Annotated in this window: 52 protein-coding genes and 1 other RNA gene (1 of these 53 only partly in view); 32 read left to right on the forward strand and 21 right to left on the reverse strand. The window is 69.0% G+C overall.

Translation table 11 applies throughout. The features are described 5' to 3' along the window. Positions 1-64: 64 nt before the first annotated feature. The 3 genes from AB0I81_RS45670 to AB0I81_RS45680 form a co-directional block, all read right to left on the reverse strand. Positions 65-364 (reverse strand): DUF4193 domain-containing protein, encoded by a 300-nt coding sequence (locus AB0I81_RS45670; RefSeq protein ID WP_049570503.1) that lies wholly within the window; start codon positions 362-364, stop codon positions 65-67. A 322-nt stretch (positions 365-686) separates the two neighbouring features. Beyond that, on the reverse strand, positions 687-1832 hold the full coding sequence (locus tag AB0I81_RS45675; protein WP_360671636.1) for a HAMP domain-containing sensor histidine kinase: 1146 nt from the start codon (positions 1830-1832) through the stop codon (positions 687-689). Between the two features lie 158 nt (positions 1833-1990). Continuing rightward, positions 1991-2644 carry a response regulator transcription factor gene (locus tag AB0I81_RS45680; RefSeq protein WP_360671639.1) on the reverse strand — a complete coding sequence of 218 codons (654 nt, stop codon included), beginning with the start codon at positions 2642-2644 and terminating at the stop codon, positions 1991-1993. A gap of 220 nt (positions 2645-2864) precedes the next feature. Between AB0I81_RS45680 and AB0I81_RS45685 the strand changes: the two genes are divergently transcribed. Continuing rightward, positions 2865-3044, forward strand: coding sequence for a hypothetical protein (locus AB0I81_RS45685; RefSeq protein WP_360671642.1), 180 nt, complete (start codon positions 2865-2867; stop codon positions 3042-3044). Between the two features lie 54 nt (positions 3045-3098). Here AB0I81_RS45685 and AB0I81_RS45690 read toward each other — a convergent pair whose 3' ends face one another. Both AB0I81_RS45690 and AB0I81_RS45695 read right to left on the reverse strand, forming a co-directional pair. After that, the gene (locus AB0I81_RS45690; RefSeq protein WP_360671645.1) at positions 3099-3887 is read right to left on the reverse strand and encodes an inositol monophosphatase family protein; all 789 of its coding nucleotides are present in this window, start codon (positions 3885-3887) and stop codon (positions 3099-3101) included. Beyond that, entirely contained in the window at positions 3887-5863 is a 1977-nt protein-coding gene (locus AB0I81_RS45695; RefSeq protein WP_360671648.1) for an alpha/beta fold hydrolase, read from the reverse strand. Before AB0I81_RS45695 ends, AB0I81_RS45690 begins: the two co-directional genes overlap by 1 nt. Before the next feature lie 56 nt (positions 5864-5919). On the opposite strand from AB0I81_RS45695, the gene AB0I81_RS45700 reads away from it, so the two are divergent. Then, positions 5920-6870: a ferrochelatase gene (locus AB0I81_RS45700; protein ID WP_360671651.1), complete on the forward strand. Its 951-nt coding sequence runs from the start codon at positions 5920-5922 to the stop codon at positions 6868-6870. Between the two features lie 4 nt (positions 6871-6874). On the opposite strand, the gene AB0I81_RS45705 is transcribed toward AB0I81_RS45700, so the two are convergent. Next, complete coding sequence (locus AB0I81_RS45705; protein ID WP_360671654.1) at positions 6875-8071, reverse strand: lytic transglycosylase domain-containing protein; 1197 nt, start codon at positions 8069-8071, stop codon at positions 6875-6877. Between the two features lie 92 nt (positions 8072-8163). Between AB0I81_RS45705 and AB0I81_RS45710 the strand changes: the two genes are divergently transcribed. From AB0I81_RS45710 to AB0I81_RS45720, 3 genes are read left to right on the forward strand one after another with little or no spacing between them, the layout of a single operon-like run. Next, positions 8164-9366, forward strand: a complete 1203-nt coding sequence (locus AB0I81_RS45710) for an MFS transporter (protein WP_360671657.1) — start codon at positions 8164-8166, stop codon at positions 9364-9366. A 54-nt stretch (positions 9367-9420) separates the two neighbouring features. Beyond that, positions 9421-10140, forward strand: a complete 720-nt coding sequence (locus AB0I81_RS45715) for a polysaccharide deacetylase family protein (protein WP_360671660.1) — start codon at positions 9421-9423, stop codon at positions 10138-10140. Between the two features lie 49 nt (positions 10141-10189). Then, positions 10190-11488, forward strand: coding sequence for a D-arabinono-1,4-lactone oxidase (locus AB0I81_RS45720; protein WP_360671663.1), 1299 nt, complete (start codon positions 10190-10192; stop codon positions 11486-11488). Between the two features lie 201 nt (positions 11489-11689). Here AB0I81_RS45720 and AB0I81_RS45725 read toward each other — a convergent pair whose 3' ends face one another. Next, the gene (locus AB0I81_RS45725; protein WP_360671666.1) at positions 11690-12622 is read right to left on the reverse strand and encodes a hypothetical protein; all 933 of its coding nucleotides are present in this window, start codon (positions 12620-12622) and stop codon (positions 11690-11692) included. A gap of 113 nt (positions 12623-12735) precedes the next feature. Here AB0I81_RS45725 and AB0I81_RS45730 point away from each other — a divergent pair, with 113 nt between their 5' ends. After that, positions 12736-13812 (forward strand): S8 family serine peptidase, encoded by a 1077-nt coding sequence (locus AB0I81_RS45730; protein WP_360671668.1) that lies wholly within the window; start codon positions 12736-12738, stop codon positions 13810-13812. Positions 13813-13972: 160 nt separating this feature from the next. Continuing rightward, positions 13973-16927 (forward strand): septation protein SepH, encoded by a 2955-nt coding sequence (gene sepH / locus AB0I81_RS45735; protein WP_360671671.1) that lies wholly within the window; start codon positions 13973-13975, stop codon positions 16925-16927. Positions 16928-17173: 246 nt separating this feature from the next. On the opposite strand, the gene AB0I81_RS45740 is transcribed toward sepH, so the two are convergent. Both AB0I81_RS45740 and AB0I81_RS45745 read right to left on the reverse strand, forming a co-directional pair. After that, complete coding sequence (locus tag AB0I81_RS45740) at positions 17174-18637, reverse strand: PH domain-containing protein (protein WP_360671674.1); 1464 nt, start codon at positions 18635-18637, stop codon at positions 17174-17176. Positions 18638-18903: 266 nt separating this feature from the next. After that, the gene (locus tag AB0I81_RS45745; protein WP_360671677.1) at positions 18904-19425 is read right to left on the reverse strand and encodes a PH domain-containing protein; all 522 of its coding nucleotides are present in this window, start codon (positions 19423-19425) and stop codon (positions 18904-18906) included. Between the two features lie 74 nt (positions 19426-19499). Here AB0I81_RS45745 and AB0I81_RS45750 point away from each other — a divergent pair, with 74 nt between their 5' ends. The 8 genes from AB0I81_RS45750 to AB0I81_RS45785 all read left to right on the forward strand — a co-directional run bounded on the left by AB0I81_RS45750 (position 19500) and on the right by AB0I81_RS45785 (position 30393). After that, complete coding sequence (locus AB0I81_RS45750; RefSeq protein WP_360671680.1) at positions 19500-19622, forward strand: hypothetical protein; 123 nt, start codon at positions 19500-19502, stop codon at positions 19620-19622. A gap of 416 nt (positions 19623-20038) precedes the next feature. Then, a complete protein-coding gene (locus AB0I81_RS45755; RefSeq protein WP_360671682.1) occupies positions 20039-20557 on the forward strand; it encodes a YbhB/YbcL family Raf kinase inhibitor-like protein in 519 nt (172 codons plus the stop codon). Between the two features lie 184 nt (positions 20558-20741). Further along, on the forward strand, positions 20742-22358 hold the full coding sequence (locus AB0I81_RS45760; protein ID WP_360671684.1) for a hypothetical protein: 1617 nt from the start codon (positions 20742-20744) through the stop codon (positions 22356-22358). A gap of 78 nt (positions 22359-22436) precedes the next feature. After that, the gene (locus AB0I81_RS45765) at positions 22437-24683 is read left to right on the forward strand and encodes a bifunctional SulP family inorganic anion transporter/carbonic anhydrase (protein ID WP_360671686.1); all 2247 of its coding nucleotides are present in this window, start codon (positions 22437-22439) and stop codon (positions 24681-24683) included. 4 nt (positions 24684-24687) lie between these two features. Next, a complete protein-coding gene (locus tag AB0I81_RS45770) occupies positions 24688-25704 on the forward strand; it encodes an NAD-dependent epimerase/dehydratase family protein (RefSeq protein WP_360671689.1) in 1017 nt (338 codons plus the stop codon). A gap of 400 nt (positions 25705-26104) precedes the next feature. Next, positions 26105-27007, forward strand: coding sequence for a serine hydrolase (locus tag AB0I81_RS45775; protein ID WP_360671692.1), 903 nt, complete (start codon positions 26105-26107; stop codon positions 27005-27007). Positions 27008-27107: 100 nt separating this feature from the next. Beyond that, positions 27108-29186: a catalase gene (locus tag AB0I81_RS45780; protein ID WP_360671695.1), complete on the forward strand. Its 2079-nt coding sequence runs from the start codon at positions 27108-27110 to the stop codon at positions 29184-29186. A 379-nt stretch (positions 29187-29565) separates the two neighbouring features. Then, positions 29566-30393: an alpha/beta hydrolase gene (locus tag AB0I81_RS45785; RefSeq protein ID WP_360671698.1), complete on the forward strand. Its 828-nt coding sequence runs from the start codon at positions 29566-29568 to the stop codon at positions 30391-30393. An 80-nt stretch (positions 30394-30473) separates the two neighbouring features. On the opposite strand, the gene AB0I81_RS45790 is transcribed toward AB0I81_RS45785, so the two are convergent. Beyond that, on the reverse strand, positions 30474-30917 hold the full coding sequence (locus AB0I81_RS45790) for a hypothetical protein (RefSeq protein WP_360671701.1): 444 nt from the start codon (positions 30915-30917) through the stop codon (positions 30474-30476). 960 nt (positions 30918-31877) lie between these two features. On the opposite strand from AB0I81_RS45790, the gene AB0I81_RS45795 reads away from it, so the two are divergent. From AB0I81_RS45795 to AB0I81_RS45820, 6 genes are all read left to right on the forward strand, one after another. Further along, positions 31878-32087, forward strand: coding sequence for a hypothetical protein (locus AB0I81_RS45795; protein WP_360671704.1), 210 nt, complete (start codon positions 31878-31880; stop codon positions 32085-32087). After that, on the forward strand, positions 32071-32601 hold the full coding sequence (locus tag AB0I81_RS45800) for a DUF6879 family protein (RefSeq protein WP_360671707.1): 531 nt from the start codon (positions 32071-32073) through the stop codon (positions 32599-32601). Before AB0I81_RS45795 ends, AB0I81_RS45800 begins: the two co-directional genes overlap by 17 nt. Beyond that, positions 32585-33424: a helix-turn-helix transcriptional regulator gene (locus AB0I81_RS45805; RefSeq protein ID WP_360671710.1), complete on the forward strand. Its 840-nt coding sequence runs from the start codon at positions 32585-32587 to the stop codon at positions 33422-33424. The genes AB0I81_RS45800 and AB0I81_RS45805 overlap by 17 nt, the downstream gene beginning before the upstream one ends. Before the next feature lie 78 nt (positions 33425-33502). Next, positions 33503-33901, forward strand: a complete 399-nt coding sequence (locus tag AB0I81_RS45810) for a hypothetical protein (protein WP_360671712.1) — start codon at positions 33503-33505, stop codon at positions 33899-33901. Further along, complete coding sequence (locus AB0I81_RS45815; protein ID WP_360671715.1) at positions 33898-34095, forward strand: hypothetical protein; 198 nt, start codon at positions 33898-33900, stop codon at positions 34093-34095. Before AB0I81_RS45810 ends, AB0I81_RS45815 begins: the two co-directional genes overlap by 4 nt. Next, on the forward strand, positions 34092-34385 hold the full coding sequence (locus AB0I81_RS45820) for a hypothetical protein (protein WP_360671718.1): 294 nt from the start codon (positions 34092-34094) through the stop codon (positions 34383-34385). The genes AB0I81_RS45815 and AB0I81_RS45820 overlap by 4 nt, the downstream gene beginning before the upstream one ends. Positions 34386-34660: 275 nt before the next feature. On the opposite strand, the gene AB0I81_RS45825 is transcribed toward AB0I81_RS45820, so the two are convergent. The 7 genes from AB0I81_RS45825 to AB0I81_RS45855 form a co-directional block, all read right to left on the reverse strand. After that, positions 34661-34816 carry an HNH endonuclease signature motif containing protein gene (locus tag AB0I81_RS45825; protein WP_360671721.1) on the reverse strand — a complete coding sequence of 52 codons (156 nt, stop codon included), beginning with the start codon at positions 34814-34816 and terminating at the stop codon, positions 34661-34663. A 401-nt stretch (positions 34817-35217) separates the two neighbouring features. Then, positions 35218-35439, reverse strand: coding sequence for a hypothetical protein (locus tag AB0I81_RS45830; protein WP_360671724.1), 222 nt, complete (start codon positions 35437-35439; stop codon positions 35218-35220). Continuing rightward, the gene (locus tag AB0I81_RS45835; protein WP_360671726.1) at positions 35436-35627 is read right to left on the reverse strand and encodes a hypothetical protein; all 192 of its coding nucleotides are present in this window, start codon (positions 35625-35627) and stop codon (positions 35436-35438) included. The genes AB0I81_RS45830 and AB0I81_RS45835 overlap by 4 nt, the downstream gene beginning before the upstream one ends. Before the next feature lie 61 nt (positions 35628-35688). Continuing rightward, an RNA gene (gene rnpB, locus AB0I81_RS45840) (RNase P RNA component class A) lies at positions 35689-36080 on the reverse strand. Between the two features lie 52 nt (positions 36081-36132). Next, positions 36133-37482, reverse strand: coding sequence for a bifunctional RNase H/acid phosphatase (locus tag AB0I81_RS45845; protein ID WP_360671728.1), 1350 nt, complete (start codon positions 37480-37482; stop codon positions 36133-36135). Next, the gene (locus tag AB0I81_RS45850) at positions 37479-38219 is read right to left on the reverse strand and encodes a C4-type zinc ribbon domain-containing protein (RefSeq protein WP_360671731.1); all 741 of its coding nucleotides are present in this window, start codon (positions 38217-38219) and stop codon (positions 37479-37481) included. Before AB0I81_RS45850 ends, AB0I81_RS45845 begins: the two co-directional genes overlap by 4 nt. Before the next feature lie 2 nt (positions 38220-38221). Then, positions 38222-39007, reverse strand: coding sequence for a Nif3-like dinuclear metal center hexameric protein (locus AB0I81_RS45855; protein ID WP_360671734.1), 786 nt, complete (start codon positions 39005-39007; stop codon positions 38222-38224). A gap of 132 nt (positions 39008-39139) precedes the next feature. Between AB0I81_RS45855 and AB0I81_RS45860 the strand changes: the two genes are divergently transcribed. The 3 genes from AB0I81_RS45860 to AB0I81_RS45870 all read left to right on the forward strand — a co-directional run bounded on the left by AB0I81_RS45860 (position 39140) and on the right by AB0I81_RS45870 (position 43475). Beyond that, the gene (locus AB0I81_RS45860; protein ID WP_360671737.1) at positions 39140-40621 is read left to right on the forward strand and encodes an NAD(P)/FAD-dependent oxidoreductase; all 1482 of its coding nucleotides are present in this window, start codon (positions 39140-39142) and stop codon (positions 40619-40621) included. Between the two features lie 352 nt (positions 40622-40973). Then, a complete protein-coding gene (locus AB0I81_RS45865; RefSeq protein WP_360671739.1) occupies positions 40974-42002 on the forward strand; it encodes a membrane dipeptidase in 1029 nt (342 codons plus the stop codon). Positions 42003-42365: 363 nt separating this feature from the next. Then, positions 42366-43475: a M20 family metallopeptidase gene (locus AB0I81_RS45870; RefSeq protein ID WP_360671742.1), complete on the forward strand. Its 1110-nt coding sequence runs from the start codon at positions 42366-42368 to the stop codon at positions 43473-43475. Between the two features lie 621 nt (positions 43476-44096). Here AB0I81_RS45870 and AB0I81_RS45875 read toward each other — a convergent pair. Continuing rightward, positions 44097-44492 carry an SSI family serine proteinase inhibitor gene (locus AB0I81_RS45875; RefSeq protein ID WP_360671744.1) on the reverse strand — a complete coding sequence of 132 codons (396 nt, stop codon included), beginning with the start codon at positions 44490-44492 and terminating at the stop codon, positions 44097-44099. Positions 44493-45168: 676 nt separating this feature from the next. On the opposite strand from AB0I81_RS45875, the gene AB0I81_RS45880 reads away from it, so the two are divergent. From AB0I81_RS45880 to AB0I81_RS45895, 4 genes are all read left to right on the forward strand, one after another. Continuing rightward, positions 45169-46602: an Nramp family divalent metal transporter gene (locus tag AB0I81_RS45880; protein WP_360671747.1), complete on the forward strand. Its 1434-nt coding sequence runs from the start codon at positions 45169-45171 to the stop codon at positions 46600-46602. Positions 46603-46774: 172 nt separating this feature from the next. Then, entirely contained in the window at positions 46775-48994 is a 2220-nt protein-coding gene (locus AB0I81_RS45885) for a zinc-binding dehydrogenase (protein WP_360671750.1), read from the forward strand. Positions 48995-49011: 17 nt separating this feature from the next. Further along, positions 49012-49968, forward strand: a complete 957-nt coding sequence (locus AB0I81_RS45890) for a WYL domain-containing protein (protein WP_360671753.1) — start codon at positions 49012-49014, stop codon at positions 49966-49968. Between the two features lie 34 nt (positions 49969-50002). Next, positions 50003-51118 (forward strand): C45 family peptidase, encoded by a 1116-nt coding sequence (locus AB0I81_RS45895; protein ID WP_360671756.1) that lies wholly within the window; start codon positions 50003-50005, stop codon positions 51116-51118. On the opposite strand, the gene AB0I81_RS45900 is transcribed toward AB0I81_RS45895, so the two are convergent. From AB0I81_RS45900 to AB0I81_RS45910, 3 genes are read right to left on the reverse strand one after another with little or no spacing between them, the layout of a single operon-like run. Continuing rightward, positions 51085-52590, reverse strand: coding sequence for an AMP-binding protein (locus tag AB0I81_RS45900; RefSeq protein ID WP_360671759.1), 1506 nt, complete (start codon positions 52588-52590; stop codon positions 51085-51087). The genes AB0I81_RS45895 and AB0I81_RS45900 overlap by 34 nt on opposite strands. Then, complete coding sequence (locus tag AB0I81_RS45905; protein ID WP_360671762.1) at positions 52590-53612, reverse strand: acyl-CoA dehydrogenase family protein; 1023 nt, start codon at positions 53610-53612, stop codon at positions 52590-52592. The genes AB0I81_RS45900 and AB0I81_RS45905 overlap by 1 nt, the downstream gene beginning before the upstream one ends. After that, positions 53609-54775: an acyl-CoA dehydrogenase family protein gene (locus AB0I81_RS45910; RefSeq protein WP_360671765.1), complete on the reverse strand. Its 1167-nt coding sequence runs from the start codon at positions 54773-54775 to the stop codon at positions 53609-53611. Before AB0I81_RS45910 ends, AB0I81_RS45905 begins: the two co-directional genes overlap by 4 nt. Positions 54776-55063: 288 nt before the next feature. Here AB0I81_RS45910 and AB0I81_RS45915 point away from each other — a divergent pair, with 288 nt between their 5' ends. From AB0I81_RS45915 to AB0I81_RS45930, 4 genes are all read left to right on the forward strand, one after another. Continuing rightward, positions 55064-55663 (forward strand): TetR/AcrR family transcriptional regulator, encoded by a 600-nt coding sequence (locus AB0I81_RS45915; protein ID WP_360671767.1) that lies wholly within the window; start codon positions 55064-55066, stop codon positions 55661-55663. Positions 55664-55729: 66 nt separating this feature from the next. After that, complete coding sequence (locus AB0I81_RS45920; RefSeq protein WP_360671770.1) at positions 55730-56722, forward strand: diiron oxygenase; 993 nt, start codon at positions 55730-55732, stop codon at positions 56720-56722. Between the two features lie 70 nt (positions 56723-56792). After that, on the forward strand, positions 56793-57326 hold the full coding sequence (locus tag AB0I81_RS45925; protein WP_360671773.1) for a copper resistance CopC family protein: 534 nt from the start codon (positions 56793-56795) through the stop codon (positions 57324-57326). Continuing rightward, a protein-coding gene (locus tag AB0I81_RS45930) for a CopD family protein (RefSeq protein WP_360671775.1) crosses the window boundary here: on the forward strand, positions 57323-57671 show its beginning. The gene runs 683 nt beyond the window's last position; the window shows 349 of its 1032 coding nt (coding positions 1-349); the start codon lies at positions 57323-57325; its stop codon lies off the right edge, out of view. The genes AB0I81_RS45925 and AB0I81_RS45930 overlap by 4 nt, the downstream gene beginning before the upstream one ends.

Here is a 57671-nt window from a genome sequence, read left to right on the forward strand (position 1 = left end):
CTTGGTCGCGACCGCTCAGGGTTCGTCACTCGCCCTCGACCCCTGAGCTCCTTCGCTCCAGAAGTCAGGCGGCGCACTCCCGGCAGACCTGCTGACCGTTCTTCTCGGAGGCCAGCTGGCTGCGGTGGTGCACCAGGAAGCAGCGCGCGCAGGTGAACTCGTCGGCCTGACGAGGAATCACCCGCAGGGACAGCTCTTCGTTCGACAGGTCCGCACCGGGCAGTTCGAGCGACTCGGCCAGATCGGTCTCATCGATGTCGATGCTGCCAGACGACTTGTCGGTGCGCCGCGCCTGGAGTTCCTGGAGACTGTCCTCCCCCAGGTCGTCATCTGTCTTGCGCGGGCTGTCGTAGTCGGTAGCCATTGTGCTTACTCCATCCCCCTCATCTATATGTCTTCGCGCTCATCGCGCGTCTTCTAACGTCCGGGAGGCTCATCTTGTGCCCGTTCCGTCGGGGAGATTTCCCATCGGTACCCCGGGGAAACGGACAACGAACCTCCCAACACGTCAGGGCCTGCTGCCGATGGCAATGGTTAGCCAAATATGGCGAAACCCACAGCCTTGGCGTCATGCACCACCGTGTTCGACGGCACATCCAACCACATGTACGGCGTGAATGAGACGCCCCCCGTGCGTCAACACGCGCAGCAACACGCGGACGAACGCGCCGAACCGCCACTCTCGGTCAGCGCCTGGGAAGCTGAATGGTCACGACAAGCCCTCCACCATCACGTGGCACGGCGGTCACGTTCCCGCCGTGCGCCTGCACCACCGCACGGACGATGGACAGTCCCAGGCCCGATCCCTTGGCCGATTCCACGCGATCCGCATGGAGCCTCCTGAAGGGCTCGAACAGACTGTTCACCTCGTACGCCGGGACGTGCTGCCCCGTGTTGGCCACCTGAACAACCAAGCCACCGTCCGCCATTCCCGTACGGATCCAGACTTTTCCGTTTTCGGGAATGTTGTACTTCACGGCGTTCTCAAGCAGGTTGCTGACCGAGCGCTCCAAGAGCACCGGATCGCCTATGGTAGGCGCGCTGACCAGTTCGGTGGAGACGGTTACCCCGTGTTCGTCGGCGAACGGCGTGACCTGTTCCACGGCCGTCTGAGCGACCTCCATCACATCCACGGGTTTGCGCACGGCGAGCTCGCGTTCGCTCCTGGCGAGCAGCAACAATCCCTCGATGAGCTTCTCGTTGCGCGCGTTGACCTCAAGGAGGGTACGGCCGAGCGCTTTGAGGTCCTCCGACGCCTGAGGATCGGACAGAGCGATCTCCAGGACCGTCCTGTTGATGGTGAGGGGGGTGCGTAGTTCGTGGGAGGCGTTGGCGACGAACCTGCGCTGGGTGTCGAAGGCTACGTTGAGGCGGGTGAGCATGGCGTCGAAGGTGTCGGCCAGCTCTTTAAGCTCGTCATTGGGGCCTTCCAGGGCGATGCGCTGGTGGGCGAGCGTGCTCTCCGAGAGCTTGCGCGCCGTCACGGTCATCTGGGCCACGGGCTTGAGCGCTCTGTCGGCCACGAAGTAGCCGATGATCAGTGAAAGGATCCCCACTCCGACCAGTGCCATCAGAGAGCTGGTGAGCAGGGCATCCCTGGCGTCCTGCACCGCCGCCTTCTGGAAAGTGCCCATGATCTCCTGGAACTGGGCATCGTAGGCGGGCGGAAAGTTGGTCTCAATGCGCGGCCAGGCCTGGTTGATGGCGTTGCCAACGATGGCGTAGACCGAGAACAGCAACACGGCCGCCGCCGCGAACACCAGCGCGCCGTAGGTGAGCGTCAGGCGCCACCTGATGCTGACTTTGGCCGGTAGGTCCTTCACACGATCCATAGTGGATCGCGGAACCGGTCTGTGCCCCGGCGGGGGCGGGCCGTCCCATACCGGCCGCCCCGCAGGCGGGGACGCTTCCTGCACGCGCGTCGCCTTCCTGGCCGAATGCGGGCTGATCATCGGATGCGTCGGGCCCGCTTCGCGTTCTGGCCTTTCGGTCACAATTTGTACCCAACCCCGGGCACAGTCTCGATCACCTGAGGCTCGCCCAGCTTCTTACGCAGCGTCATCATGGTCACGCGGACCACGTTCGTGAAGGGATCGATGTTCTCGTCCCAGGCCTTGTCCAGCAGGTCCTCCTGGCTGACCACGGCCCCTTCCGCCCGCATCAGCTCCTCAAGGACCGCGAACTCCTTCTTGGTCAGCACGATCTCCTTGCCGTCGCGCTCCACCAGCCGCTTGCCCGGGTCGAGCCGGATCCCGGCCCGGTCCAGCACGGGCGGCAGGGCGGGGGCGGAGCGGCGGCCGAGCGCGCGGACCCGGGCGACCAGTTCGATGAACACGAACGGCTTGGCCAGGTAGTCGTCGGCCCCCAGGCCCAGCCCCTCCACCTTGTCGTCCACGTCGCCCGAGGCGGTCAGCATGAGGATCCGCGAGGCCGTGCGCTGCTCCACCAGGCGGCGGCACACCTCGTCCCCGTGCACGACCGGCAGGTCGCGGTCCAGCACGATCACGTCGTAGTCGATGTAGGAGGTCCGTTCGAGTGCGCCCCCGCCGTCGTAGGCGACGTCGACCGCCATGGCCTCGCGGCGCAGCCCGGTCGCGATCGCGTCGGCGAGCACCCTCTCATCCTCTACAACCAGCACTCGCACGCCGGTACACCTCTCTCCGATTCTGGGCACTCATTCTGCCCACAGGCTCGATAAGCGCACGGTAAGGCATGTTCAGGCGTTGGTGACCGAACGGTGAGGGTGACCGGCGAGAAATTCATGTTTCGGAGGGCGACAGGCCGGGGTATGCCTGCGGGACACCCCTTGCCCGGACTTCGTCCGGCAATGGGGAAACTTCGCCCCTTGCACGGATCGAACCCCCATGAGAGTAGGTGAGATGGGCGAGTTCACGACCACGATCGAGCACCGCCTGGACCAGGCTTACAAGGGCCTTCGGGAGGCTCGTAGCGTTGGCGACGACTACCTCGCCGACACGCTCACCGCCGAGATCGAGGACCTGCGCCGCCTGGCCGACGATCACGGCATCCCGTTGCCCCGCTAGTCATGCGAAACGGCCGGAGCCCCGGGCTCCGGCCGTTTCGTCCCTCAACTCATCTCAGGTGTCGCGCTCCGGGTTCAGCGCCGCCAGCAGGTCGTGCAGCTCCTCGAACAGCCCCTCGGCCGCGCAGAGCGCGAACTCGGGGCTGACGGGCCTGCCGTTCAGCCCGGCGAGCCTGGCCCCCGACTCGGTGGCCACCAGCCCGGCCGCGGCGAAGTCCCACTGGTTGACGCCGCGCTCGTAGTACGCGTCCACCCGCCCCGCCGCCAGCGAGCACAGGTCCACGGCGCACGAGCCGCCGCGCCTGATGTCACGCACGCGCGGCAGCACCTCGGCCACCACCTGACCCTGGATCGCCCGCCGGGTCTTGGAGTAGCCGAAGCCCGTCGAGACCAGCGCCTGCGCCAGCGGCACGCCGGTGTTGCAGCGCAGCCGCTCGGCCCCCAGCCAGGCGCCCTCGCCGAGCGCCGCCGTGAAGACCTCGCCGCGCTGCGGCACGTTGATGACGCCGGCCACGACCTGGCCGTTCACCTCGACGGCGATCGACACCGCCCAGTCGGGCAGGCCGTACAGAAAGTTGACGGTGCCGTCGATCGGATCGACGATCCAGCGCACGTCGGAGTCGCCGGGCTCCTCGCCGCCCTCCTCGCCGAGGATGCGGTCGCCGGGCCTGGCGGCCAGGATGCGCTCGCGGATGAGCTCCTCCGAGGCCGTGTCGAGCGCGGTGACCACGTCGGTGGGGCTGGACTTGGTCTCGATCTCCGTGGACATCGTGGGCCGCTTGGCCAGCAACATGTCGCCGGCCTCGCGGGCGATGTCCTCGGCCAGTCTCAGGAAGTCCGTCATCAGGCGACCGAGTCCGGGCGCTTCCACTCCTGGCCGAGCACGTGCTGCCCGAGGAAGGCCAGGACGGTCTCGTACCAGGCGACGGCGTTGCCGGGCTTGAGGATCCAGTGGTTCTCGTCGGGGAAGTACAGGAACTTGGAGTCGACCTCGGTGCGCCGCAGGTCCCACCAGAGCCTCAGCCCCTCGCCGATCGGGACGCGGTAGTCCTTGTCGCCGTGGATGACGAGCATCGGAGTGGTGATCTTGTCCAGGGAGTTGTGCGGGGACAGCAGCGAGTAGCGTTCACCGCCGGGCTCGCCGAACTCGCGCTGCCAGTACATGGCGGCGTCGGTGGTGCCGCCGAACTGCTCCAGGTGCCACAGCGACGCGTGGGTGACGATGGCCCGGTAGCGGTCGGTGTGGCCGGCGAGCCAGTTGGCCATGTAGCCGCCGAACGAGCCGCCCATCGCGGCGACGCGCTCGTTGTCGATGTCGTCCCTGGTCAGCACCTCGTCCACGATCGCGTCGAGGTCGGCCTGGGTGCGCGGGCCCCAGTTGCCCCAGCCGCGGTCGATCATCTCCTGGCCGTAGCCGGTGGACAGGCAGGGGTCGGGCAGGAGCACGGCGTACCCGTGCTGGGCCATGATCCACGCCTGCCAGCGCCACTGCCAGTCGTTCCAGGAGGCGACCGGGCCGCCGTGGATGAACAGCACGAACGGCGCGGGGTCGGCGGCGGAGGCGCCCTCGGGCAGGGCGAGCCAGCCGCGGATGGTGGCGCCGTCGTCGGCGGTGGCGGTGACCTCGGTGAGCGTGCCGGGCACCTCGGGGCGCGGCGCGGGCGAGGGCAGGTCGGCGGTCTCGCCCGTGACCGCGTCGATCCTGGCCGGGGCGGGCGCGAGATCGACGGCGCTGCGCAGGGCGTAGACCCAGCGGCCGTCCGGCGAGGGGCTGAGCCCGGCGTAGGCGCCGTGGTCCTGGGTGAGCCGCACCATCTCGCCGTCCAGGGGGACGCGGAAGATCGGGCGGCGGCCCTGGTGGTCGGCCACGAGGAAGACGGCCGAGGAGTCCGGCGCCCACTCGACGCCGCCGGGGAACAGGTCGGGCGCGTACGAGCGGCCCTGCCCGGTGGCGAGGTCGGCGATCCACAACTCGCTGCGCGCCGAGACGTCCAGGCCGGTGAGCCGGTCACGGGCGCAGGCGACCTTGGAGCCGTCGGGGGAGATCGCGAGCGGCCCGGTGAAGTCGTGGGCCTCGTCGGACAGCAGCACGCGCCGCTCGCCGGTGGCCACGTCGATGGCCACCAGGTCGACCCGCCAGTCGCCCTTGGGCAGGTAGGTGCGCCAGGTGGTGACCACGGTGGCGCCGTCGGGGGTCAGCTCGAAGCCGCCCTCGCGCAGCGCGTCGCCCGCGTCGGGGGTCAGGTCGCGTACGTCCTCAAGACGGTCCTCCCCGAGCCTGGCCGCGAACAGCCTGGGCCGGCCGGGCCCGAGGTCGTGGTCCCAGTAACGCACGGGGTAGCCCTCGTGCAGGATGGCGCTGATCCCGGCGTCCTTGCGGGCCTTGCGCCGCTCCTCCTCGCTCCCCTCCTCGCCGTCGAGCACGTCGGAGGAGAACACGACGACGTCGCCTGCCGCGCGCACGGCGCCGATGCCGCCGGGCCTGGTGGCCACCTGACGGGCCTCGCCGCCCGCGCGGGGCAGCAGCCACAACGAGGCGACCTCGTCGCTGGAGTCCTTGACGGTGGGGTCGGGGCGGGCGGAGGTGAACAGCACGTCGCCCGCCGCGGTGAAGATCGCGGCGGATTCGCCCTTGGCGGAGCGGGTCAGCCGGTAAGGCTCTCCGTCCACGGGGATGGCCCAGAGCGCGGTGCCGAACGACTTGCCGTCCGGATTGAGTGACTGGACGGTGGAGATCAGTCTGGAGCCGTCGGGTGACAGCCGCAGCGAGAGGACTCTGGGGATTGCCACATAGTCACGAATGTCGTTGAATGCGCTCACCCGATCGAACCTACCTCGCGGGAGTGACCACCGACACTCCCCCATAGGGTTGTCACGTGGGAACTTACGACGCCTTGCTCGTCTTGTCGTTCGGTGGTCCTGAGGGGCCCGACGACGTGATGCCGTTCCTGGAGAACGTGGTGCGCGGCCGGGGTGTGCCGCGCGAGCGGCTGCTCGAAGTGGCCGAGCACTACCAGGGCTTCGGCGGGGTCAGCCCGATCAACCAGCAGAACCGCGACCTGGTCGAGGCGCTCGTGCCGGTGGCCGGGGTGCCGGTCTACTGGGGCAACCGCAACTGGCACCCGTTCGGCGAGGACACCGTGCGCCGGATGGCGGCAGACGGGGTGCGCAAGGCGGCGGTGTTCGCGACGTCGGCGTTCGCGGGCTACTCCAGCTGCCGGCAATACTACGAGGACATCGCGCGCATCTCGATCGACGGCGGCCCCGAGCTGGTCAAGATGCGCCACTACGGCGAGCATCCCGGCTTCGTGGCCGCGATGGCCGACCACACCGGGGCGGCGCTGGAGCGGCTCGGCCGCGACGACGCCAGGCTGGTGTTCACCGCCCACAGCATCCCGGTCTCCATGGCCGAGACCGCCGGTCCGGCCGGCGGCCTGTACGAGGAGCAGTTGCGCAGGAGCGCCGAGCTGGTCAATCAGGCACTGGGCCGCACCGGGCCGTGGGACCTGGTGTGGCAGTCGCGCAGCGGGCCGCCGCAGGTGCCGTGGCTGGAGCCGGACGTCTGCGACTTCCTGCGCAAGACCGACGCCCGGTCCGTGGTGCTGGTCCCGATCGGCTTCGTCTCCGACCACATGGAGATCGTCTACGACCTCGACACCGAGGCCAGGGCGGTGGCGGCGGAGATCGGCCTGCCGATGGAGCGGGCGGCGACCGCGGGCACGCATCCGAGCTTCGTGCGGATGGTGCGCGAGCTGATGGAGGAGCCCGAGCCGGCGCCCTGCCCGCTCACCTGCTGCCCGCCGCCGCGCAGGCGCCCCCAGGCGTAGGTCTTCAGGAGGCGTACGTGCGCGCGTACGCCTCCGCGATCGACAGAACCTTGTTCACGTAGCTCCACGAGTGGTTGTAGAACCAGACCGCCTTGCGCAGCCGTTCGCCACCCTGCCCGGCCTTGTTGGCGCACAGGTAGTTGGCCGCGCCCGGCACGGCGTCGTACGGGCTCCAGATGTCCTTCTTGCCGTCCCCGTCGCCGTCCACGCCGTAGTGTTTCCAGGTGGCGGGCATGAACTGCATGGGCCCGAGCGCCCCCGCGCTGGACGGCCCGTTGTTGCGGCCGTGGCTGCTCTCCACCTGCCCGATCGCGGCCAGCACCGTCCATGACAGCCCGGGGCAGCGGGTGGCGGCGGCCTTGTAGAGCTCCAGGTAGCTGCCCGGCCTGCCGACGTTGACCTGCTGCGGCTCCTGCTGCTGCTTGGGCTGCTCGGACGTGGCCTTGCGGGCGGCGGAGTCGAGCAGGACGACCTGGGTGTTCTCGCCGAGCAGCTTGCGTACGCCCGACGCGCTGATCTTGCCCTCCTTGCCGTGCAGCAGCACCGCGACGCCCTGCGCGAACCCCAGCGACCTGCCCAGGTCCGCGCTGATCAGCCCGTCCACACCCTGCAGCCCGAGCGAGGCCGAGGCCGCGACGCGGAGCCTGGGGCCGCCGTCCACCTGGTACATGGCGCCCAGGATCATCCCGAACTTGCGCATCGCGCCCGCGTCGGCCACCAGTTCGCCCCTGGCCAGCGCGCTCCACACGGCCGGCTGGTCGGCGACGGGCTGCGGGGTCCAGGAGCGGAAGGCGGCCGGGTCCACGGCCAGCAGGTTCAGGCCGGTGCCCGAGACCTTGACCGCGCCCGCGTCCACGACGGTGGCCTTCTGCACGTGGGCGAGCCCGGCCAGCTTGAGCTTGAGCTCCTTGGGCACGGTGCCGGCGGCGACCGCGAGCACGCGCGGCGGCGTCGCGGTGACGCCGGGGCCGCCCTCGCCGAAGTCCTTGACCGGCTCGGCCGTGGGCACGATCTGGTCCAGTCGGGGCGCGGCGGACTGCTGCGGGGCCTCCGGTTGCGGGGTACGGCTGCGTACCGGCTCCTGCGTGGACCTGACCAGGTCTTCGTCCAGCATCACGATGACGCCGCCGGTCGCCACGGTGACGACGAGCACGGCGATGACCATGAGCATGACCGCGCGAAGCGAGGGAAGACCGGACACTTGGGACACGTTAACTCACGCCAGCCGTAAATCACTTGCCATTGGGACATACGTACGCAATGGTTAGCTGGTTTGAGTAAGGGGGAAACTAGGTGGTCGGGCCTTACAAGGGGTTGTTCGAGAGGCCCGGCGCCAAGGCGTTCGTGCTGGCCGGATTCATCGGGCGGATGCCGATGTCCATGCTCGGCGTGGGCATCATCCTGCTGATCTCCACGCTGTCCGACAACTTCGCCACCGCCGGCGCCGTCGCGGCCGTCTCCAACCTGGCCTTCGCCGTGGCCGCGCCGATGTCGGGCCGGCTCGCCGACAGGTTCGGGCAGGGCCGCGTGATCGCGCCGATCGCCGTGCTCAACGCGCTCGCGCTGACGGCCCTCATGCTCCTGGCCGGCTCCGAACTGCCCGAATGGACGTTGTACGCCGCGGGCCTGGTCGTCGGCGCCACCTCGTTGTCGATCGGCTCGATGGTACGGGCCCGCTGGTCGGCCCTGTACGGCGGCTCCGGCAGGCTGCACGCCGCGTTCGCGTTCGAGTCGGTGGTCGACGAGGTCTGCTTCGTGACCGGGCCCGCCCTGGTCACGGTGCTCGCCACCGCCGTGAACCCGTACACCGGCCTGATCGTGGCGCTGGCCTGCATGTTGTCCGGCTCCCTCGTGCTGGCCTCCCAGCGCGCCACCCAGCCGCCCGTCCAGGCGGTCAGGACGACCTCCGGCTCGCCCATCCTGATTCCCGGCATCGCCCTGCTGGCCTGCGTCTCCCTGGCGCTGGGCGCGATCTTCGGCTCCGTGGACCTGATCACGGTGGCCTTCGCCGACGAGCACGGGATCAAGTGGGCCGCGGGCTTCCTGCTGGCCTCCTTCGCGGGCGGGTCGATGGTGTCGGGGCTCTGGTTCGGCTCGCGGATCTGGCGGATCTCGCTGCGCGCGCGGTTCGTGCGGGCGCTGGCCCTGTTCTCAGTGGGGCTGGTGCCGATCATGTTCATCGACGTCCCGTGGCTCATGGCGGCGGCGATGTTCCTGGCCGGCTTCGCCATCTCGCCGACGCTCATCACGTGCTTCTCGCTCACCGAGCGGATGGTGCCGCCGTCCCTGCTCACCGAGGGCATGGCGTGGATCTCGACCGCGATCGGGCTCGGGGTGGCGCTCGGGTCGTGGGCCGGCGGGCACCTCACCGAGACGTACGGGGCCTCCAGCGCGTACGGCTTCTCGGTGTGCGCGGCGTTCGCCGCGGTGATCGTGGGCATCGGAGGTTCGGGTTTGCTGAGACTTCCGGCGGCTCCTTCACCCTCGGAGACTTGATCCGCTACGGTCGGGAGATCCCTCGCAACACCCATCACATTGGAAGCTTTAGCTATGTCCCGACAAATCAGTTCACTTCTGGCAATCGCGGCTGTTTGCGTCACCCTCGCACCGGCGCCCGCCTTCGCCGCTCCGAAGAAGGAGGCCGTTGACTGCGCACAGGTCAAGTGCCTCGCGCTGACCTTTGACGACGGGCCGGGCAAGTACGCGGGAACGCTGCTCGACACGCTCAAGAAGCACAACGCGAAGGCGACGTTCTTCCTTGAGGGCCAATACGTGAAGAGCCGCCCCGCCTACGTCAAGCGCATGGCCGCCGAGGGCCACGAACTCGGCAACCACAGTTACAGCCACCCCGACTTCACCAAGAGCGGGCCGGCGACCATCAAGAGCGAGATCCAGAAAACCCAGGACGAGGTGAAGAAGGCGGCCGGCGTCGTGCCCAAGCTGCTGCGCCCGCCGTACGGGATGGCCGACATGAAGGTCGCCGACATCGCCGCCCAGTTCGACATGCCGATGATCCTCTGGACCGCCGGTTCCAAGGACTGGAGCTCCAAGAACGTCGAGGCCATCCAGAAGCAGACCCTGGCCGTGGCCCAGCAGAACGGCATCATCCTCATGCACGACTGGGTGAAGCAGACGGTGGACGGCATGCCCTCGCTCATCAAGACCCTGCAGAACAAGGGCTACCACCTGGTGACCGTCTCCGACATCATCAAGAGCGAGAACCTCGAGCCCGGCGACATCTTCCCCGTTCCCGAGGGCTGGGAGAACTGAGTATCGTTCACGATCAACCGTGAACGATGCACTAGAGGGGTGCCCGTAGGTGCGAACTCCCCCACCTGTGACCTTCAGGAACTGGGCGCGTAACCAGACGGGCACCCCGGCCGAGGTGCGTACCCCGGCCTGCGTCGAGGACGTCGTACGCGCCGTTCGCGACGCCGCCGCCGCAGGACGGCGGATCCGCATGATCGGCACGGGCCACTCCTTCACCGGAGTGGCCCTCACCGACGGCATCATGCTCCGCCCCGGCGCGCTGACCGGCGTCAGGTCCTGGGCGGACGACCGCGTCACCGTCATGGCCGGCACCCCGCTGCGGGCGCTCAACGAACTGCTCGCCGGACGCGGCCTGGCCCTGGCGAACATGGGCGACATCACCGAGCAGACGGTCGCCGGCGCCATCCAGACCGGCACCCACGGCACGGGACGTGACAGCGGCGGCCTCGCCGACCAGGTCGCCGAGCTGGAGATGGTGCTCGCGGACGGCTCCGTCGCCACCGCCGGGCCCGGCGAGGACCTGTTCGACGCCGCCCGGGTGGGGCTGGGCGCGCTCGGCGTGCTGACGGCCGTGACCTTCCGGGTGGAGCCCGCGTTCCTGCTGCACAACCGGCGGCGCACGCTCGGGCACGGCGAGGTGCTCGGCTCACTGGATGAGCTGACCGGCGCCAACGAGCACCTGGACTTCTTCTGGCTGCCGCACACCGAGACGTGCCTGCTCAAGACCAACAACAGGACCGCGGGGCCGGCCCGGCCGCCCGCGGCGGCGCGTCACTGGCTGGACACCGTGTTCCTGGAGAACACGCTGTTCGGGGCCGTCTGCGCGCTCGGGGGCCGGCTACCCGGCCTGATCCCGCGGATCAACGGGATCAGCGCGGTGGCGCTCGGGGAGTCGGAGTCGGTGGACGCCTCGTACAAGGTGTTCACCTCACGGCGGGACGTGCGCTTCCTGGAGATGGAGTACGCGGTGCCGCGCGACCGCCTGGCCCAGGCCCTGCGCGAGACCCGCGACCTGATCGAGCGGATGGACTGGAAGATCACCTTTCCCGTGGAGGTGCGGGTGACGCCGCCTTCGGACGCGTGGTTGTCCACGGCGTACGGGCGGCCCACCGGGTACGTCGCCTGCCACGTCTACCGTCCGACGCCCAACCCCGCCTACTTCGAGGGCGTCGAGGAGATCATGACCCGGCTGGACGGGCGTCCCCACTGGGGCAAGCTGCACACCCGGGACGCCGGTTACCTGGCCAAGGTCTATCCCCGCTTCGAGGACTTCCTGACTTTGCGCGACCGGCTCGACCCGGACCGCCTGTTCACCAACGACCACCTGGACAGGGTGCTCGGCCGGTAACCGCCGGCTCAGGAGAGGGTGCCGGGCCGATGGACGCCGGTTCGGGGTGTGCCGCCCGATTCCTCCCGGCCCTCAGTGGACACCGGCCCTCAGTGGACACCGGCCCTCAGTGGACACCGGCCCTCAGTGGACCCGGCCCTCAGTGGACACCGGCCCTCAGTGGACACCGGCGGAGGTGTGGGCTCGGTGGTGCTCACCGGCTCAGGGCGTGCCGCCCAGTTCCTCCCGGCCCTCCGTGGACATCGGCGGAGGCGTGGGCTCGGTGGTGGTCGGCGGTGGCTCCTCCGTATCGCCGGGCTGCTGGTCCTCCTGCGGGGGCGGCGAGTCCGTGGCCTCCTCCGACGGCTTCACCTCGTCCGTCGGCGTCGGCGTTGCTGTCGGAGTCGGCGTCGGGGTGGGTCGCGCGGCCGGGGTCCTGGTCGGCGTGGGCGTCACGCTCGGCTCCGGCGTCTGCGGCTCCTGTGTGGAGTTCTGCGGGATCGGGTCCGCCGGCGGCCCGTTCTCCTGCTCCTCCCGGCTGGGCGCGGGGCGTCCCTCCTCGCGCTGGGCCTTCGCGGGCGTCTTGCCGGTGACCTGCTCGTGCACGGTCTGCTGGGCGATCGCCTGGTAGACCAGGATGCTGCCCATGCTGACCCCGAACACGATGGCCGCCGCCGCGCCGAGCTTGATCCAGGAGGGCCCGCGGCCGCGTACGGGCGGCATGACGAGCGTGGACTCCCCGCCACCCGTCAGCTCTCCATCGGCCGTCAGCTCTCCATCGCCCGTCAGCTCTCCATCGGCCGCCGACCCCTGCTCCTCGCCGGGCTTCTCCCAAGCCGCCTCGCCGGGCTTCTCCCAGGCCCCTTCGCCGGGTGTCTGCCCGGCGTCCGCGTCGGGCGTCTCCCCGGCGCGGTTTTCCTCGCCCTCCCGCCGGGGCCTGCGCGGCGCGTGTTGCTTGACCCGCTCGCCTGTAAGCGCGAGATAGTGCGTGTACACGGCCGTGGCGACGGTGCTGGCGACGCTGACCACCGCCGCCCCGATCACCGTGCCGGCCACGCCGAGATAGGACGCGGCGACGGCGGCCGTCACCGCCGACAGCGCGCCGCCGAGGATCTGCGGCAAACTCAGCTCGAATTTCCGCTGCCCGCCGCTCATGCCCCGGATCAGTCCTCTCTGGCCATGCCTTCGGTAAAGAGCTGTCTCGTGAATAGACGCGACTGCGTGTCCTGTTGTTCCTGTGACCTGCGTGACAGGCACCCTTGTAGCTCGTGCCCCGACGACTCGGCCTGCCCTCCGTTTACCTCGCCGCGGCCGTGGCAACGGCCGCCACGACCGCCGTCCCTCTGGCCATGACGCCCGCCTCAGGATTCGCCCTGCACCCCGCGCCGACCGAATCCACCCGGCCCTACATCGTCACCGCCCGTGACCGGGTCGCCGCCCGTGAGCTCGTCGGTGAGGTGCGCTGGCGCGTACGCCGGTACTACACCGCGACCCTGCCCGGTTTCGCCACATTTCTCACCCCTGGCGAGCTGACCGAACTGCGTTCCGACCCACGGGTACGCGCGATCGAGCCGGACCGCGTGATCCGCCCCGTGACCACCGGCAAACCGCCCCGGCCGGCCGCCACACGGGACAAGGGCGCGGGCGCGGGCACCACCGTGTACGTCGTGGACAGTGGCATCGAGCCCGGCAGGGCCGAGTTCGGCGACCGGGCCTGGCGCGCCTTCGACGCCACCGGCGGCACCGGGCGCGACTGCGGCGGCCACGGCACGCGGGTCGCCGCCCAGGCCCACGCCGTCGCGCCGAAGGCCGGCATCGCCTCCGTACGGGTGCTCGGCTGCGAGGGCTCCGGCGCGCTGTCGGACGTACTCGCGGGTCTGGACTGGATCCGCAGGCACGCGCGCGGCCCTTCCGTGGCGAACCTGTCGATCGACGGCACCGGCTCCCCTGCGCTCGCCAGGGCCGCCCGGTCGCTGGTGCGCTCCGGCGTGTTCGTGGTCAGCGCGAGTGGCAGCTTCGCGGGCGGCGGCTTCACGGCCGGCGGCCTCGCGGGCGGCGCGAACGGGGGCCTCGCGGGCGGCGGCCTCGTGAGCAAGGGCCGCGCGGGCGAGGGCTTCGCGGACGGCGCGGACGGCGGCGGAAGCTGTCATGCGGCGCCGGACGGCCGGACCTTCTCGGCGCACCCCCCGCACCTCGCCGGAGCCGCCGCCCGCCACCTGGAGCTCCACCCGAACGCCGGCCCTGCGGCCCTGGCCGCCACGCTCGGCTGCGGGAACACCCGGCACGCGATTCGCCAGAACCCGTCGAGGCCATCTAACCTCCAGATACGCAACGGCGGGCTCTAGAGGGATGGACCCCACAAATGTGACCGGCGTCACATCGCCCCGGGGCTATCCCAGGAAGGCGATGTTCGGACATGCCGGGTACGGTGCTGGCAGGCAACCGGAACACGCGAGAGACTCAAGGGTCCGGGGGAAGAATGGCGACGCTGACGAAGGGACTCGCATGCAGGAGCTCCGACTCGTCGCGGTGAGTGAGGACGGCACCTACCTCGTGCTGGCAACGGCCGGACGGGGTACGCGCTTCACGCTTCCCGTGGACGACCGGCTCCGTGCTGCCGTCCGCGGCAACTTCTCCCGTCTCGGCCAGTACGAGATCGAAGTGGAGAGTCCGTTGCGCCCCAAGGAGATCCAGGCCCGCATCCGTGCCGGAGAGACGGCGGAGGAGATCGCCGCGACCGCCGGGATCCCGGTCGAGCGTGTCCGCTGGTTCGAGGGGCCGGTGCTGCAGGAGCGGGAGTATGTCGCTCAGCAGGCGCAACGCGTGGCCGTACGCATGCCGGGCGAGTCCGCACCGGGGCCCACCCTCGGCGAACTCGTCGCCGAGCGGCTGACCAGGCGCGGCGTGCCCACCGACGAGATCGACTGGGATTCCGCCAAGCGCGACGACGGCCTGTGGCGGGTCAAGCTCGGCTACGTCTGGAACGGTCACACCCGCCACGCCGAATGGCTCTTCGACCCGCGCAAGCGGCACGTGACTCCGCACGACGACGAGGCGATGCGCCTGTCGGCCGCCGACTTCGATCCCGAGCCCGCCGTGGTGGAGGACACCACGGTGACGCCGTTCGCGCCGCGGGTGGCCAAGCTGCAGCCGGTGCCGCCGCTGTCCTCCGATCCGCTGCCGTTCCCTTCAGTGGTACGGGGCGAGCCCGAGGAGCCGGCCGTCGGCTACAACCCGCCGCCCAGGTCCTCGGAGACCGCCTACACGCGACCGGCCGACACCCCTTCGCGCGAGGCCCCCTTCGACCGCGACCCCGGCCCACGCCAGGACACAACCGGCTACCGCCAGGATGCGACCGGTTACCGCCAGGACCCGGCCGCATACCGCCAGGAGCCAGGGCCTCGCCAGGACGGCTTCCGCCAGGACTCCGGCCCTCGCCAGGACTCCGGTCCTCGCCCGGACGGCTTCCGCCAGGAGCCGAGCACCCGTCAGGACAGCTTCCGCCAGGACTCCGGCTCTCGCCAGGATCCCGGTCACCGTCAGGATCCCGGCCCGCGCCAGGACTCCAGCCACCGCCAGGACGGTTTCCGCCAGGACCCCGGCCACCGTCAGGACGCCGGTTCTCGTCCGGACTCCGGTCCTCGCCAGGATCCCGGTCACCGTCAGGAGCCGCCTTCCCGCGAGCCCTTCCGGCCCGAGCCGCCCGCCCGCGAAACCGGCTACGCCCGCCCCGGCGACACCTCGTCGCGCCGTGGCGGGTCTTCGCCGTGGCTGCCCGACTTCAGCTCGGGGCGTGACAGCGAGTCCATCTACGCTCCCGCCACGCCGCCCTCCTCCCGCCCGGACCCACGTCCGGCGCCCCAGCCCGCCGACCACCGGCCGGCCCAGGAACACCCCACCGACGCAGCCCAGCCCCAGCGCCCGGAGGCCGCCGCTCAGGCACAGCACGCTCAGCCCTCCGCTCCGGAGGCTCCCCCGGTTGCCGCGCGCACGGAGACGCCGATCGCTCCTGCTCAGGATGCTCCTCCGGCGCAAACCCAGCATTCTCCTCCGGCGCAGGCCCAGCATGCTTCTCCGGCGCAGACTCAGCCGGAAGCCCAACAGCCCATCGCGCAGACCGCGCCCCCTGCGCAGGCTCAGCCGACCGCTTCGCAGGGCGCTGAGCCGGTCGCATCCACGACCGCGCCGGTGAGTGAGCCGGTCGCATCGACGACCGCGCCGGTCGCCGAGCCGGTCACATCCGCAGCCGCGCCGGCCGCTGAGCCCGCCGCGCCCACGGAGCGGTCCGTCTCTGAGACGGTCACCACGCCGGGGACGGCTGTGGAGGCAGCAGCTCCGGACCCGGTCGCGAAGACGGAAACGACAGCGCCCGACTCGCCCGCGCAGGCGAACGTGTCCCCGGTCATAGACGCAGCCCAGGACGCTCCCGCCGCCGTTTCCCTGGTCGAGGAAGCGCCTGCCGACGCTCCGGTTGCCGCAGACGGCCGTACCGCGGGGCCTGAGACGATCACCTCGGTGAGTTCGGCCGACTCCCCTGCGGAAGCGGCTGAGAAGACCGCAGCCGTCACAGAGCCCCGGGTGGAAGTCGTCACCCAGGCCCAGCCGGAGCCCCAGACCCAGCTGGAGGCCCAAGCTCAGACAGAGGCCCAAGTTCAGACAGAGGCCCAAGTTCAGACAGAGGCCCTAGCCCAGCGGGAGGCTGAGGCCCAGCCCGAGGCCCAGGCCCGGCGGGAAGCTGAGGCCCCGCGGGAGGCGATGGATCCCCCGGCCGCGAAGGTCGTGGCGCCCGTTACCGAGCCCGCACCCACTGCTCCCGAGAAGCCGACCGTCTCGGAGGACCGGGCCGTCCCCGAGAAGCCGGCTGTCTCCGAGGATCTGGCCGTCCCTGAGAAGCCGGCCGTTTCCGAGGAACCGGTCGCTGCCGAGAAGTCGGCCGACGTCCAGGAGCCGGTCGCCTCTGAGGAGCCGGCCGCCATCCAGAAGGTCGCCACCCAGGAGGTAGCCGCTGCCGAGGAGCCGGTGGCTGTTGAGGCGCCCGCAGCCGTTGAGGAGCCGGTCGCCGTTAAGGAGCCGGTGACTGTTGAGCCGCCGGTCGCCGTTGAGGAACCGGTTGTCGAGGAGCCGGTTGCTGTTGAGGCGCCGGTTGTTGTCGAGGAGGAGGCGGCGCAGGCCGAGCCTGAGCCGGTCGCTGAGCCCGTTCAGGAGAGCAAGCCGCCCGCACCCAAGCCGAAGCCCGCGCCACCCCAGGAGAGCAAGCCTCCTGCGCCCAAGCCGAAGCCGGGCCCCGCGGTGCCGGCGGCGCGGGCGGGCAAGGGTGAGGACAAGGATGAGCCGGCCGTGCCGGTCCCGTCGCCCCCGCCCGCTCCGGCCGCGCGCCCGTCGCGGAAGGGTTCGAGGGGCCGCCGGGCGTCCGTACCGACGTGGGACGAGATCATGTTCGGCGCCCGCCGCCAGGACTGACCACCGTCACGCCCAGTACGGACGGCGTTATCAGGCGTGTTCCAAGCACGACCGCGCCATGAGCATCACCGCGCGATCAGCATCACCGCGCCATGAGCATTACCGCGCGATCAGCACGGCCGCACCATCAGTACGGCCGCACCATCAGTACGGCCGCACCATCGATACGACCGTGCCATCGATACGACCGTGCCATCGATACGACCGTGCCATCGATACGGCCCCGTCATCAGTAGTACAGCCGCGTCAGGATTCGCCGGGCTCCAGGAACGGCGCCAGCCACTCCGGTGTGACCTCGGCGGCGAAGTCCACCCCCTGAGCCTCGGAGACGTCGATCGCCGAGTAGCCTCCCTGGCCCGCCCCGACGCCGGCGATCAGCGTGAGCACCCCCGCCCGCCGCTGGAACCACGTCTGCCGCAGCCGCCACCCCACCACGGCCCGCCGTTCGACCACGGCCTGAGCACGCCGCAGCGACCCCGACCGCACCGCCAGGCGTGCCCCGTCGTAGCCGTGCCCGAGTGAGGCGTACCTGTCGAGCCCGAGCGGCACCCCGACGGCCGCCAGCAGCAGCGCCAGCACCAGCAGGACCCACCAGAACACCGAACCGGTGACCCAGAGGCCAAGGACGCTCGCGGCGGCCAGGACGAGCCAGGGGAAGATGGCGCGGAACAGGCGGCGCTGCCGTGCGACCGGCGGGTGGGGGCGCAGGGCGGCGCCGTAGGGTCCGATGGCGTCGCGGGTGACCTGGAAGGCGATCTCGCGCGGCACGCCGGGCAGGAGTTGCCCGCGCGTCTCGGAGTCGCCGAGCCCGGTCACGATGGCCCACACGCGGGCGACCTTGGCCCACCGCTCGGCCAGGCCGTCCACGATCTCGTAGCCGCGTACGCGCTGCGACTCCAGCGACACGCTGCGCCGGTTGATCAGCCCGCGCTCGGCCACGAGGTAGCCGTCGCGGCGTTTGAGCACGAAGTTCCAGTTGAAGATCGCGTACATCAGCCCGCCCGCGATCGGCATCGCCAGGACCAGCAGCGCGGCCACGCCCAGCAGCAGGTAGGGGTGCTCCCAGAGCCACTCCCCCGCGCTCAAGGCGTCGTCCTGGCTGAGCCCGAGATCGTCGCCCCACTGGAACGCCAGCCCCACCGCGCCGCCGGCGAAGGCGAAGGGGGTGAGCAGGTACGCGCCCGACAGCGGCCCGTACAGCAGCCACTTGCGCGGCACGCTCATGATCGGCCGCTCCCTGGGCCCGGCGGGCGTCGCGGCGTCGGGGACGTGCGGCTCCGGTTCGGCGGTGCGGCGCAGGAGCACCGACTTGAGCCGTTCGGCCTCCTCCAGGGAGATCCCGGCGAGCTTGGCCTCTTCCTCCCCGCCGCCGGCCCCCGTGTCGATCTTGAGCACGGTCAGGCCGAGCAGCCGGTGCATGGGCGGGGTGGACAGGTCGACGCCGCGGATGCGTTCGAGCGGGATGGTACGGACGGAGCGGCTGATCAGCGAGCGCCTGGTCTCCAGGCTGTCGCCGACGATCACGTAGGTGAAGGTGGCCCATCTGATGATCGCGAACACCACGGCGGCGAAGACCCCGACGGCCGCGTACGCGTACGACCTGGGCGAGAAGTCGCCCACGAACAGGACTCCGGCCAGGGGGAGCAGGAGGGAGGGCAGCATGCGTACCGGATCGATCAGCAGCACCTTGGGGCTGAGCCGCTGCGGCACCCGCGCGAAACCCGGCCCTCCCCCGGGGAAAGGCGGCCCCCCTCCGGCGGGGGGCACTGGCCCAGGCCCGGAGTGAGGCGGCGGTGGTGGCGCGGGCGGCGCCCAGCCCGTAGGGGACGGCGTGTGGTCGCCGGACTGGGAGGGCGCGGAGCCGTCGGACCCCGAAGGCGTAGAGGGCGCGGAGCCATCGGACGGCGGCCCGGAAGGCCCGGTGGGGGCGCTGGGCTGTTGTTCGGAGGGGGTGGGTTCGTCGGGGCGGGGGTCGGTCATGTCGCGTCGTCTCTGAGTTCTTCCGCCCGGCGGGCCAACTGCTCGGCCAGCCCGGCCGCCACCCGGTAGTCGAGTCCCTTGATCGTCGAGGACCCGGCGTGCGACGCCGTGCGGATCTCCAGAGTGGCCAGTCCCAGCAGCCGCTCGAACCACCCCTGCCCCTTGTCGACCGTCTGAATGCGGCTCACGGGCACGAACACCCACTCCCTGGTCAGGAACCCCGACCGGGCGAAGATCACGTCCCCTGACAGCTCCCAGCGATGCACGAAGTACCGTACGAACGGCTCGGCCACCAGGAACGGCACCGTCACCACCATGACCACGACGGGCAGCAACCACGAGTCCCTGGACAACCACCCCGGCACCCACCACCACTGGCTGCCGTCGAGCCACCACGACACCAGCAGCGAGCCGCCGAGGAAGAAGACAAGTGCGATCAGGGACTCCAGCAGCCACAACCGGATCGCCTTGGGCGAGACGCGGTTCGCCGGATCGCGCAGCGGGCCTGTTGACGTCACAAGGTTCAGCTTATGGCGCGAACCCGGCGGGAGATCTGCCAGCGGGCCGGTAAAGATCCGCCGATCGCCCCGGCGTGTCTGCCGTGCCCGTGCTCGGGCCCGGTGCCATGCTCGGTGGCGGCCGGCCGCAGGCTGTCGAGCTTGGCCACGTCGGCGGCGCCACGTTCGTGGCCAGCCAGGCCCGGCCCAGCGTGTGACCGCACCACAGCGCGAGCGCCCTCACGCGACGTGGCAGCCGCCGTCCGCATCCCGTTACCCTCTGCCACGATCTGGCGCACCTGGTTTTTGCGGCTCCGCCGCGACCGAAACCTATGTCCGTTTCGCCGGGATCTTCGCGCATGGGGGCCCCATCCGCTCGCGACCCCGCGTAGCAGCAGGCCGACGAGCCTTCCCGGGTACGGACGCAACCCGGTGTCCAGCCTGTGACAGGAGAGATTCGTGTGGCCAACCTCACTACGCGGATACCATCATTCCGGCGCTTTTCGGATCCTTTACCGACCACCGACCATCGAGAAACGGTCTGCGCACCGCCGAAGGCCGCGTAGCATCATCCGGCATGGGGCTGTGTAACGCGGCATCACGCATGCGACGCTCCGCTGTCAGCGTGACAGCGGTGGCTGTCGCGTTCACCTTGTCGGGTTGCGGCAGTCTCAGCTTCATCGGCAGGTCTCAGGCGCAGGACATCGCCGAGATGAACGTGACCAGCCCTGAGCTGCGCGAGGGCAAGCCCCTGCCGAACGAATACTCCTGCAAGGGCGGCCAGGGCAGCCCGCCGCTGCGCTGGTCCCGCCAGCCGTTGTCCGAGGCCAAGTCGATCGCCATCGTGGTCGACAGCCACACGTCGTCAGAATCGGCCGTGCACTGGGTGCTCTATGACATCCCGGCCACCACGACCGAGCTGGGCCCCAACGCCACCGCCGACCCCCCAGCGGGCTCCGGCCAGGCGACGGTGACCAGTGGAAAGGCGGGCTACGAGCCCCCCTGCCAGAATCAGGCCAGTTACCGGTTCACGGTCTACACGTTGAAGGGCAAGGTCGGCCTCAAGGGAACCTCCGCGCTCCCCGAGGTCTTGAAGAAGATCGCAGAGCAGACCATAGCCCGCGGTCGCCTCACGGCGGTGAACATCGAGTGAGCAGCCGAACACGACATGTAGTACCGGTGTACCAATTCTTCACGTAGGGTGTGACAACTCTCATACTGGTCCGACACAATCAGATCCAATTGTTAGGCACTGGTGATCAAAGGGGGCAGATCGCGTCAATGGCCGCGCGATCTCATCGGTGCCAGAGGGAGGCCATGGCTTTGAGGGTGGTGCAATGATCGCGGTCGTAGTGAGCTTGGTCGCTGTCGTGCTCCTCGTGCTCGTCGTCGTGGCACTGGGCATGCGTTCGATGAGCCGCAGGGAGAGCTCGCTTCCTCCGGAGCGGCTGAAAGAGATGGCTGAGAAAGAGGAGAAGACGCAGACTCGTTCCACGGACGAGTTCGCGTCCCACGAGCCTCGGATGCGGAATTTCAGCCCTGACTTCAGCCCCATCGACGAGGTGAAGCAGAAGCCGGTCCGCACCGGTCAGCGTGGCAAGCGTGGCGTTGACGAGTGGGGCGGCGGCCGGGCCACCGACGACGATGACGAGGCATTCTGGGCCAACATCCGCAGTGACGCGGAGGAGGGCAACTTCGGCGCCGGCGGCACCGTGGCGGCCAGGAAGGGCGCCTCCAGGCCCGTCGAGCGCGAACGTCCCGCCGAGCGCGAGCACACCGGCGAGGCCGCGCGCCAGGCGGAGCGCCAGTCCGGGCGCCGCTCGGAGCGCACCTCCGGCCGTCAGGGCGAGCGCACGTCCGAGCGTCCCGCCAAGCGGTCCGACCGCTCCGCCAAGCCGCAGCCCGCGGCCGCGGCCGCCGTGGACCCCGACGCGACCACCATCCAGGGCCCCCTGCCGCAGCGCCAGCCCGCCGCCGCGTCGGCCAACCTCGCCGACCTGGTCGAGCCGCAGAAGCGCGCTCCCAGTCAGTCCGAGCTGGCCGACCAGCGCACCATGACGTTCGCGGCGCCGACGCCCGGCGACGTGATGAGCATCCTCGGCCCCGGTGCCCAGCCGGTGCCCGCACCCACGCGCCCCGAGCCGTCGCCCGCCTCCCTGTCCTCCAACAACGGGGTCTCCAACAACAACAACGGGGTCTCCGGCAACGGATCACACACGCCGTCCCGTTCCTCCCGTAGGAAGGGCTCGCGCTCCCGTACCCCGGCCGCCCAGGACAGCGGCTCCTTCCCCGCCACCCCCGCCGCGAACGGCAGTGGGTCCTTCCCGGCGGTGAGCCCGACCTCCAGCGGCAACTTCCCCGCCGCCCCCACCGCCGCGCACCCCGCCCCGACGAGCGATCCGTTCCCCGCCTACGGCGGCGGCGCGTCCGACCCTCTCGGGACGTCCTGGAACAACCAGCCCGCCGCGACCACGTCGGGCTCCTGGCCCGCCTCACCCGACATCTTCGACGACCCGGCCCCCGCCGCCGCCCCCTACAGCGGGGCGACCTCGTGGCCGGCGTTCGAGCAGCCCGCGGCGCGCGGCTCCTACCCCTCCTCCTACGAGGTCAGCTCCGGCTGGGCCGTGGCCGACGACTCCGACCCGCTGGCGGGCCCCTCCCCCGCCTCGGGCACCCCGACGGTGCCCGGCCGGGCGGTCTCGAACTACGACGTGCTGTCGGCCCCCACACCGCCGCAGCAGGCCGCCTCGCCGTTCGCGGCGGGCGCGTACGAGACGGGCGACATCACGACCAGCCCCGCCGCCGCGGCGGCCTGGCCCGCGCCTCCGGCGCCCGGCAACGGCGCCCAGGGCGGCTGGCCCGCGCAGGCGGCGTACGGCGAGCAGCCGCAGCCCCAGAGCGGCAGCCACCGCCGCGCTCCGGAGCAGGACTTCCCGCACGACTACTACCGTTGATCTTCAGCTCCCATTAATACGTAAAACCCGCGTGACACCCCCCTAAAGCAGGGTCGACGGAGCAATAGGGTTTGCACCATGTTCCGCGACACGCAGAGTAGCTGGTTGAGCACCCTCCGGCATGATGTGCCAGCCTCGCTCGTGGTTTTCCTCGTCGCGGTGCCCCTCTCCCTGGGCATCGCGATGGCCTCAGGCGCTCCGCTGGCCGCCGGGCTGATCGCCGCCGTGGTGGGCGGCCTGGTGGCGGGCGCGCTGGGCGGCTCGGCCGTTCAGGTGAGCGGCCCGGCCGCCGGGCTGTCCCTGGTGGTGGTGGACCTCGTGCACACGTACGGATGGCGCGCCACCTGCATGATCACCCTGCTGGCCGGGGCCGTACAGCTCCTGCTCGGGGTGTTCAAGGCGGCCAGGGCGGCGCTGGCGGTGTCGCCGGCCGTGATCCACGGCATGCTGGCGGCCGTCGGCGTGATCATCGCACTCGCCCAGCTCCACATCGTGCTCGGCGGCAGCTCGCAGCGCTCGGCCATAGCCAACCTGGTGGAGCTGCCCGGGCAGATCGCCGGGCTGCACGGGCACAAGGTCGCCGTCGGCATACTCACGATCACCGTGCTGGTGTTGTGGACGCGGCTCCCCAAGCGGGTCAGGGTGGTTCCGGCGCCGCTGGTGGCGCTGGGCGTGGCGGCGGTCACGGCGTGGATGTTCGGCTGGGACGTCACGCGGGTGGACCTGTCGGGCGACTTCACCGCGTGGGCCTTCCCCGTGCTGCCGCAGGGCGACTGGCATCTGGTGGTGGCCTCGGTGCTGCTGGTGGCGCTGCTGGCCGGGTGCGAGTCGCTGCTGTGCGCGGTGTCGGTGGACCGCATGCACGGCGGCCGGCGGGTGGACCTGGACCAGGAGCTGACCGGTCAGGGCGTGGCGAACATGGTCAGCGGCGCGCTCGGCGGACTGCCGGTGGCCGGGGTGATCGTGCGCAGCACCACGAACGTGCAGGCCGGGGCGCGTACCCGCTGGTCGTCGATCCTGCACGGGGTGTGGGTGCTGGTGTTCGCGATGGGGTTCGGCTGGGCGATCACGCTGATCCCGCTGGAGGCGCTGGCGGCGCTGCTGGTGTTCATCGGCGTGCAGATGGTGAACCTGGGCCACATCAGGAAGGTGCACGGGCACGGCGAGGTGCCGGTGTACGTGGTGACGATGGCCGCGGTGATCCTGCTCGGGCTGGCCGAGGGGGTGCTGGCGGGGCTGGCCCTGGCCGCGCTGCTCGCGCTGCGCCGCCTGACCTGGGTGACGGTGCTCAAGCGGGAGGACCGCGAGGGGCGGCTGCACGTGACGATCTCGGGGTCGCTGACGTTCCTGGGGGTGCCGCGGCTGACGCACGAGCTGCGTACGATCCCGGCGGCCACGGCCGTGGACCTGGACCTGAACATCGACTTCATGGACAACGGCGCGTTCGAGGCCATCCACTCCTGGCGGCTGGACCACGAACGCATGGGCGGCACGGTCGTCATCGACGAGCTGCACGACGAGTGGTACGCGCTGGCGGCCAGCGGGGCGCGCATGTTCCCGGCGAAGTCGCCGCCGAAGGCGCCGGACCGCTGGTGGCTGCCGTGGGCGCAGCGGCGGCGCCAGGCCGTGCGGCTGGACCCGGAGACGGCGCAGGGCCCGCCCGGCCCGACGGAGTGCCTGCTCACGACGGGGGCGCGCGAGTATCACCGGCACACGGCGCCGCTCGTACGGCCCATCTTCACCGAGCTCGCCCGCAAGCAGCAGCCCTCGCACCTGTTCATCACCTGCGCCGACTCAAGGATCATGCCCAGCCTGATCACGGCGAGCGGCCCCGGCGACCTGTTCACGGTGCGCAACATCGGGAACCTGGTGCCGCGCAAGGGCGCCGAGCCGAACGACGACTCGGTGGTGGCGGCGATCGAGTACGCCACGCAGGTGCTGGGCGTGAACACCATCACGGTGTGCGGGCACTCGGGCTGCGGGGCGATGGCGGGCGTGCTGAGCGGCGGGGTGCAGGCGGGCAGCCTGCCGGGGCTGCGCAGGTGGCTGCGGCACGGGGACCACAGCCTGGCCACGTTCATCGAGACGGAGGGCGACCGGCTGCACGGCGGGGCGCTGGACGTGTTGTGCCGGGTCAACGTCCAGCAGCAGCTGGAGAACCTGCGGACCTACCGCAAGGTGGACGAGCAGGTGCGGGCGGGAAAACTGGAGCTGGTCGGGTTGTACTTCGACATCGGCTCGGCGCGGGTGCACATGGTGCCGCCGTTGCGTCCTACGCTCTGCGTGAAGACGTTCGATCGCACGGTCGTCGCGGGCGAAGAATGAAGGCATGAAAGTTCTGGTCATCGGTGGTACGGAGTTCCTGGGCCGCGCGGTCGTGCGGGCGGCGCTGGCCCGGGGGCATGAGGTCACGACGTTCAACAGGGGGCGCAGCGGGGCCGACGTGCCCGGGGTGGAGGCGGTGCGCGGCGACCGGGAGGTGGCCGCCGACCTGACGCGGCTGGCCGAGGGCCGGACGTGGGATCTGGTGGTCGACTCGTGCGGATATGTGCCGCGGGTCGTGGGCGAGTCGGCGCGGGCGTTGTCCGGCCGGGCCGCGACGTACGCGTTCGTGTCCAGCGTCTCGGCCGTGGACGGCTTCCCCGCCGCGCCGGCCACAGAAGAGTCGCCCGGCTCCCCTTGCGAGCCTGACGCGGGCCCCGACGACGGTGACTACGGGGTGCTGAAGGCGGGCTGCGAGCGGGCGGTCGAGCAGGGCTTCGACGGCAACGTGCTGATCGTGCGGCCCGGCCTGATCCTGGGCCCGCACGAAAATGTGGCCAGGCTGCCGTGGTGGCTGACCAGGATCTCGCGCGGCGGCAAGGTGCTCGCGCCCGGCGATCCCGGCCAGCCGATGCAGCTCGTTGACGTGCGCGACGTCGCGGCCTTCACCCTCGATCAGGGCGAGCGCGGCACATCCGACCGGTTCCTGGTGACGGCTCCCGCGGGCAACACGACCTACGGCGAGTGGCTGGAGCTGTGCAAGGAGGCGACGGGGTCGGACGCCGAGTTCGTCTGGGTGGAGGACTCGTTCCTGGTGGAGCAGGGGGCCGGCGCGTTCGTGGAGTTGCCGCTGTGGAGCCCTCCGTCGGACATCACGACCAACTTCTGGAGTGTGCCGACGGACAGGGTGCGGGCCGCGGGGCTGCGTACGCGGCCGGTGGCGGAGACCGTACGCGATACCTGGGCCTGGTTGCGGGAGATCCCGGAGGACAAGCGCCATTACGGGCAGGAGGGGCGGCGGCACGGGATGGCCGCCGAGAAGGAGGAGGCCATTCTCGCGGCCTGGGAGTCCCGTTCGGCGTGACCTCGGTTCGGCGTGACCTCGGTTCGGCGTGACCTCGGTTCGGCGTGACCTCGGTTCGGCGTGACCTCGGTTCGGCGTGACCTCGGTTCGGCGTAATCTCCGCGTTGTGCGTATTCCTCCGCAGAACGACCGGTTCGGGCGGGGTTAGGGTCGCGGTGCCAGCGAGGTTCTCCAGGTGCCCATGGCGCTCCTCGCGACGCCGGTCCTGACTCCCAGGGGCCGGAGGGGCGGAGGCGCCCGCGGCCGGGCTATGGCCCCCGTACGGGGGCTGCCGATGGTAGCCCGACAGCGGGATCGCCGTCTCCGCCCCTCGTCACCTGGCTAACGCCGGGGAAACAGCCGGGCCGAAATGCTGCTGCCCATGCATTTCATGGCAGCACCCGGCCCGTTCGCGTAGGCGGTGCCCGCGAAGCTCCGGGCGTGGGTCGCGCTGGTGGCCGCCGTCGCGCCGCTGGCCCTGCTCAGCTCCAGCGGCGTCCCCGCGCCCGTCCCCTTCTCGCCCGCCCCCGTGGCCGTCACTTCAACGCCCGGGGCGTCGAAGCCCGTACGGCCCGTACAGCCCTCGCAGTCGTACAAGAAGCCGCTCACCCGATCCCTCGACCGGTACCTGGACAAGCTGCCGGGCGATCTCTCCGTGTCCGTACGCGAGCCGTCCTCCGGTCTGTCCTACACCTACAACCGGGGGCTGCGGACGGCGGCGGCCAGCATCGTCAAGGTCAACATCGTGGTGGCGCTGCTCCTGCGCGCGCAGCGCCAGCGGCGCGCCCTGACGGGGTGGGAGCGGCGGGCGGCGGCTCAGGCGATCAAGGTCAGCGACAACGACGCCGCCTCCCGGTTGTGGGCGGCGATCGGCGGCGCGCCGGGGCTGGCCGCCGCCAACCGCAAGCTCGGCCTGCGCGCCACCCGCCCGGGACCGGGCGGGGCGTGGGGATCGACCACGACCAGCGCCGCCGACCAGGTGCGCCTGCTGAACGCGCTCGTCTCGGCCAAGAGCCCGCTGTCGGCCGGGCACCGGCGGTACGTGCTGGGGCTGATGCGGGACGTGGCGCCCGAACAGGCGTGGGGGGTGAGCGCGGCGGCCGGGGGCGGGCAGGCGGACGCGGCGGTCAAGAACGGGTGGCTGCCACGGGAGCGCGACGGGGGGCGGTGGACGGTCAACAGCATCGGGCGGGTACGGGTGCGGGGGCGTACGTACCTGATCGCGGTCGTCTCCCGGCGCAATCCGTCGATGGGGGCGGGGGTCAAGGCGGTCGAGCACGTCAGCGAACTCGTCACCGAGGCCGTCGCGCGAATCGCTCGATAAGGACGCCGCCGCCGGGGCACTGGGGTTGCGGGGGGAACGGGCGCGGGTATGAACGGCCGTGACCCCCGGTCCTGACGCATCTTCGACACCGGGGGGACCCGTGACGGACAACAGCCACAAGCAGCAGCAACTCGATCAGTACAGGGTCGATTCGGCCGACACGCGATACACCACCGATCAGGGTGTGCGGATCGACGACACCGACAATTCGCTGTCGATCGGGGAGCGCGGCCCGACGATCCTGGAGGATTTCCACCTCCGGGAGAAGGTGATGCGCTTCGACCACGAGCGCATCCCGGAGCGGGTCGTGCACGCGCGCGGTTCCGGCGCGCACGGCGTCTTCCAGGTCTACGAGTCGCTGGCCGAGTACACCTGCGCCGACTTCCTGTGCGACCCGTCCCTGGTCACGCCGGTGTTCGTGCGCTTCTCCACGGTGGCGGGCTCGCGCGGCTCGGCCGACACCGTACGCGATGTACGCGGCTTCGCCACCAAGTTCTTCACCCGCCAGGGCAACTACGACCTGGTCGGCAACAACTTCCCGGTCTTCTTCGTGCAGGACGCGATCAAGTTCGCCGACTTCGTGCACTCGGTCAAGCCCGAGCCGCACAACGAGATCCCGCAGGCGCAGTCGGCGCACGACACGTTGTGGGACTTCGTACAGCTGCAGCCGGAGACCCTGCACACGATCATGTGGCTGATGTCGGACCGGGCCATCCCGCGCAGCTACCGCATGATGCAGGGCTTCGGCGTGCACACCTTCCGCCTGGTCAACGCGGAGGGGCGGGGCACGTTCGTGAAGTTCCACTGGCGGCCGAAGCTCGGCACGCACTCCCTGGTGTGGGACGAGGTGCTGCGCATCCAGGGCAACGACCCCGACTTCAACCGCCGCGACCTGTGGGAGGCGATCGAGACCGGCAGCTACCCGGAGTGGGAGCTGGGGCTGCAGCTGGTGCCGGAGGAGGACGAGCACAAGTTCGACTTCGACCTGCTCGACCCCACGAAGATCATCCCGGAGGAGGAGGTGCCGCTGCGGCCGGTCGGCAAGATGACGCTCAACCGCAACCCGGACAACTTCTTCGCCGAGACCGAGCAGATCGCCTTCTGCACCGCCAACGTGGTGCCGGGCATCGACTTCACCAACGACCCGCTGCTGCAGGGCCGTAACTTCTCCTACCTCGACACGCAGCTGCTGCGCCTGGGCGGGCCGAACTTCCAGCAGATCCCGATCAACCGGCCGGTCGCGCCGGTGCACAACGACAACCGCGACGGCTTCCACCAGCACATGATCCACACCAGCCGTACGAGCTACTCCAAGAACTCCATCAGCGGCGGCTGCCCCGCGACCGGAGCGCTGGCCGGCGACATGAGCGGGGTGTTCCGGCACTACACGGAACGGGTCGACGGCGAGAAGATCCGCAAGCGCAGCCCCAGCTTCGACGACCACTACAGCCAGGCCACCCTGTTCTGGAACAGCATGTCGGCCTGGGAGAAGGACCACATTGTCAAGGCGTTCCTGTTCGAGCTGGGACACGTGGAGCGGCGCTACATCAAGGAGCAGGTCGTCGAACGGCTGACCAACGTCGACACCGGCCTGGCCGCGCACGTGGCCGCCGGGCTCGGCCTGCCCAGCCCCGCACCGAAGGGCGGCAACCACGGCAAGTCCTCCCCCGCGCTCAGCCAGACCGGCCAGCCCGCGAGTCTGGAGACCCGCAAGATCGCGATCCTGGTGAGCGACGGCACCGACGTGGACCGGCTCTATCCGGTGATGCAGGAGCTGGAGAGCGGGAAGGCGGTGTGCGATGTGATCGCGCCGCACGAGGGCATGGTCGGCACGCTGGCCGTGGACAAGCAGCTCAGCGCGGTCTCGTCGGTACTGTACGACGCGGTGTTGTGTTCTGGTGGCGAGGGGCTGACCGGGGACGGGCATGCGGTGCAGTTCGTACGCGAGGCGTTCAAGCACGGCAAGACCATCGGCGCACTGCCGGACGGCGAGCCACTGCTCCGGGCCGCCGCCTTGCCCGGCCACCAAGGCGTGATCGGCTCCGGGGCGGACGGCTCGGGGGCGGGCGGCTCCGGGGCGGGCGGCTCCGGGGGCAGCGGGGATTTCACCGCTCAGTTCGTCGCCGCCGTCCTCCAGCACCGCCACCACGACCGAGAGGTGGCCGCCTTCCCCGCCTGAGACGCACCCTTCCCCGCCTGAGACGCGCCACTGATCACGCAAGCCGAACGGACGGGCCGATCGAACGGACGGACTGGCCGAACGAACGGACTGGCCGAACGAACGGACTGGCCGAACGAACGGACTGGCCGAACGAACGGACTGGCCGAACGAACGGGAGGATTCGGGCCCGCAGACCGGATGGGAGGGATCCGGGCGAGCTGATAAAGAGCCGCAGACCCGGCATTGGCCTTAATCGGGCGTTGAACTGCGGTATTGCCTGCGGTGGGTGATGCGTCCGCCACCCGTGCTGTCCTGCCTGAACCGGCGCCGCGCGGGTGGCCTGGCCGTGCCCGCAGTTTCCATCGACAGACACCAGCTCGACACTAGGGGGTTCACGGTGCCTTACATCACCACCCGTGACGACACGCAGATCTACTTCTACGACTGGGGCAGCGGCCCGCCGGTGCTGTTCATCCACGGCTGGCCGCTGAACGCCGACGCCTGGCACGACCAGATGAAGGCGGTCGTCGACGGCGGCTTCCGGGCGATCGCGCACGACCGGCGTGGCCACGGCCGCTCCGGCCAGCCATGGGACGGCTACGACTTCGACACCTTCGCCGACGACCTGGCCGATCTCATCAACGCCCTGGACCTGCATGAGGTCACGCTGGTGGCGCACTCCATGGGCGGCGGTGAACTGGCCCGCTACATCGGCCGGCACGGCACGTCCCGCCTGACCAAGGCGGTACTGCTGTCGGCGGTGCCACCGCTCATGCTCAAGACCGACGCCAATCCCGAGGGCACCCCACAGGAGGTGTTCGACAAGATCAAGGCCGGCATCCTCGCCGAACGCTCGCAGTTCTGGAAGGACTCCGCCGACGGCTTCTTCGGCGCCAACCGGCCGGGCAACAAGGTGACCCAGGGCAACAAGGACGCCTTCTGGCTGATGGCCATGGCCGAGAACATCCAGGCGGGCGTGGCCTGCGTGGACGCCTTCTCCGCCACCGACTTCACCGAGGACCTGAAGAAGTTCGACATCCCCACCCTGGTAGTCCACGGCGACGACGACCAGGTCGTACCCATCGCAGCCGCCGGCGACAAATCATCCAAGCTCATCCCGGACTGCACCTACAAGGTGTACCAGGGCGGCTCGCACGGCATCGCACTGGTGCCGGGCGACAAGGAGAAGTTCAACACCGACCTGCTGGAGTTCCTGCGCGGCTGACCTGCTCCGACGTACAAGCGTGATCACCGTGGTCGCACGGCGGCCCGGCCGTCAGACGGTGGCGACCACGGTGACCGCTCTCACGCGCTGTACTGTGCGCGGGCGACAACTCTTCCGCTGCTATTGATGACCTCGGCATAGTAGAGGCAATTACCCTTTACCCGGGTGGCACTCGTGTAAGTCGTGGTGTTGATGTCCTTGCTGGTCGAATCCTTACTGGCGCACGTCACGCTGGATTTGTCGGCCAGGCCGAATTTCAGCACGTGACCGGTGTTGTAGTACGAGTTCGGAGACGCGACCCGGCCCCAGTAGTACGCGTAGTTTCCGTAATTGCCGCGACGAACCTGAAGCGTGCCGCCATCAGGCAGGGACTTGGAGGCCATGTTGACGACGTTGGTCGCGCCGGTGGGCGGGGCGCTGTACCAGGTGACGGCGCTCGCGGGCGAAGCGGTCGCTAAGCCGATGACCGTCGCCGCAATCGCGGCGGCACTTACCGGAATGGCGCGGCGCGCAATCTTGTGCATGATCGCTCCCTTTTGACTATCGATCAGGTGCCTGCGACCTTACTGAGGCGCGGTATGTGTTCGGTATGTCGCCCGGATCGCGCCTCAGAATGCTCTCGCGCGCGCCCATGCTCGTAGCCCGCGCCCGGAAAGCTCCCGTGATGGATGATTAAAGGAGGGTGGGGTCACGGGATTCTCGCGCTCCGGGACGTATCCGGGAGCGGTTCCACACCCACCCTCCTTGAGCTGCGGAACCCGAAGGCTCTCAGACCAGACTCCAACGATCCCAACCTAGATCTGCGCCTCAAAGCTTCACAAGGGATGCCCTCCACCTCGAACCGGAAGAGGCGCCCGACCGTTTCCCCAGGCAGCACCAGGGATGGAGTGACGAGTCGGCCTGTAGGCCGGGAAGAACGAGAGGGCTATAAGCCCAGCTCAGGCTAGTTCAGCCTGATTCACTCCCCTGGTGTCTGCCCTGGTGGATGGGTAAGCGGGTTTCATCCGGTTTCAGCCCGCTTCCCTCCGTTCCAACCCCTTCTGATGACGCGGCGATGACGCGTCAGCGGGGGTTCAACCAGGAGGAGAGACACCACATGTTCAGCTCTGACGAGCGGTTCACCTTCGGCTTGCTGCACGACCTGTACGCGGTTCTCGAAGCCCATGGCTACCGGCGACCCGAAGACGAGAGGACTCGCAACCGTGCCGCAGGCCGATCTCTGTCGATCCTCTGGGAGTTGGTGAACGCCTACGAGGGCGACACCCTCGGTACCCCCCTGAGAAGACCGCAGAGCCACCCACAGCCCCCGCCGCATGGCGGGGGCTTCGTCATGCTCCGAAGATCCGGCATCGACGACTGCGGGGCACATCAGCCCCGTACACGTTATTCCAGAACAGGAATATTCGAGTCCATGGGTTGACCAGCTTAGATGCCCCTTCTACGGTCAGAAGGCGTCCATCCGGCCCAAGGCGGAAGGGAAAGCGATGACCGACAAGCCCGAGTGGACTCGGCTCACTGGCGATGGAGACGGCGACTGCGACGACAACGACTGTCCCAACGTCTATAAGACGAACCGGGGAACGTTCGTCGTGCAGGGAGACGGTTTTGAGCATCTGAAAGTACCTGCGGGGGAATTCGCGGTCGAAATTCCCGAGAGCACCCTCAGGGAGGCGTTCCGTGCTCTTGGATGGTGACGCCTGGCAGAACCTGTTCAATTCATTCGAACAAGACGCCTTTCGACTGGAAACTCAGCCCTCCTATTCCATGCCCGCCGAGGCTGAAAGAATCGCCCGCTTCCAACGCGGCGAACCCAAGCCGGCCGACCACAACGCAGCATGGCGAAAGAGAGTGGCCGAATTCGTCGCTGCGGGAAAGACCATAGGTCGGGTGCGCATTGTGCGGCGTCCGATGACCGAATATCAGCAATATCAGTTCGCATGGAGCATCCCCGGAAATATCGAGGCTGGGGAATATGTGCGAGTTCTCGATATCACCGACCACGACCCTGGCATCCCCGTAAATCAAGATTGGTGGATGCTCGATAACACAACCATCGTGCATTTGAACTTCCGCCCAGACGGAACCCAGATAAATCGAGAGCTGATTGATGCCAGCATCGAGTCCTACCGAGAATGGAAACGCATAGCACTGGAGACATCCATTCCGTACGAGCAATATCTGAAAGAACACGGTGACGCTAGATCCTGATCAGCTAGGGCGATCAAAGCAGGACCTAGCGGAGTCACTAAAGAACCTTCGCCTGCAAGCCGGGCTCACGGGAGTCCGGCTTGCACGGCTGTGCAGCATGTCTCAAAGCAAGGTCAGCAAGATAGAGACGGGCAAGATCACGCCGTCAGCAACTGACGTGGCGAGCATCCTCCATGCGGTCGGTGCCCCGCAAGAGATCATCAGCGAAGTAACCGCCCTAGCTCGCATGGCGAATACCGAGTGGCAGGATAACCGGTCGTCGTGGCGACGCGGACTTGAAAAAAGACAGAGTGAATTGGCCACCTTGGAGGCAGGCGCAACAGAACTGCGCTACTTCCTGCCATCTATGATCACCGCATTACTCGCCACTCCGGAGTACATCCGAGCCAGCCTAACCGGCCGTCCAGTTGATACCTCGAAAACAATCTCAAAGAAGATAGAACGGCAAGCCGTTCTATATGACGAGTCCAAGTCATTTACGTTCATTCTGACCGAGCAAGCGATCAGGTGGGGCATTGTCTCAGCTCACGCCATGGCGGTTCAGATAGAACGGCTTGCGTCCCTATCCCATCTCCCAACGGTGCGAATCGGCGTTGTCCCATTCAGTGTAGAACTCCCACGAGGCCCACTGAATACGTTCACGGTCTACGATGACCGTCTTGCGACTGTCGAGACATTCACGGGTCGAATAGTCTTCCAAGACTTTCGCGACATAGCCCAGCATAGGCAGATCTTTGACATGTACGAAAATATCGCAGTCTTCGATGAAGATTGCAGGGGCCACCTTCAGGAGTGGACGGCCGCCTACCGGCGTAATACTTGAACGTCCACCGAGAGCGAGTTTATTCGAGTACGGGAATTTCCCTGGCCTGACCTCGGGTTTAGCTCCTACCGTCGAACCATGGCTACATACGCGGCGGGAGACGGGCTCCTGCACTGCCAAGCGATCACAGGGGAAGCGCTGGCAGGGCACACGGCAGCCCTTGACCAGGTTCTAACGCATCTGACGGCCAGCGGGATCAACGCCCAACTGATCATGAGGGAAGCCGCCACCCGATGCCCGATCATGCTGTACGCAACCGGCGAGAGACTTTGGCATCCCCCAGTGCTCAAGATCTACGCGAACGCCGGATGGAAGGCGGCAGCCATAAGCGTCGGGGCGCGCTCAGGTTGCTACTTTGTAGAGCTTCCATACACCCCCGGCTGGAGCGGGCGAGACAACCCCATAGAGATCATTTCCGCGAACCATCCCGATCGTGTAGCTTCCTTCGTTTCCCGCGTCGCCGGAGTATCGGCGTGATAACGCTCGACGAGCTTCAAGAGAAGTACAAAGCCACCTGGGAGATCAATACCGATTCGATCGCGTGCGTCTATGCGTGGCGGCATGTGGCCCTTGCCCCTAAGCGGCTCGGCGACGGTAGCGCCAACGTCCTCCGCGCGTGGGATCTCGACGAACTGGCGGAAAAGCTGGCAGAGCAGGAGGCGCACCAATGAGCGACAAACCAACCGTCGTCTTGCACTGGGAGCCGTCTCCCTACGCGGCCGGATCGCTTCCCCTTGACGGGATCTCGTACGGCTACGCGGGGAACATCAGAGCGTTCGCGCTTTTCGCAAAAGGCAAGAAGGTTGCCCTTCGTTGCTACCTGCCCATGTCGAACGGAAAGACTTTGAAGGATGAAGAGTTCGCCGACAAGCCCAGGGCCAAGAGGCGCGCCGACGCGATCGCAGAATCGTTCCTCGCTGAGCTTTTCACTCTGCGCGTGACGGAGCAGCGCGCATCATAGACGCCCCCAGCTAAGGCGGTGCCGCCTCTTAGCTGGGGTGCCAACGCCCCCGATCAGACAGGCAGACGTACCCACACCCGTCGGGTTTCCTGCCTGAAGGATCGCGGCCATCGCCCGGAACGCGACATCCGTTCTGGTCGGGGGTTCCAAGGCCCCGCCGTTGGTCAAAGATCGGCTAGCGGCGGGGCTCAAAGCCCCGTAACGCAGAAAAGACCCCAGGGAAGAAATCCCTAGGGGTCTTTCTGCAATGCGCGCACAGGCTCACTCAGGGCCGTCTAACGCTCTCTGAGCGTCTTCCGCTTGTGGCACGGCCCGCATAGGGCCTGAAGGTTCAACGGGTCGTGATTGTCTCCCCGTTCGATGTGGTCAACCTCGTTCGCCTCGTCACCGCAGACTGCACACGTGAACTTGTCACGGCGCAACACGCGCATGCGCAACGTGGTCCAGTTCGACCGGAGCCGGGAACGGCGGTCATAGCTTCGCCAACCAACCGCCCTAGCCTCCTGATGGTCGGCGCACTTGCCCGCCTTCACCACGACTTTAATGCAGTCCGCACGGCTGCAAATCTGCCTGGCTCTCGGTATCGCGTTTCTCCTCAAAATCAGGCCGTTTTTCGGCCTTTCTCGACAACTAGAATCAGCGCCACCCGCTGATTAAGCACAGGTCGGCCGGCCGCTACGCAGCGTAGATCTCCATCAGTGGGTGAAAGTCCCGGACCCGTACGTCCAGGGAAGGCCACCCCCTCCACCGTTCTCCTTTGCTCCAGTCATGGGAGTACCCCCACCCCATGCGCAGAAAAGCCCCTGCCGAAGCAAGGGCTAATCAACATGCATCAGCTACCGGCAATGGCAACCTTCGCGGTTACAAGCGCCTGAGGGCGAATCGCCTTTGCTCCGTAAATGTGAAGACCTCGAATGATGTGACCGAAGTCATCGGGATCGCGCAGGCTTTCTACTTCCTGAATCTGATCGGCGTACGTGGTCGCCATCGGGTGGCCCGCAATGATGTCAACGTTGTACGTGCCCGGCGTGGTCTGCGGGATGTTGGTGGTCATCTGGACAGTGAAACCAGCAAACCGCCAATCTCACCATTCAGGATCGCATCCGGGGAGCCGTACTGCGACGCATCAATGAACTTGCTCGACTTCAGAAGCATGGCCTTGATTCGAGGCGTCACAATGATGAACCGCTCACGCTCGGGAATCTTGTTCTCGTCAAGAAGCTGAACGATCTCATCAATCACGGCATCGTATAGAGCGTCACCCTGCCCGGCAACTGTTTCCCCAGGTAGACACCAGGAATGGGTGACGAGTCGGCCTGTAGGCCGGGTTCTGTCCTTCTTGCGAAGGGGCAACCATCCATCTAGGGCCGCCGTTGCCGGCGGCCTCGAGCGGTCTACCCGCGCGACTCGGGCGGGCAGCCCTCGAACGTCGCGCGCGGAACGCCCCGAAGAGCGTCCCTTCTTGACCTTGCTCCGGGTGGGGTTTACCTAGCCGCCCACGTCACCGTGGGCGCTGGTGGTCTCTTACACCACCCTTTCACCCTTACCTCCCGGCAGAACCGGAAGGCGGTTTGCTTTCTGTGGCACTGTCCCGCGGGTCGCCCCGGGTCGGCGTTACCGACCACCCTGCCCTGTGGAGCCCGGACCTTCCTCGGCGGGCCCCGTGAGGCCCGACGCGGTTGCCCGGCCGACTCGTCTGGTGGACTTTATCAGCTGACCGTGCCGGGCGCGTCCGGCACGGTCCCGGTCAGCGCAGGTGGGAGATGTCGTTGAAGGACTTCACCACGGACGGGCCGTCCGCGTAGTACTCGATCAGCGACAGGCACGCCAGGTCCAGGTGCATGCGGTAGAGGGATTCCAGCGGCGCCATGAGGGCGTCTCTGAGCAGCAGCTTGATCGGGGTCACGTGGGATACGACGAGTACCGTCTTGCCCTCGTACCGCTCCACCAGCAGTTCCTTGGCCGCCTGTACGCGGCGTGCGGCTGCGGCGAAGCTCTCGCCGCCTGGCGGGGCCGCTTCCGGGTCGGCGAGCCAGGTCGACAGCTCGGCGGGCCAGCGGCGCTGAACCTCCGTGAACGTGTGGCCCTCCCAGGCGCCGAAATCGGTCTCCCTGAGGTCTTCGCACACCTCCACACCGAGGCCCGCGCGCTCGGCGACCGCCGCCGCGGTCTGCCTGGCACGCTGGAGCGGCGAGGTGACGATCACGTCCAGACGGTACGGGTCGCGCGACAGTCTGCCGGCCGCCGCCGATGCCTGGGCCAGGCCGTTGGCCGTCAGTTCGGCCTCGCCGCGGCCCGAGAACCTGCGTTCCAGGGACAGTTCGGTCTCGCCGTGCCTGAGGAGGAGCAGGGAGGTGGCGACGCGGGTGGGTGGGGCCCAGCCGGTGCCCTTGCCCGCGGGTGTGGCCTTGGCGGTCTGCTGGGCGGCGGCCACGGAGGCGGTGGGGGCGGACAGTTCGGAAATGTCGCCCGCGTCGAGGAGGTCTGTCTGCCGGGCCGCTTTGTGCGTACGGGACGCCGCTCGGGGCGCAGAGGCCGGACCGCCGGTCGTTGAGCCGCCGGAGGCCGGGGTCTGCGATGCCGATGCGCGGGACTTCGAGCGGCCGGGCTCCGGGATGTCGGAGGCCGGGCCGGACGGCTCAGGTGTGGCGGTCGTGGTGCCGCCCGCCTTCCAGGTCAGGCCCTGGGCGGCGGCGTCCATGGCCTCGTTGGCCAGGCGGTCGGCGTGCTTGTTGCGTTCGCGGGGGATCCAGGTCCACTCCGTCACCCGCAGCCGCCTGACCAGGCCGCCGGCCTCGGCGGCCAGCGGGCGCAGGCCCTCGTTCTTGATCTTCCAGCGGCCCGCCATCTGCTCGATGACCAGCTTGGAGTCCATCCTGACGGCCACCCGCGCCCCGTCACCGCCCAGGTCGAGCGTGGCCCGCAGGCCCGCGATCAGACCGCGGTACTCGGCGACGTTGTTGGTCGTGACGCCGATCGCCTCGGCCGCCTCCGCCAGCACCTGGCCGTCGGAGGCGTCCATGACCACCGCGCCGTAGCCGGCCGGACCGGGGTTGCCGCGCGAGCCGCCGTCGGCCTCGATGACGTACGAGGTCACAGGCCGGACTCTGGCGTACGTACGAGGATGCGGCGGCATTCCTCACACCGGAGCACCTCGTCGTGAGGGGCGGCCTTGAGGCGGTTCATCTCGGCGATGGACAGCGCCACCTTACAACCCTGGCACCGGCCGCCGTGCAGCATGGCGGCGCCCACTCCGTACTGGTCACGCAGTTTCGCGTACAGCGTCATCAGGTCGGCGGGGATCTCCTCGGCGACGCCCGCGCGGCGGCCCTGGACCTCGCCCGCCTCCTTGTCGATCTCGCCCAGCGCGGCGTCGCGGCGGTCCTCGGCCGTGGACAGGGCGGCGCGCACCTCGTCGCGCTGCGCCACCAGGTCGGTGACCTTGGTGTCGGCGGCCTCCCTGCGCTCCATGATCTCCAGCACGACCTCTTCCAGGTCGCCCTGCCGCCTGTGCAACGAGGCGATCTCGGACTGCAGGCTTGCCAGGTCGCGCGGCGAGGTCACGGCGCCGGAGTCGAGGCGCTTCTGGTCGCGGTCGGCCCGCGTGCGCACGGCGTCGACGTCGCTCTCCGCCTTGGCCTGCTCGCGGGCGAGGTCGCCGGCGTCGGTCTCGGCCTCGATCGCCTGGGTGGCGAGCTTCGCGTACGACTTCGACCGCTCGTCGATCTCGGCCAGCTCGGGCAGGGTGCGGCGGCGGTGCGCCAGCCGATCAATCACGGAGTCGAGCTCTGCCAGGTCGAGCAGTCGCTTCTGGGCCTCAGGGGCTGCTTTCATGATCAATATCCTCTTGTCCAAGCATCGGTGACCGTGGCGGAGACACGCGTTTCAACGGTAACGCCACTCTCGCGCAGGATGGACGCCGCGCTGTCGAGCCAGGGCCACTCGGTCGCCCAGTGCGCGGCGTCGATCAGCGCGGGCCCGCCGGACTCCACGAACTCGCTGGCGGGATGATGCCGCAGGTCGGCCGTGAGGAACACATCGACGCCCGCGGCGGCTGCCAGGCCGAGGAGCGAGTCGCCCGCGCCACCGCTGACCGCCACGCGCGTGACCGGCCGCGACAGGTCGCCCGCCACGCGAATGCCCCCGGACGTGCGCGGCAGCCCCTTGGCCGCCCGCGCAGCGAACTCCTCCAGCGTCATCCTCTCCGCCGGCTCCCCGATCCTGCCCAGGCCGCGCCACGGGTCGTCGGGGAAGGGCTGCAGCGGCACCAGGTCGCCGACCAGCCCCACGGCCCTGGCCAGGGCGTCGGACACGCCCGGATTGGCCACATCGGCGTTGGTGTGCGCGGTGTAGAGGGCGATGTCGTTCTTGATCAGGGTGTGGACCAACCGGCCCTTCGGCGTGATGGCGGCCACGGTGGTGGTGCCGCGCAGGTAGAGGGGGTGATGGGTGACGATCAGGTCGGCGCCCCAGTCGAGGGCCTCCCCGGCCACGGCGGCGACCGGGTCGACCGCGAACAGCACCCGGCGCACGTGTTGCGCCGGATCCCCGCTCACCAGCCCCACCGCGTCCCATGACTCGGCCCGGGCGGGCGGGTAGGCCGCCTCGAGCACCTCGATCACGTCCGTCAAAGTCGCAGCAGCCACCCGCGCAGACTACCGGCCTCCGGGGCGGGACGTGGCGGGCGTGGCGAGGGGTGTCGCCAGAACGAGGTTCGGCGTAACGTAAGTGACTACTGACCTGCGGAGGGTGGCATGGCACCTAGCGTCGCGATCATCGGAGCGGGGTTCGGCGGACTGTGCATGGCGATCCAGCTCGAACGGGCGGGGATCCGTTCGTACACGGTGTTCGAGAAGGCCGGGGAACTCGGTGGCACGTGGCGGGACAACAGCTATCCCGGAGCGGGGTGCGACATTCCCTCGCATTTGTACTCCTACTCCTTCGAGAAGTACGCGAGCTGGACCCGCCGCTATCCCGAGCAGCCCGAGATTCTCGACTACCTCGCACATTGCGCCGATAAATACGACATCAGGGGAAAAATCCGCTTCCGTACGGAGGTCAGGCGAGCCGTCTTCGACGGCGCGAAATGGCAGCTCAGCACGTCCTGCGCCGATTCTGACGACGACGAGAACGGGGGCGACAACGGGGAGCGTGTGGAGCCGTTCGATGTGGTGGTCATGGGGGTAGGACAGCTCAACCGGCCCCGCCTTCCGGACATTCCGGGCATGGCGGACTTCGACGGGGTCTCCTTCCACTCCTCCCGCTGGAACCACGACCACGATCTCACCGGCAGGCGCGTCGCGGTGATCGGGAACGGGTCGTCGGCGGCCCAGCTCATCCCGCGCGTCGCCGAGCAGGCCGAGCACCTGTACGTCTTCCAGCGCACCCCCAACTGGGTGATCCCCAAACCGGACGCCACGTTCGGACCGGCGACGAAACTCGCCTTCCACTTCGTCCCGGGACTGCAGCGGGTCTACCGGGAGTGGATCTACCGGTACGCCGAGGGCACCCTCTATCCCGCGCTGGCCCAGGGCTGGAGCGTGAACCTGCTCAGACAGCGGGCGCTGCGGCACCTGCGCTCCCAGGTACCCGACCCGGAACTGCGGGACAGGCTCACACCCGACTATCCGCCCGGCTGCAAGCGCGTCGTCATCGACAGCACCTTCTATCCCGCCTTAACCCGGCCGAACGTGTCGCTGGTGACCGACAAGATCGTCCGGATCACGCCGAAGGGCGTCGAGACCACCGAGGGTTCGTACGCGGTGGACACGATCGTGTTCGCCACGGGCTTCAAGAGCACCGAGTTCCTCTCCCCGATGGAGGTCGTCGGGCTCGACGGGGGTTCTCTGGAGGAGCGGTGGCGGGACGGAGCCGAGGCTTACCTGGGCATATCGGTGCCTGGGCTGCCGAACCTGTTCATGTTGTACGGGCCCAACACCAACCTGGGGCACAATTCGATCATCTTCATGATCGAATGCCAGGTGAACCACATCATGGCCTGCCTGCCGTACCTGGCCGCGAACGGTCCCATCGAAGTGCGGCCCGAGGTGATGGCGGCCTGGCGCAGGCAACTCGACGCCTCGATGCGCCGGATGGTGTGGGGGGCGGGGTGCCAGAGCTGGTACAAGACGGCTGACGGCCGCGTCACCAACAACTGGCCGGGCCCAACAACGCTGTACCGCAGACTCACGGCCAGACCACCACATCCGGCGTACCGGGTCGTCGGCACCGGGTAGCGCCTGGCCGATCACCGCAGAGAGCCGGGCCGGGCACCTCTTTGGTCCTGGCCTCCCGTGGCTCTCACTGCCCTGTCCCGCACTGACCTGCGTTGGCCCGCCCTGCTCCGCCTGCCCGCAGCGAGGGTCCTCTCCCGCCGCTCGAATGCCTGCTTGGTGACCGTTGAGCCCGCCGACGCGCGGGGTTTCACGGGGGGATGACGTGAGTGCCGGACCGACCGACGCCCGATGGTTTGACGAACCGGAGTGGGTCGTGGCCCCGACTCCATCAAACCCCGGTCGTACAAGTGATCCAAAAGATCGGACCTGGGACGCATTGGAGCAGGTCCTGGCCTCGCGATAACGTCCAAGCATGACCGTTCCCCTGCACCAACGCACCGTAGTGGCCGACACTCACAACGACCTGCTCATGGCGGTCTCCGCCAGGCCACCGGCGCAGTGGGTCTCGTTCTTCCGGGAGAGATGGTTGCCACAACTCCTCGACGGCGGTGTGAATCTCCAGGTGCTCCCCGTCTTCATCGACGACCAGTACCGGCCGGAAGGTGCGCTGCGGCAGACGCTGCGCATGATCGAGTGTGCTCACGTGCTGGCCGAGGGGAACGCCGATCACGTACGCGTGTGCGTCGACGGCACCGACATCGATCGCACCCTCGACGAGGGCAAGATCGCTTTGGTGCTCGCGCTGGAGAGCATGCCGGGCCTCGACGCGAGCGTGGAGCTGATCTCCACCATGCACCGACTGGGCGTACGGGTCGCTTCAATCGCGCATTGGGGCCGCACTCCCTTGGCCGACGGCAGCGGCGAGGACGCGACGGGCAGCGGCCTGACCTCCCGCGGCGCCGCCGCCCTGGAGGAGATGGAACGGCTCGGCATGATCTTCGACGTGTCCCACCTGGGTGCCTCCGGCGTCGCCCACGTGCTGGAGCTGGCCACCAAGCCGGTCATGGCCACCCACTCCTCCGCCCGCGCCCTGCGCGACCACCACCGCAACCTCACCGACGACCAACTCCGCGGCGTGGCCGAAACAGGAGGCGTGATCTGCGTCAACTTCTTCGCTCCCTTCCTCGCCGAGCACGAGCGCGACATGACACTCGACCGCCTGCTCGACCACATCGAATACATGGTGTCGATCGCCGGCATCGACCACGTCGGCCTGGGCCCCGACTTCATCCGCGAGGTCATGGACGACCTGACACCGCCCTGCTGCGAGGACCTCAACACCAGAGGCGTGAACCCGAAGCAGGCCATACCGGGCCTGGAAGGACCTGCCGGACTGCCCATGGTCACCGAGGGCCTGCTGGCGCGCGGCCTGCCGGAGAAGGACGTCATGCAGATCATCGGCGGCAACGTGCACCGATTCTTCGGAGAGCGTCTTGGGTGATCGATTCTTCGGAGCTGGGCAACCAGTTCCTCGGAGAGCGCTGGGGTAACCGGCTCTTCGCAGAGCGCTGAGGTAACCGGTTCTTCGAAGAGCGGCGGCAACCAGGGCTTCGGAGAGTGCTGGGGGTGGTGACCGGCACCTCTCCCCCAGACACGTCCGCCACCGCAGGGGGCCTCATCCGCAAACCACCCGGTTCGATCTTCCTGCCCAGAGACCACCGGCTTCACGCCACTTATAGAAAGGACCAGCCTGACCCGTATCCGCAGGACAACCAGCCTGACCAACTCCGCGCAACCACCAACCTGATTCAACACGATCACCAGCGACACAAACCGATGACGACACTCACGGGGGACGACCAGCGTGACTGACAACACTTCCCAAGCAGCAGCTTCCCAACCAGCCGCCGCCATGACCGAGGACCTGGAGGAGTTGGTCCTGTGCGAGTCCTTCTCCAGTGACCTGCAGGCCGTCGCCCGCAGCGCGAAGGTCGTGGCCGCGATGGGCGCCCGTCATCTTGGCACCGCACCGGACTTCCTGGTCATTGACGGAGTGACGCACCTGCGCTGGTCGTTCGGCACCCCCAAGGTTCTTCTGCTCGGACACCACGACACCGTCTGGCCCATCGGTACCCTCGCCACACACCCGTGGTCCGTGGTGGACGGGGTGGCGAGAGGGCCGGGCGTGTTCGACATGAAGGCCGGGCTGGTGCAGACGTTCCACGCGATGGCGGGGCTCGGCTCACTCGACGGCATCACCCTGCTGATCACCGGTGACGAGGAGGTCGGCTCGATCACCTCGTCCGGGCTGATCCAGGACACCGCGCGGGGCCTGGCCGCCGCCTTCGTCATGGAGGCCAGCGCCGACGGCGGAGCGCTGAAGACCTCCCGCAAGGGCACCTCGCTCTACACCCTCAACGTGCACGGCAAGGCCGCCCACGCCGGGCTCGAACCAGAGAAGGGCGCGAACGCGGGCATCGAACTGGCCCACCAGATCCTGGCCATCGCCGGCATGGGCGCCGGCGCGACCACGGTCACACCGACGGTCCTGTCAGGTGGCACAACGCTCAACACGGTCCCCGCGGCGGCCACGGTCGGCGTGGACGTGCGGGCCGCGGAGACGGCGGAGCAGGAGCGGGTGGACGCGGCGATGCACGCCCTCCAGCCGTCGGTCCCGGGCACCCACCTGGAGATCCTTGGCGGCCCCAACCGTCCCCCACTGGAGGGCTCGATGTCGGCCGCCCTCTTCGCCCTGGCCCAGGAACTGGCGGCGGGACAGGGCCTGGGCCCGCTGACCTCGGCTTCGGTCGGCGGCGCTTCCGACGGCAACTTCACGGCCGGAGTGGGGTGCCCAACACTCGACGGGCTGGGAGCAGTGGGAGGCGGCGCTCACGCAAACCACGAGCACGTAATCCTGTCCGAAATGCCCGCCCGCACGGCCCTACTACAGGCACTGATCGACGCCGTCCGCTAATGGAACCCGACAGGCTCGGACGCGTCCAGCCGGGCACCGCAGAAACCCGCCATACGCACAGGTACCTCGGACGCAGCACGCTTGGACGCGGCAGGCCTACGCCGCAAGGCCCTATCGGGACTTGCCAGACTCGGACGCGGTCAGGACCTGACGCGGTAACGCCGACGTCACACGGACTCAGTCGGACGTGGGCACCTTTGGATGCGGACGCGGTCAGTTCTGCCCCGCACGGACCCGAACGGGAACAGGCGTGGGCACCTCGGACGCGGGCACCCCGGACGCGATCAGCCCGGACGCGATCAGCCCGGCATCGCACGGGACCCGATCGGGCCTGGCAGGTGGAACACGATCGGCCCGGTACCGCATGGTCTTGGCTGGGTGCGGCGCCTCGGACGTGGGTAGCTGGGTCGTGGGGTTTGGGACGTTGGGGGCCGATGTCGCGGGGCGGGTCGAAGCGTGAACGCTTCTTGCGCGGGCTCCTTGGTGCGGGCTGCTCTGTCCGAGCGCTGAGGGATCGGACCGGGTTTCCGTAGTTGGTGTTGGGGCGGGTGTTGATGGGTGGTGGGGATGCCTGTCCGTAGGGTGCGGCTGCGGACAGGCATCGGAGCTTTTGGGTGCCGGTCAGACGACTGGGCCGAGTGCTCTTGTCATCTCGCATGAGTTCGAGAAGCGCTTGTAGTACGAGTTCGGCCTGCCATACCAGTTGCCGTTTGCTTCGACCACGACCGGATCCCAGTTGTCCGGGCATGGTCCGGGGTCGACGTTCAGAGCGGGGAAGTGGCCGTCCACCTCTCGGAGTTCGTCGCAGGCTTGGAGAGGGCTTGGGTGGAGGCCGCCGTCCGGATCGCAGGTGAGGAGCATCGCGTACGCGCCGCCGGCTTGGGGGGTGACGGTGATGACGAGTCTCGCGCCTGGGGCGGCGTGGGCGGGGAGGGTCGTGAACGGCGCAGTCAGGGTCGCGGCGGTGCACAGGCCGAGCGCGGTCATTCTGCGGACGACGGTCAGTATGAGCGACATGATGTTCTCCCTGGTCAAAGGGGCGTCCCGGGCGGGACGGCGCGCCCCACCATGAATACGCTCGGTGAGCACGTGGAGACCATGGGTTGAGTTAGCAGCTAAGAGTGATTGATTTGATACAGAGAGATATCGGTGACGGTCATGGACGAGCACTCGGGCCTCGGTGCTCGGGCCTCGGTACTCGGGCCTCGGTACTCGGGCCTCGGTACTCGGGCCTCGGTACTCGGGCCTCGGTACTCGGGCCTCGGGTGCTCGGGCCTCGGTACTCGGGCCTCGGGTGCTCGATGCTCGTCGGGTGGTGGGCGTAGACGTGGAAGATGGGGCTCTGGATGAGGCGGCGGGTCGGATTGGGGTGACGACTAGAACCGTGGGAGGTCGGTGAGGTCCGGCAGGTCTTCCGGCTCTTCGATGGGACCTGGCATCCGGAGCCCGGCCGATGGGCCGGTGGCCGTGGAGTTGGGGCATGAGGGTTCGGTGGTGGGCGGGGGCTGGAGGATGGTGGGGTGGGAGGTGCTTGGTGGGGTGGGAGGTGCTTGGTGGGGTGGGAGGTGGTGGAGGGCGTGTGGTTGGGGGTGCGGGGTGTGGGGAATATGAGGTGGTAGTTAACTGGGTATTCCACCAGCGTTTCGGATCTCTGTAATGTGGCGGATAGGCAAGCTGATCCAAGGAGATCCGCATGACGGAATTCACCCCCACCGTTCCTGCGCGAGTCCTACCGACCGTGGCCGTCCGCGACCTGCCAGAACCGCCCCGATCGACCTGGCGCATCATCGGCCCAGGGCTGGTCGGCGCCGGCGTGGGGCTGGCGTCGGGCGAATTTATTCTCTGGCCGTACATCGCCTCACAAGTCGGTCTCGTCTTCATCTGGGGTGCCGCGATCGGCATCATCACCCAGTGGTTTCTGAACATGGAGATCGAGCGCTACACCCTGGCCACCGGCGAGACCGCGTTGACCGGTTTCAGCCGGATGTGGAAACACTGGGGCCTGGTCTTCGTCATCATGACGCTCTGCTCGAATCTGTGGCCGGGCTGGGTGACCACGTCCGCGACCATGGTGACGTACCTGACCGGCTCCGGTGAGGGCTCTGTGCGGTGGATCGCCATCGGCATGCTGATCGTGATCGCGTTCGGGCTCACGATGGCGCCGGTGATCTACACCATGCTGGAACGGGTGATCTTTGTGAAGATCGCCCTGGTGGCAACGCTGATCGTGGTGGCGATCGTGGTCGCGATCAACGCTGACAGCTGGCTGGCGCTGGGCAGAGGTCTGACCGTGGGAGCCCAGTTCCCGGTGCCGCCGCTCGACTTCGCGGTGCTGATGGGCGCCATCGCGTACGCGGGCGCCGGCGGCGGCCAGAACCTGTGCCAGAGCAACTGGATCCGCGACAAGGGCTTCGGCATGGGCCTGTACGTGCCGCGCCTGGTCAGCCCCGTCACCGGCCACGAGGAGGCGGTCTCCTCGACCGGCTTCCAGTTCGCGCCGACAAAGGAGAACCTGGCGCGGTGGAAGCAGTGGTGGCGTTTCGCGAACGTCGAGCAGGCGTGGACGTTCGCCATGGTGTCGTTCGTGACGATCGCGCTCATGTCGATGCTGGCCCACTCCACGGTGTTCGGCAGGCAGGGGCTGGAGAACAGCATCGGGTTCCTGCAGGTCGAGGGCCAGGTGCTGATGGACACCGTCGGTACGTGGTTCGGTGTGCTCTTCTGGGTGATCGGGGCGCTGGCCCTGTTCGCCTCGGCCATGGGCATCGTCGACTACACCTCGCGGCTGGCCTCCGACACGATCAAGACGGTCTACCTGCGCGACCGGCCCGTCTCGGTGAACCGGGTCTACTTCTACACGGTCTGGGCGATGGCGCTGATCGGGATCGCGATCCTGCTGGCGGGCCTGGACCAGCCGCTCATCCTGCTGGTGTTCTCGGCGTGCTTCGCGGCCGTGATGATGTTCGTGTACTCGATCCTGCTGATCATCCTCAACAGGCGGGCGCTGCCGGACGCCATCAAGGTGCGCTCGTACCGGCTGGGCGCGCTGATCTGGTCGGTGGCGTTCTTCGGCACGCTGACCGTGGTCGTCGTCATCACGCAGGCGCAGAAGCTTTTCGGCGGCTGATTCTGATGCGGTGATCGGTCGGCGTGGTGATCGGTCGGCGTGGTGATCGGTCGGCGTGGTGATCGGTCGGCGTCATGATCGGCTGATGCGGTCAACGGTTGAGGTGGTCAACGGGGCCCGTAGCTTGGTGCGGCTTGACCTCAAGTTAGCTTGAGGTACGAGACTCGGGCGCATGAAAATTGTCGAGGTGACGAAGTTCGGCGGTCCCGAGGTGCTCGTGGCCGGTCAGGCGCCGGATCCCGTGGCGGGGCCTGGTCAGGTCGTGATCGGGGTCTCGGTGGTGGATGTGTTGTCCGTCGAGGCCCAGCTCCGCACCGGGTGGGGGCGCGACTGGTTTCCCGCCGAACCGCCGTTCGTGCCGGGTACGGGTGTGGCCGGGCGGGTGCTGTCGGTGGGTGACGGGGTTGACGCCGGGTGGGTCGGGCGGCGGGTGGCCGCGAAACTGTCCATTGGCGCCTACGCCGAGCAGGCCGTGGCCGATGCGGAGACGGTCGTCGCGGTGCCCGATGAGCTGCCGCTGTGGCGGGCCGCGGCGCTTCTCCAGGTCGGGCCCGCGGCCTTGAGCCTGGTGACGGCGGCCGAACTGCGGCCCGGGGCGCGGGTGCTGGTCACCGGGGCGGGTGGGGCGCTGGGGCTGGTGCTCGTGCAGCTCGCGAGTGCGGCCGGTGCCCGGGTGACGGCTGCGGCCCACGGCCCGGCCAAGCGCCGGGCGGCTCTTGAGGCGGGCGCAGCGGAGATCATCGACTACCCCGAGCCGGAGAAGGCAGAGGCAGCGGAGACGGCAGGGACGACGGGGCCTGCGGAACCTGTGGGGACTGCAGGGACTGCAGGGACTGGAGCGTCGGAGAAGGCGGGAGCAGCGGAGGCCGCAGTATCGGGGAAGGCCGGAGCGGCGAAGGCCGTAGGGCCGGGGAAGGCGGAGGCAGCAGCGGCAGCGGAGGCCGACAGTTACGAGAAGGCGGAGGAGGCGGGAGTCGGGGAGTTTGACGTCGTGTTTGACGGGGTCGGCGGGGATGTTGGGGCGGCGGTGTTCGGGTTGGTGGGGCGGGGCGGGAGGTTCTTCGCTTACGGGGTGCCCAGTGGGGCGCCGGCGTCAATCGATCCGGCGCTGGCTGAGCGGCGTGAGGTGCGGGTGATCGGGATGGAGCAGGTGATGTTTGCGCCCGACGAGTTCAGCCGCCTGGCGGAGCAGGCGTTCAAGGAGGCGGTGGCGGGTCGGCTCACCACTGCCGTCGGTCTGGTGTTGCCGTTGGAGCGGGCGAGCGAGGCGCACGCCGCGCTGGAGGCCCGCGAGTTGGTCGGCAAGGCCCTGCTGCTGGCCACCGCCCAGGCTGTCCGGTACGACAGGTGCGGTGGGCCCGAGGTGCTGGAGCTCATGGAAATCCCGCTGCCGGAGCCGGGACCAGGTCAGGTACGGGTGGCGGTCAGGGCGGCCGGGGTGAATCCCATCGACTGGAAGATGCGGGAGGGATTCCGCGGTGCTCCGCCCGACGCGTCCCAGGGCACCGGCATGGAGCTGGCGGGCATGGTCGATGCGCTCGGCCCTGGGGTTACCGGTCTTCGGCTGGGTGACCCGGTATATGGGCAGGTGGCGCCGGGGGCCGTCGCCACGCACGCGATCGCCGAGGCAGACGCGCTGGCGCCCAAGCCGGACGGCCTCACCTACGAGCAGGCCGCCGCGCTGCCCGTGGCCGTCGAGACGGCCCGCCGCGCACTTCGCGACCTCGCGCTCAAGGAGGGCGAGACGCTGCTGATCCACGGGGTCGCGGGCGGCGTCGGACTGGCGGCCGCACAACTCGCCCTGGCGCGGGGCGCCTCGGTCATCGGCACCGCCAGCGAACGCCACCACGACTTCCTGCGCGACCTCGGCGTCCACCCTGTGACCTACGGCGAAGGACTGGAGGGGCGCCTGCCAGGACCTGCTTCGGATGAAAGCGGAGGCAGAGGCGAAGGCAAGGGCAGAGGCAGGGGTGCAGGCGAAGGCGGGCGGGATGGCAAGCAGGTGCCGGGTGCCTCGGGCGGGGGTGAGTCGCCTCGCTCTGTCGATCGAGTGCTGGATGCCTCGGGCCAGGGTGAGTCGCCTCGTTCTATCGATCGGGTGCTGGATGCCTCGGGCAGGGGTGAGCTGGAGTTGTCGGTCAAGCTGACCGGCGACCCCAACCGGGTGATCACGATCGCCGACCGCATCGGCGCGGAACGCCTGGGAGTGCGTTTCTCGACCGGCGACGGGGCCGCCGCCGCGGCCCAGGCCCTGCGCGAGTCCCAGCACGTACGGCTGCCGATCGCCGAGGTCTTCCCCCTGGAGCACACCGCAGACGCCCATCGCCGCAGCCAGCACGGCCACTTCCTCGGCAAGCTGATCATCAACCCGGAAACCTCCTTGCCGCATTAGCGGGCACACTGGTGCGCATGCTGGAAACCTCGGCCCGCCTCCTCAAGCTGCTCTCCCTGCTCCAGGCGCACCGGGACTGGACGGGACCCGAACTGTCCGCCCGCCTGGGCGTCTCGACCAGGACGATCCGCAACGACGTCGAGCGCCTGCGCTCACTCGGCTACCCGGTGCACGCGACACCGGGCGTGGCGGGCGGATACCGGCTGGGCGCGGGGGCGGCGCTGCCGCCGCTGCTGCTCGACGACGAGGAGGCGGTGGCGGTCGCGGTGGGGCTCGGGCGCGCGGCCGGGGGCGGCGTCGAGGGGATCGAGGAGACCTCGGTACGCGCCCTGACCAAGCTGGAGCAGGTGCTCCCGTCGCGGCTGCGGCGGCGGGTGAACGCGCTCAACGCCTACACTGTGCAAGTACGGTTCAACACGCCGGCCGTCCCGCCGGACGTGCTCACCACGATCGCGAACGCGGCCCGCGACCACGAGCGGCTGCGCTTCGACTACACCGGCCACGAGGGCGAGGTGAGCACGCGCAACGCGGAGCCGTACAGGCTGGTGCACCGGCGCGGGCGCTGGTATCTGCTCGGCTACGACGTGGACCGGCAGGGCTGGCGCACGTTCCGGGTGGACAGGCTGCGCCCGCGCACGCCCGCCGGGCCCCGGTTCAGCCCGCGCGAGTTGCCGGGGGACGGCGACGTGGCGGCGTACGTGGACAAGGGGGTCAATACGGCGATGTGGCGTTACCGGGCGACGGTGCTGCTGCATGCTCCGGCCGAGGGGGCGCGGGCGCTGGCGCCCGGCCTGGAGATCGAGCCGGTGGATGAGAACACCTGCCTGCTCAGGCTGGGCGGCGATGACCTGAACGGGATCGCGGTGTGGGTCGGGTATCTGGACGTGGACTTCGAGGTGCTGGACCCGCCGGAACTGGCCGAGCACGTACGGCGGCTGTCAGAGCGGTACGGCCGCGCGGTCAGCGGCCGGTAAGGGGCCGGTCAGCGGGAGGGGCGAGGCTCGGGCCATGAAGAACATGACGCATCCGGCGGGCGGCAAGGACGACTTCCAGCTCGTCACCCACCTCACCCTCACCGGCAGCCAGTACGAGATCGGCAAGGCGCTCACCGAGGAGGCCCGCAGGCTGGGCTGGTCCCCCGCGCCGCTCGACCCGGCGGTGAACCGGGCCCGCAGAACCTGGTTCGAACGCCACTGGCCGCAGCACCACGCCCGCATGGACGGCGCGGCGGCGGTGCTCGGCCTCGACCCGGACCAGGACGAGGTCGCGCTCGACGACCAGGGCTACGTGCCGGAGGGCTACGGCTGCTCGGCGCTGTGGATCCCGCCGTCGGCCGCCGCGGACGGTCACGGCCGGGTGGGCCGCAACTACGACTTCTTCCGTACGACGATGAGCGAGGTCTCGGGCCTGGAGCCCCGGGCGAACGAGCTGCCCATGGCCTCGCGCCCGTACGTGATCAGCACGGTGCCCGACGAGGGCCTGTCCTCGACGGTGATCACGATGTCGGCCCTCGACGGCTGCATGGACGGCATCAACTCGGCCGGCCTGGCGGTCATGCTGCTGATCGCCGACTTCGAGACGACCGAGCCGCCGGACGCCTTCCTGCCGCAGGTCGGGGTGAACAGCGTGCAGCTGCCCCGCTTCCTGATCGACACCTGCGAGAACGTGGACCAGGCCAAGCAGGCGCTGCTGGGCGCCAAGCAGTACGACCACGGCATGCCCCTGCACTACCTGGTCGCCGACGCGCACGGGCAGGCGTTCGTGTGGGAGCGGGGCAGGGACGGCACCGAGCACATCATCGAGTTCGGCGACGGCCCGCTCTGCGTCACCAACCACCTGCTGCACCGCCACCCGGACCCGATGAACCTGCCGCGCGACACCGAGTCCAGCTTCGCCTCCTACGGCCGGCTGCGCGCGTTGTACGAGGGCAGCAAGGGCGTCACCATGTCGGGCGGCGACCTGCGCGAGAGCCTGCGCGCCGTCCGCCCGTCGGAGGATCCCGCCGTGCCGTTCCGCACGTTGTGGAGCACGATCTTCGACACGCGGGACCGTACCCTGTCCACCGTCTTCTACTTGGGCGACGGCGGGCGTTACAGCGAGGAGCTGGTGTTCCCGGCCAGGTAGTCCGCGCGCACCTTGGAGCGGGACAACTTGCCGGTGGGGGTACGCGGGAGCTGCGCGCGGTACTCGATCACCTTCGGCTGTTTGAACCTGGCGATGCGCGGCCCGCAGTGCTCCAGCAGGCCGGCCGTGAGCTCGGGGCCGGGTGTGGCGCCTTCGACCGGCTGCACGAGGGCGACCACGTTGTGCCCCCACTCCTCGTCGGGCACCCCGATGACGGCCACGTCGGCGACCGCGGGGTGCTCCAGCAGGGCGGCCTCGATCTCGGCGGGGTAGATGTTGACCCCGCCGGAGACGATCAGGTCGGTGCGCCGGTCGCACAGGAACAGGAAGCCATCGTCGTCCAGGTAGCCGATGTCGCCCGGCGCGTACCACTCCCCCAGCATGCTGGCGGCCGTCTTGGCCGGGTCCTTGCGGTACTCGAAGGAGCCGAGGCTGGACTTGACGTAGATCATCCCGGGCTCGCCGGGCGGCAGGTCCTTGCCGTTCTCGTCGCAGATCTTGGCCTCGAACGTGGGCGCGGGCCGGCCCACGGTGCCCGGCCTGGCCAGCCAGTCGTGCGGCTTGACCGAGAAGGCGATGGTGGACTCGGTGGAGCCGTAGTACTCGTACAACACCGGTCCCCACCAGCTCATGATCTGCTGTTTGACCGCGACCGGGCAGGCGGCGGCGGTGTGGATGACCTGGCGCAGGCTGGAGACGTCGTACTTGGTCCTGACGTCCTCGGGGAGTTGCAACATCCGGTGGAACATGGTCGGGACCATCATCGCGTTGGAGACGTGGTGCCGCTCGACGAGCTCCAGGATGTTCACCGGGTCGAACCTGGGCGTGATCACCACGGTGTGCCCGAAGTGCAGCGCGAACTGGGCGTGCGCGCACGGCGCCGAGTGGTACATCGGCGAGGTCACCAGGTGCACCGCGTCGCCCGGCCTCAGGTCCACGACCTCGCCGAAGAACCAGAAGTACAGCGGTACGAGCTCCTCGGGCGTGGCTCCCGGCAGCTTGCGCTGCACGCCTTTGGGGAAGCCGGTGGTGCCCGAGGTGTACCACATGACGGTGCCGGCCGTACGGTCCGCGGGGGCGTGCGTGGGCCGGCCCGCCGCCAGCCCGTCCGTGCCGACCTCCGAGCCGGGCCTGGCGTGCTCGGCGTCGGTGACGACGATCTTGGCGTCGCAGTCGTCCAGTATGTACGCGATCTCGGAGGCGGTCAGATGCCAGTTGATCGGCACGTAGTAGAGCCCGATCTGCCCGGTGGCCATGACCATGACGAGCGCGTCGATGCCGTTGGGCAGCACGCCCGCGACCACGTCGCCGACCGCGAGCCCGCGGGCGCGCAGGCCGTGCGAGACCTGGTTGACGCGGGTGAGCAGGTCGCCGAAGGTGGTCTCGGTGCCGTCGGTGTCGATCACCGCGAGGCGGCCGGGGTCGGCCGCGGCGATGGCGTAGAAGCCCGGTAGCTCGCTGATGTCCGTCATCACAGCTCCAGCAGTTGCGCGAGTCGTACGCGGTGGACGCGGGGCGGGCCCAGCAGCACCTCGTCCGCCTTGGCCCTCTTGTAGAACAGGTGGGCGTCGTGCTCCCAGGTGTAGCCGATGCCGCCGTGCAGCAGCAGGTGGTCGCGGGCCACCTCGAAGCAGGCGCGGCCGACGTAGGCCTGGGCGAGCGCGGCGGCCTCCGGCAGCTCGCCGGGGGACTCGTCGGCGGCCCACGCGGCGTACCTGACGATGGACTCGGCCTGTTCGAGTTTGCCGTGCATGTCGGCGAGCTTGTGCTTGACCCCCTGGTAGGAGCCGATGTAGCGGCCGAACGCGACGCGGATCTTGGCGTAGGCCACGATGGAGTCCAGCGCGGCCCGCATCACGCCGAGCTGCTCGGCGGCCAGCGCCACGCACAGCCGGTCGAAGATCCCGGTCTCCGGCGCGGGGCCGAGCACCCGGGCCGGGGCGCCGTCCAGCACCACCTGCGCCTGGCCGCGCGTGAGGTCGAGGGTTTCCAGCTCGGTCCTGGTGACGCCGGGCCCGGCCAGGTCGACGGCGGCCATGGACACGCCGCCGGCGCCGCGCGCGGGCACGACCAGCACGTCGGCGTCCATGCCGGACAACACGCGGGCCAGCGTGCCGCTGACGGTCGTGCCGTCAAAAGGCAGCTCGGTCCCGTCGATCGTGGCCGTGACGCGGCCCTCGGCGATGCCGGAGAGCAGCTCCTTGTCGGGGGCCAGGGTCAGCGCGAGCGCGGTGAAAGCGGTGGACAGGAAGGGGCCGGGCAGCAGCGCGGCGCCCGTCTCCTCCAGGGCTACCGCCAGCTCGGACAGGCCGGCGCCCGCGCCGCCGTACTCCTCGGGGACGACCAGTCCGGACAGGCCGAGCTCGCCGTTGAGGCGCGCGTACACCTGCCGGTCGTAGCCCTGGCGGGCCTTGGGCAGCGGCGAGGCGGAGCTCAGGAAGGCCCGTACGGCCTCGCGCAGCTCCTGCTGTTCCTGGCTGAGTACGAGCTTCACCCCTGCGTCCCCACCTTCAGGTCCTTGAACGGCACGGTCTTGTCCACCCGCGGCTCCGGCGGCAGGCCGAGCACGCGGTCACCGACGATGTTGCGCATGATCTCGTTGGTGCCGCCGCCCAGCGCCATGCCGGGGGCCAGGGAGATCGCGCGGGCGAGGGGGTGGTCGGCCAGTGCCGCCTCGGGGCCGACCAGCCGCGTACCGGTGTCGGCCTGGTAGAGGGCCAGCTCGGCGAGCAGCAGCTTGGCGGCGCTGCCGCGCGCGCCGGGGAAGATCCCGGCCTTGGCCTCCTGCGCCAGCCGCTGGTTGAACAGCGCCAGCGCGCGGCTGCGGATGTGCAGCTCGACCAGTTCGTCGCGGACCAGCGGGTCGGTCGTGTCGACGACCTCGCGCAGCGCCGCCACCGAGGCCGGGTTGTCCTTCTGCCCGCCCATGCCGACGCCGGCCGAGATCGACAGCCGCTCGTGCAGGAGGGTCGTGACGGCCACGCTCCAGCCGTCGTTGACCTCGCCCACGCGGTGCTCGTCGGGGATGGGCACGTTGTCGAAGAAGATCTCGTTGAAGTTGGACCTGCCGGACATGTCCCTCAGCGGCCTGACCGTCACGCCGGGGTGGCGCATGTCGATGACGAACATGGTCAGGCCCTTGTGCTTGGGCACCTCCACGTCGGTGCGGGTCAGCAGCAGGCCCCAGTCGGCGTGGTGGGCGACCGTGGTCCACACCTTCTGCCCGTTGATGATCCAGTGGTCGCCGTCGCGCACGGCCTTGGTCTGCAGGCTGGCCACGTCGCTGCCGGCGCCCGGCTCGGAGAAGAGCTGGCACCAGATCTCCTCGCCGCGCAGCAGCGGCCGGAGGAAACGCTCGCGCTGGGCGTCGGTGCCCCGGTCCACGATGGTGGGCCCGGTCATGCCCAGGCCGATCGAGAAGACCTGGGTGGGCAGGGTGTAGTGGCGGGCCTCCTCGTCGAACACGCGCTCTTCCGCCTGGGTCAGCCCCTGGCCGCCCCACTGCTTGGACCAGGTGATTCCGGAGTATCCGGCGTCGTAGAGCGCCGCCATGAACTCCTTGACGCGGGTGAGCCCGTCGGCCTCCTGGTAGTCGTCGGATGGAGCGTTCTCCCGCAGCCAGGTTCTGGCCGCACGCCGATAATCTGCAAGGTTCACATCGACTCCTCGGCATCAGTGTTCACTTACTTTAATCACGTTGCCGCACCTGGCATAGAGCAATGCTCTGGTGGATGACCGTTTCGTCCTTGCAGATACCGGAAAAGGATCTCTGGTGCGGATATATGGACCCCCCGACCGAAGGGCGTTCGGGTGACGCGGTTACCATGATCAACGTGACGGTGCGTGAACGGGAGAGCCTTACAGTGCTGGAGTTCTTCATACCAGAACAACTCATGCCCGATTTGTCCTATTAATACTAGTAGACAGAAGTTAGAGTTACTCGCTGTGACAACTGGTTTCAGCCGATTACGGCGCGAGGATTTGCTGAAGACGGCCTGCGAGGTGATCGCGGAGCAGGGCTTCGGGCACACCAGGACCCTGGACATCGCCAGGGCCGCCGGCGTGAGCCAGGCGCTGCTCTTCTACCACTTCGAGACCAAGGAGCGGCTGCTCGCACAGGCCTTCAGCTATGCGGCCCGCCTGCACCTCAACGCGCTGGCCGACGTCGAGCGCTCCTCGGGGACGCCGAGCGACCGCCTGCGCACGCTGTTGCGGCTGTGCTCGCCCGCGATCCCCACCGAGGGCTGGCGGTTGTGGATCGACGCCTGGTCCGAGGCGATGCGCAGCGCCGAGCTTGAGGAGACCTCGCGGCGGATCGACGCCAGGGGCCGCACGCTCATGCGCACGATCATCGAGTCCGGCGTGGCCTGCGGAGAGTTCCGGTGCGAGGACCCCGACGCGACGACGTGGCGGCTGTTCGCGCTGATAGACGGACTGGCGGTGCAGACGCACACGCATCCCAAGGTGTTGTCACGGCGGCGGGTGAACACGCTCATCCGTACGGCGGCGGCGAACGAGTTGGGGGTGTCCGCGGAGAAGCTCTAGGTTTGCCCCCTTTCCAGCCTTATTGGATGCTCCGTACAATACCGGGCGAGGAGAGGAGTGCACGCGATGACAACCCCTTCAAGGACATCCGCGCCGAGCTCCACCGCCGACAGGGAACGCGACGAGCGGGTCGCCGGCCGCAGCGCGTACCGGGCGGTCATCGAACGCCTCTCGAAGGCGTCGGTGGACAAGCACTGGGAGCCGTACCGCGACATTCCGTGGGACGACCCGGAGTTCCACATCGACCCCGCCGATCCGCGCTGGGAGCTGCCCGAGCTGGACCGGCTGGGCGGGCACCCCTGGTACCGCAGCCGCTCCCCCGAGGTGCGCGCGCGGATCGGCTTATGGCGGGTGGCCACCGCCATGAAGATCGGGCTGCAGTTCGAGAACCTGCTCAAGCGCGGGCTGCTCAACTACGCCTACCGGCTGCCGAACGGGTCTCCGGAGTTCCGGTACGTCTACCACGAGACCATCGAAGAGGGGCATCACGGGATGATGTTCCAGGAGTTCGTGAACCGTACGGGGATGCCGATCCGCGGCATGCCGGGCCCGCTGTCGGTGATCGCACAGGTGGCGCCCTGGATCCCGCTGATCTCGACCGAACTGTTCTTCATCTTCGTGCTGGGCGGCGAGGACCCGATCGACCACGTCCAGCGCAGGGTGCTCAAAGAGGGCAGGGCGCACCACCCGCTGGAAGAGACGATCATGCGCATCCACGTCGCGGAGGAGGCCAGGCACATCTCCTTCGCCCGGCACTACCTGCGCAACCGGGTGCCGCGCATGCCCGCGTACCGGCGCTTCCTGCTGGGCGTCGCCGCGCCGCTCATCCTCGGCGTGATGGCGCGCATCATGCTGGCGCCGCCCGGGGCGATGATCCGGCGCTTCAAGGTGCCGGCGCACGTGGTCGCTGAGGTGTACCTGCGCGACCCCGGCGCCCGGCGGGACATCAGGGACTCCGTCGGCAAGACGCGTGAGCTGTGCGCCGAGATCGGGCTGATCAACCCGGCGACCCGGCGGATCTGGCAGGTCATGGGCATCTGGGAAGCGGTCCGGGGGTAGGGCGTCCGGGGTCTTCCATGGGTGGGACCATGTACAGGTCCGCAACATGCTTTATGGAAGGTTCTGATCTGTGAGGCGGCTACTCACGGTCCTGCTGCTCGCCCTCGCCGTGGTGGGGGTGGCGCACTCCCCCGCGCAGGCGCACAACGTGCTGATCAGCAGCGACCCGGCGAACGGGGCCACGCTCACGGCCTCGCCCTCGCAGGTGACGCTGGTGTTCGACCAGACCGTGCGCAAGGGGTACGCGCAGGTGGGCGTGACCGGGGCCGACGGGTCGGCGTGGGCCGACGGGAGCGCCGTGGTCGCGGCCGAGCGGGTGACGGTGAAGGTGAAGCCGTTGCCTGCCGGTGGGTCGTACACGGTGGGTTACCGGATCCTGTCGGCCGACGGCCACCCGGTCACCGGGAGGATCGCCTTCGACCTGGCGGCCGACGCCTCCGGGGTGGCCGCGGCGGGCACCGCGCAGGGCTCCTCCGCCGACGCCGCCGAGGCGGCGGCCAACGGCGGGGCCGGGATGGCCGTGGTGTGGATCGTGGGGGCGCTGCTGGTGCTGGCCGCGGGCACCGCGGTGGCGCTGCGGCGCAACAGGAAGGTTTCCGCGTGAGCGCCGTCGCCCCCGCGTTGCCGCGGCAGCGCGTCGGCGGGCGGCTCCTGGCCGGCGCGTTCGGAGTGTGCGCGGTCGTCTCGGTCGTCGCGGCCAGTTCGTTCACCGCGCAGGAGTCCGTGCCCGGCATCCCCATGCCGGGCCCTGTCGTGTCCTACGGCCTGCCGATCGTGCGGGTGCTGCTCGACGTGGCCGCCGTGGCCGTGGTCGGGCTCAGCCTGCTGCCCAAGCTGCTCGGTTTCAAGTACCCGGAGCGTACGGAGCCGGTCCTGGTCAGGGTGCGCCCGCTGGCCGTGCTCGCCGCCTGGGCCTGGGCGATCTGCGCCCTGCTGACGATCGTCCTGC

The sequence above is a fragment of the Nonomuraea sp. NPDC050404 genome, assembly GCF_040655495.1.
Classification (GTDB): domain Bacteria; phylum Actinomycetota; class Actinomycetes; order Streptosporangiales; family Streptosporangiaceae; genus Nonomuraea.

Excerpts from the sequence above, each read along its gene's own strand:
- AB0I81_RS45820 (WP_360671718.1), top strand. The coding sequence starts at position 34,092 with ATGAGCGACAAACCAACCGTCGTCTTGCACTGGGAGCCGTCTCCCTAC.
- AB0I81_RS45790 (WP_360671701.1), bottom strand. The coding sequence starts at position 30,917 with ATGCACAAGATTGCGCGCCGCGCCATTCCGGTAAGTGCCGCCGCGATT.
- AB0I81_RS45765 (WP_360671686.1), top strand. The coding sequence starts at position 22,437 with ATGTTCCGCGACACGCAGAGTAGCTGGTTGAGCACCCTCCGGCATGAT.
- AB0I81_RS45900 (WP_360671759.1), bottom strand. The coding sequence starts at position 52,590 with ATGACGGACATCAGCGAGCTACCGGGCTTCTACGCCATCGCCGCGGCC.
- AB0I81_RS45890 (WP_360671753.1), top strand. The coding sequence starts at position 49,012 with ATGCTGGAAACCTCGGCCCGCCTCCTCAAGCTGCTCTCCCTGCTCCAG.
- AB0I81_RS45920 (WP_360671770.1), top strand. The coding sequence starts at position 55,730 with ATGACAACCCCTTCAAGGACATCCGCGCCGAGCTCCACCGCCGACAGG.
- AB0I81_RS45760 (WP_360671684.1), top strand. The coding sequence starts at position 20,742 with ATGATCGCGGTCGTAGTGAGCTTGGTCGCTGTCGTGCTCCTCGTGCTC.
- AB0I81_RS45885 (WP_360671750.1), top strand. The coding sequence starts at position 46,775 with ATGAAAATTGTCGAGGTGACGAAGTTCGGCGGTCCCGAGGTGCTCGTG.
- AB0I81_RS45670 (WP_049570503.1), bottom strand. The coding sequence starts at position 364 with ATGGCTACCGACTACGACAGCCCGCGCAAGACAGATGACGACCTGGGG.
- AB0I81_RS45810 (WP_360671712.1), top strand. The coding sequence starts at position 33,503 with ATGGCTACATACGCGGCGGGAGACGGGCTCCTGCACTGCCAAGCGATC.
- sepH (WP_360671671.1), top strand. The coding sequence starts at position 13,973 with ATGCAGGAGCTCCGACTCGTCGCGGTGAGTGAGGACGGCACCTACCTC.
- AB0I81_RS45770 (WP_360671689.1), top strand. The coding sequence starts at position 24,688 with ATGAAAGTTCTGGTCATCGGTGGTACGGAGTTCCTGGGCCGCGCGGTC.
- AB0I81_RS45685 (WP_360671642.1), top strand. The coding sequence starts at position 2,865 with ATGAGAGTAGGTGAGATGGGCGAGTTCACGACCACGATCGAGCACCGC.
- AB0I81_RS45725 (WP_360671666.1), bottom strand. The coding sequence starts at position 12,622 with ATGAGCGGCGGGCAGCGGAAATTCGAGCTGAGTTTGCCGCAGATCCTC.
- AB0I81_RS45880 (WP_360671747.1), top strand. The coding sequence starts at position 45,169 with ATGACGGAATTCACCCCCACCGTTCCTGCGCGAGTCCTACCGACCGTG.
- AB0I81_RS45860 (WP_360671737.1), top strand. The coding sequence starts at position 39,140 with ATGGCACCTAGCGTCGCGATCATCGGAGCGGGGTTCGGCGGACTGTGC.
- AB0I81_RS45825 (WP_360671721.1), bottom strand. The coding sequence starts at position 34,816 with ATGCGCGTGTTGCGCCGTGACAAGTTCACGTGTGCAGTCTGCGGTGAC.
- AB0I81_RS45715 (WP_360671660.1), top strand. The coding sequence starts at position 9,421 with ATGTCCCGACAAATCAGTTCACTTCTGGCAATCGCGGCTGTTTGCGTC.
- AB0I81_RS45865 (WP_360671739.1), top strand. The coding sequence starts at position 40,974 with ATGACCGTTCCCCTGCACCAACGCACCGTAGTGGCCGACACTCACAAC.
- AB0I81_RS45795 (WP_360671704.1), top strand. The coding sequence starts at position 31,878 with ATGACCGACAAGCCCGAGTGGACTCGGCTCACTGGCGATGGAGACGGC.
- AB0I81_RS45675 (WP_360671636.1), bottom strand. The coding sequence starts at position 1,832 with ATGGATCGTGTGAAGGACCTACCGGCCAAAGTCAGCATCAGGTGGCGC.
- AB0I81_RS45850 (WP_360671731.1), bottom strand. The coding sequence starts at position 38,219 with ATGAAAGCAGCCCCTGAGGCCCAGAAGCGACTGCTCGACCTGGCAGAG.
- AB0I81_RS45830 (WP_360671724.1), bottom strand. The coding sequence starts at position 35,439 with ATGACCACCAACATCCCGCAGACCACGCCGGGCACGTACAACGTTGAC.
- AB0I81_RS45895 (WP_360671756.1), top strand. The coding sequence starts at position 50,003 with ATGAAGAACATGACGCATCCGGCGGGCGGCAAGGACGACTTCCAGCTC.
- AB0I81_RS45875 (WP_360671744.1), bottom strand. The coding sequence starts at position 44,492 with ATGTCGCTCATACTGACCGTCGTCCGCAGAATGACCGCGCTCGGCCTG.
- AB0I81_RS45690 (WP_360671645.1), bottom strand. The coding sequence starts at position 3,887 with ATGACGGACTTCCTGAGACTGGCCGAGGACATCGCCCGCGAGGCCGGC.